This window comes from Stenotrophomonas cyclobalanopsidis, from assembly GCF_008710035.1.
Taxonomy (GTDB): Bacteria; Pseudomonadota; Gammaproteobacteria; order Xanthomonadales; family Xanthomonadaceae; genus Stenotrophomonas; species Stenotrophomonas cyclobalanopsidis.
The window spans coordinates 156,626-212,231 of sequence record NZ_VYKI01000002.1; the positions used below are offsets into that span (position 1 = coordinate 156,626).

Annotated in this window: 55 protein-coding genes and 1 pseudogene (1 of these 56 only partly in view); 30 read left to right on the forward strand and 26 right to left on the reverse strand. The window is 67.9% G+C overall.

Annotated elements, in window-relative coordinates:
- Positions 1-327 precede the first annotated feature (327 nt).
- The 5 genes from ahpC to FJU31_RS02630 all read left to right on the forward strand — a co-directional run bounded on the left by ahpC (position 328) and on the right by FJU31_RS02630 (position 5,274).
- A complete protein-coding gene (gene ahpC / locus FJU31_RS02610; protein ID WP_079220707.1) occupies positions 328-891 on the forward strand; it encodes an alkyl hydroperoxide reductase subunit C in 564 nt (187 codons plus the stop codon).
- A gap of 216 nt (positions 892-1,107) precedes the next feature.
- The gene (gene ahpF, locus FJU31_RS02615) at positions 1,108-2,700 is read left to right on the forward strand and encodes an alkyl hydroperoxide reductase subunit F (RefSeq protein WP_150453351.1); all 1,593 of its coding nucleotides are present in this window, start codon (positions 1,108-1,110) and stop codon (positions 2,698-2,700) included.
- 73 nt (positions 2,701-2,773) lie between these two features.
- On the forward strand, positions 2,774-3,739 hold the full coding sequence (locus tag FJU31_RS02620; RefSeq protein ID WP_150453352.1) for a LysR substrate-binding domain-containing protein: 966 nt from the start codon (positions 2,774-2,776) through the stop codon (positions 3,737-3,739).
- Positions 3,740-3,862: 123 nt separating this feature from the next.
- Complete coding sequence (rnk, locus tag FJU31_RS02625; RefSeq protein WP_150453353.1) at positions 3,863-4,267, forward strand: nucleoside diphosphate kinase regulator; 405 nt, start codon at positions 3,863-3,865, stop codon at positions 4,265-4,267.
- Positions 4,268-4,317: 50 nt separating this feature from the next.
- Positions 4,318-5,274 (forward strand): transaldolase, encoded by a 957-nt coding sequence (locus tag FJU31_RS02630; protein WP_150453354.1) that lies wholly within the window; start codon positions 4,318-4,320, stop codon positions 5,272-5,274.
- A 608-nt stretch (positions 5,275-5,882) separates the two neighbouring features.
- Here FJU31_RS02630 and msrA read toward each other — a convergent pair.
- Positions 5,883-6,548, reverse strand: coding sequence for a peptide-methionine (S)-S-oxide reductase MsrA (msrA, locus tag FJU31_RS02635; protein ID WP_188115438.1), 666 nt, complete (start codon positions 6,546-6,548; stop codon positions 5,883-5,885).
- 30 nt (positions 6,549-6,578) lie between these two features.
- A complete protein-coding gene (locus FJU31_RS02640) occupies positions 6,579-6,842 on the reverse strand; it encodes a putative signal transducing protein (RefSeq protein ID WP_150453356.1) in 264 nt (87 codons plus the stop codon).
- Positions 6,843-7,044: 202 nt separating this feature from the next.
- On the opposite strand from FJU31_RS02640, the gene FJU31_RS02645 reads away from it, so the two are divergent.
- From FJU31_RS02645 to FJU31_RS02670, 6 genes are all read left to right on the forward strand, one after another.
- Entirely contained in the window at positions 7,045-8,793 is a 1,749-nt protein-coding gene (locus tag FJU31_RS02645) for a glutamine--tRNA ligase/YqeY domain fusion protein (RefSeq protein WP_150453357.1), read from the forward strand.
- A 43-nt stretch (positions 8,794-8,836) separates the two neighbouring features.
- On the forward strand, positions 8,837-9,487 hold the full coding sequence (locus tag FJU31_RS02650) for a hypothetical protein (protein WP_150453358.1): 651 nt from the start codon (positions 8,837-8,839) through the stop codon (positions 9,485-9,487).
- A gap of 51 nt (positions 9,488-9,538) precedes the next feature.
- Positions 9,539-10,264 carry a DUF6348 family protein gene (locus tag FJU31_RS02655; RefSeq protein WP_150453359.1) on the forward strand — a complete coding sequence of 242 codons (726 nt, stop codon included), beginning with the start codon at positions 9,539-9,541 and terminating at the stop codon, positions 10,262-10,264.
- 96 nt (positions 10,265-10,360) lie between these two features.
- Complete coding sequence (locus tag FJU31_RS02660; protein WP_150453360.1) at positions 10,361-10,921, forward strand: nucleoside deaminase; 561 nt, start codon at positions 10,361-10,363, stop codon at positions 10,919-10,921.
- Positions 10,905-11,972 (forward strand): 23S rRNA (cytidine(2498)-2'-O)-methyltransferase RlmM, encoded by a 1,068-nt coding sequence (gene rlmM, locus FJU31_RS02665; protein WP_150453361.1) that lies wholly within the window; start codon positions 10,905-10,907, stop codon positions 11,970-11,972. Before FJU31_RS02660 ends, rlmM begins: the two co-directional genes overlap by 17 nt.
- A gap of 49 nt (positions 11,973-12,021) precedes the next feature.
- Positions 12,022-12,414, forward strand: a complete 393-nt coding sequence (locus tag FJU31_RS02670; protein WP_150453362.1) for an EF-hand domain-containing protein — start codon at positions 12,022-12,024, stop codon at positions 12,412-12,414.
- Positions 12,415-12,614: 200 nt separating this feature from the next.
- Here the strand turns inward: FJU31_RS02670 and FJU31_RS02675 are convergent, their stop codons facing one another.
- Entirely contained in the window at positions 12,615-13,796 is a 1,182-nt protein-coding gene (locus FJU31_RS02675; protein WP_150453363.1) for a UbiH/UbiF family hydroxylase, read from the reverse strand.
- Positions 13,793-15,001 carry a 2-octaprenyl-6-methoxyphenyl hydroxylase gene (gene ubiH, locus FJU31_RS02680; protein ID WP_150453364.1) on the reverse strand — a complete coding sequence of 403 codons (1,209 nt, stop codon included), beginning with the start codon at positions 14,999-15,001 and terminating at the stop codon, positions 13,793-13,795. The genes FJU31_RS02675 and ubiH overlap by 4 nt, the downstream gene beginning before the upstream one ends.
- A gap of 89 nt (positions 15,002-15,090) precedes the next feature.
- Here ubiH and FJU31_RS02685 point away from each other — a divergent pair, with 89 nt between their 5' ends.
- From FJU31_RS02685 to FJU31_RS02725, 9 genes are all read left to right on the forward strand, one after another.
- Positions 15,091-15,675 (forward strand): hypothetical protein, encoded by a 585-nt coding sequence (locus FJU31_RS02685; protein WP_150453365.1) that lies wholly within the window; start codon positions 15,091-15,093, stop codon positions 15,673-15,675.
- Positions 15,676-15,683: 8 nt separating this feature from the next.
- Positions 15,684-16,238 (forward strand): cob(I)yrinic acid a,c-diamide adenosyltransferase, encoded by a 555-nt coding sequence (locus tag FJU31_RS02690; RefSeq protein WP_150453366.1) that lies wholly within the window; start codon positions 15,684-15,686, stop codon positions 16,236-16,238.
- 6 nt (positions 16,239-16,244) lie between these two features.
- Complete coding sequence (locus FJU31_RS02695; RefSeq protein WP_150453367.1) at positions 16,245-17,183, forward strand: histone deacetylase family protein; 939 nt, start codon at positions 16,245-16,247, stop codon at positions 17,181-17,183.
- Positions 17,184-17,272: 89 nt separating this feature from the next.
- Positions 17,273-19,774: an LPS-assembly protein LptD gene (lptD, locus tag FJU31_RS02700; RefSeq protein ID WP_188115435.1), complete on the forward strand. Its 2,502-nt coding sequence runs from the start codon at positions 17,273-17,275 to the stop codon at positions 19,772-19,774.
- Positions 19,771-21,114, forward strand: coding sequence for a peptidylprolyl isomerase (locus tag FJU31_RS02705; RefSeq protein WP_150453369.1), 1,344 nt, complete (start codon positions 19,771-19,773; stop codon positions 21,112-21,114). The genes lptD and FJU31_RS02705 overlap by 4 nt, the downstream gene beginning before the upstream one ends.
- Positions 21,115-21,117: 3 nt before the next feature.
- On the forward strand, positions 21,118-22,098 hold the full coding sequence (gene pdxA, locus FJU31_RS02710; protein ID WP_150453370.1) for a 4-hydroxythreonine-4-phosphate dehydrogenase PdxA: 981 nt from the start codon (positions 21,118-21,120) through the stop codon (positions 22,096-22,098).
- Positions 22,095-22,898: a 16S rRNA (adenine(1518)-N(6)/adenine(1519)-N(6))-dimethyltransferase RsmA gene (gene rsmA, locus FJU31_RS02715; RefSeq protein ID WP_108767798.1), complete on the forward strand. Its 804-nt coding sequence runs from the start codon at positions 22,095-22,097 to the stop codon at positions 22,896-22,898. Before pdxA ends, rsmA begins: the two co-directional genes overlap by 4 nt.
- A gap of 13 nt (positions 22,899-22,911) precedes the next feature.
- A complete protein-coding gene (apaG, locus tag FJU31_RS02720) occupies positions 22,912-23,295 on the forward strand; it encodes a Co2+/Mg2+ efflux protein ApaG (protein WP_150453371.1) in 384 nt (127 codons plus the stop codon).
- Positions 23,296-23,310: 15 nt separating this feature from the next.
- Complete coding sequence (locus FJU31_RS02725) at positions 23,311-24,309, forward strand: symmetrical bis(5'-nucleosyl)-tetraphosphatase (RefSeq protein ID WP_150453372.1); 999 nt, start codon at positions 23,311-23,313, stop codon at positions 24,307-24,309.
- Between the two features lie 104 nt (positions 24,310-24,413).
- Here FJU31_RS02725 and FJU31_RS02730 read toward each other — a convergent pair whose 3' ends face one another.
- From FJU31_RS02730 to FJU31_RS02775, 10 genes are all read right to left on the reverse strand, one after another.
- Entirely contained in the window at positions 24,414-24,905 is a 492-nt protein-coding gene (locus FJU31_RS02730; protein WP_150453373.1) for a dihydrofolate reductase, read from the reverse strand.
- Between the two features lie 12 nt (positions 24,906-24,917).
- On the reverse strand, positions 24,918-25,478 hold the full coding sequence (locus FJU31_RS02735) for a hypothetical protein (RefSeq protein ID WP_150453374.1): 561 nt from the start codon (positions 25,476-25,478) through the stop codon (positions 24,918-24,920).
- Between the two features lie 8 nt (positions 25,479-25,486).
- A complete protein-coding gene (locus tag FJU31_RS02740) occupies positions 25,487-26,281 on the reverse strand; it encodes a thymidylate synthase (RefSeq protein ID WP_150453375.1) in 795 nt (264 codons plus the stop codon).
- Entirely contained in the window at positions 26,278-27,165 is an 888-nt protein-coding gene (gene lgt / locus FJU31_RS02745; protein WP_150453376.1) for a prolipoprotein diacylglyceryl transferase, read from the reverse strand. Before lgt ends, FJU31_RS02740 begins: the two co-directional genes overlap by 4 nt.
- Before the next feature lie 36 nt (positions 27,166-27,201).
- The gene (locus FJU31_RS02750; RefSeq protein WP_150453377.1) at positions 27,202-27,696 is read right to left on the reverse strand and encodes a TPM domain-containing protein; all 495 of its coding nucleotides are present in this window, start codon (positions 27,694-27,696) and stop codon (positions 27,202-27,204) included.
- Complete coding sequence (locus FJU31_RS02755) at positions 27,696-28,589, reverse strand: TPM domain-containing protein (protein WP_150453378.1); 894 nt, start codon at positions 28,587-28,589, stop codon at positions 27,696-27,698. The genes FJU31_RS02750 and FJU31_RS02755 overlap by 1 nt, the downstream gene beginning before the upstream one ends.
- 3 nt (positions 28,590-28,592) lie before the next feature.
- Positions 28,593-29,213 (reverse strand): LemA family protein, encoded by a 621-nt coding sequence (locus tag FJU31_RS02760; protein WP_150453379.1) that lies wholly within the window; start codon positions 29,211-29,213, stop codon positions 28,593-28,595.
- A gap of 520 nt (positions 29,214-29,733) precedes the next feature.
- The gene (locus FJU31_RS02765) at positions 29,734-30,894 is read right to left on the reverse strand and encodes an MFS transporter (RefSeq protein WP_150453380.1); all 1,161 of its coding nucleotides are present in this window, start codon (positions 30,892-30,894) and stop codon (positions 29,734-29,736) included.
- A 243-nt stretch (positions 30,895-31,137) separates the two neighbouring features.
- Positions 31,138-31,887: a TerC family protein gene (locus tag FJU31_RS02770; RefSeq protein ID WP_108767789.1), complete on the reverse strand. Its 750-nt coding sequence runs from the start codon at positions 31,885-31,887 to the stop codon at positions 31,138-31,140.
- Positions 31,888-31,920: 33 nt separating this feature from the next.
- Positions 31,921-32,316, reverse strand: coding sequence for a diacylglycerol kinase (locus FJU31_RS02775; RefSeq protein WP_150453381.1), 396 nt, complete (start codon positions 32,314-32,316; stop codon positions 31,921-31,923).
- A 213-nt stretch (positions 32,317-32,529) separates the two neighbouring features.
- Here FJU31_RS02775 and FJU31_RS02780 point away from each other — a divergent pair, with 213 nt between their 5' ends.
- A complete protein-coding gene (locus FJU31_RS02780) occupies positions 32,530-33,231 on the forward strand; it encodes an SGNH/GDSL hydrolase family protein (protein WP_150453382.1) in 702 nt (233 codons plus the stop codon).
- A 147-nt stretch (positions 33,232-33,378) separates the two neighbouring features.
- Here FJU31_RS02780 and FJU31_RS02785 read toward each other — a convergent pair whose 3' ends face one another.
- The 3 genes from FJU31_RS02785 to FJU31_RS02795 all read right to left on the reverse strand — a co-directional run bounded on the left by FJU31_RS02785 (position 33,379) and on the right by FJU31_RS02795 (position 36,246).
- Positions 33,379-34,650 (reverse strand): sensor histidine kinase, encoded by a 1,272-nt coding sequence (locus FJU31_RS02785; protein ID WP_150453383.1) that lies wholly within the window; start codon positions 34,648-34,650, stop codon positions 33,379-33,381.
- Positions 34,651-34,800: 150 nt separating this feature from the next.
- A complete protein-coding gene (locus tag FJU31_RS02790; protein ID WP_002811889.1) occupies positions 34,801-35,514 on the reverse strand; it encodes a response regulator transcription factor in 714 nt (237 codons plus the stop codon).
- An 87-nt stretch (positions 35,515-35,601) separates the two neighbouring features.
- Positions 35,602-36,246 (reverse strand): arylesterase, encoded by a 645-nt coding sequence (locus tag FJU31_RS02795; protein WP_150453384.1) that lies wholly within the window; start codon positions 36,244-36,246, stop codon positions 35,602-35,604.
- 75 nt (positions 36,247-36,321) lie between these two features.
- On the opposite strand from FJU31_RS02795, the gene FJU31_RS02800 reads away from it, so the two are divergent.
- From FJU31_RS02800 to FJU31_RS02810, 3 genes and pseudogenes are all read left to right on the forward strand, one after another.
- A complete protein-coding gene (locus FJU31_RS02800; RefSeq protein ID WP_079220668.1) occupies positions 36,322-36,969 on the forward strand; it encodes an ABC transporter ATP-binding protein in 648 nt (215 codons plus the stop codon).
- A complete protein-coding gene (locus FJU31_RS02805; protein ID WP_150453385.1) occupies positions 36,966-39,482 on the forward strand; it encodes an ABC transporter permease in 2,517 nt (838 codons plus the stop codon). Before FJU31_RS02800 ends, FJU31_RS02805 begins: the two co-directional genes overlap by 4 nt.
- A gap of 68 nt (positions 39,483-39,550) precedes the next feature.
- A pseudogene (locus FJU31_RS02810) lies at positions 39,551-39,903 on the forward strand (DMT family protein).
- Between the two features lie 23 nt (positions 39,904-39,926).
- Here FJU31_RS02810 and FJU31_RS02815 read toward each other — a convergent pair.
- From FJU31_RS02815 to FJU31_RS02845, 7 genes are all read right to left on the reverse strand, one after another.
- On the reverse strand, positions 39,927-40,343 hold the full coding sequence (locus FJU31_RS02815) for a hypothetical protein (protein ID WP_150453386.1): 417 nt from the start codon (positions 40,341-40,343) through the stop codon (positions 39,927-39,929).
- Positions 40,337-40,867: a hypothetical protein gene (locus FJU31_RS02820; protein WP_150453387.1), complete on the reverse strand. Its 531-nt coding sequence runs from the start codon at positions 40,865-40,867 to the stop codon at positions 40,337-40,339. The genes FJU31_RS02815 and FJU31_RS02820 overlap by 7 nt, the downstream gene beginning before the upstream one ends.
- Before the next feature lie 267 nt (positions 40,868-41,134).
- Entirely contained in the window at positions 41,135-42,061 is a 927-nt protein-coding gene (locus FJU31_RS02825; protein WP_150453388.1) for a DUF6607 family protein, read from the reverse strand.
- 72 nt (positions 42,062-42,133) lie between these two features.
- Positions 42,134-42,736, reverse strand: a complete 603-nt coding sequence (locus tag FJU31_RS02830) for a ChuX/HutX family heme-like substrate-binding protein (RefSeq protein ID WP_150453389.1) — start codon at positions 42,734-42,736, stop codon at positions 42,134-42,136.
- Positions 42,737-42,740: 4 nt separating this feature from the next.
- Positions 42,741-44,927 carry a TonB-dependent hemoglobin/transferrin/lactoferrin family receptor gene (locus FJU31_RS02835; protein ID WP_281290801.1) on the reverse strand — a complete coding sequence of 729 codons (2,187 nt, stop codon included), beginning with the start codon at positions 44,925-44,927 and terminating at the stop codon, positions 42,741-42,743.
- Positions 44,928-45,076: 149 nt separating this feature from the next.
- Complete coding sequence (gene hemP, locus FJU31_RS02840; RefSeq protein ID WP_005412278.1) at positions 45,077-45,271, reverse strand: hemin uptake protein HemP; 195 nt, start codon at positions 45,269-45,271, stop codon at positions 45,077-45,079.
- Positions 45,272-45,441: 170 nt separating this feature from the next.
- On the reverse strand, positions 45,442-46,413 hold the full coding sequence (locus FJU31_RS02845) for an aldo/keto reductase (protein ID WP_150453390.1): 972 nt from the start codon (positions 46,411-46,413) through the stop codon (positions 45,442-45,444).
- Between the two features lie 190 nt (positions 46,414-46,603).
- Between FJU31_RS02845 and FJU31_RS02850 the strand changes: the two genes are divergently transcribed.
- Positions 46,604-47,902 carry a NupC/NupG family nucleoside CNT transporter gene (locus FJU31_RS02850; RefSeq protein WP_150453391.1) on the forward strand — a complete coding sequence of 433 codons (1,299 nt, stop codon included), beginning with the start codon at positions 46,604-46,606 and terminating at the stop codon, positions 47,900-47,902.
- 25 nt (positions 47,903-47,927) lie between these two features.
- On the forward strand, positions 47,928-48,884 hold the full coding sequence (locus FJU31_RS02855) for a ribokinase (RefSeq protein ID WP_150453392.1): 957 nt from the start codon (positions 47,928-47,930) through the stop codon (positions 48,882-48,884).
- A 106-nt stretch (positions 48,885-48,990) separates the two neighbouring features.
- On the opposite strand, the gene FJU31_RS02860 is transcribed toward FJU31_RS02855, so the two are convergent.
- Positions 48,991-50,211 carry an MFS transporter gene (locus FJU31_RS02860; protein ID WP_150453393.1) on the reverse strand — a complete coding sequence of 407 codons (1,221 nt, stop codon included), beginning with the start codon at positions 50,209-50,211 and terminating at the stop codon, positions 48,991-48,993.
- 93 nt (positions 50,212-50,304) lie between these two features.
- Here FJU31_RS02860 and FJU31_RS02865 point away from each other — a divergent pair, with 93 nt between their 5' ends.
- The 3 genes from FJU31_RS02865 (at position 50,305) to FJU31_RS02875 (ending at position 53,314) form a co-directional block, all read left to right on the forward strand.
- Positions 50,305-51,222 (forward strand): LysR family transcriptional regulator, encoded by a 918-nt coding sequence (locus tag FJU31_RS02865; protein ID WP_150453394.1) that lies wholly within the window; start codon positions 50,305-50,307, stop codon positions 51,220-51,222.
- Between the two features lie 159 nt (positions 51,223-51,381).
- Positions 51,382-52,377 (forward strand): tRNA dihydrouridine synthase DusB, encoded by a 996-nt coding sequence (dusB, locus tag FJU31_RS02870; protein ID WP_150453467.1) that lies wholly within the window; start codon positions 51,382-51,384, stop codon positions 52,375-52,377.
- A 109-nt stretch (positions 52,378-52,486) separates the two neighbouring features.
- Entirely contained in the window at positions 52,487-53,314 is an 828-nt protein-coding gene (locus FJU31_RS02875) for a methyltransferase domain-containing protein (protein WP_150453395.1), read from the forward strand.
- Between the two features lie 25 nt (positions 53,315-53,339).
- On the opposite strand, the gene FJU31_RS02880 is transcribed toward FJU31_RS02875, so the two are convergent.
- Positions 53,340-54,395, reverse strand: coding sequence for a metal-dependent hydrolase (locus FJU31_RS02880; RefSeq protein WP_150453396.1), 1,056 nt, complete (start codon positions 54,393-54,395; stop codon positions 53,340-53,342).
- A 403-nt stretch (positions 54,396-54,798) separates the two neighbouring features.
- Here FJU31_RS02880 and metK point away from each other — a divergent pair, with 403 nt between their 5' ends.
- Positions 54,799-55,606, forward strand: the 5' portion of a protein-coding gene (gene metK, locus FJU31_RS02885; RefSeq protein WP_079220656.1) for a methionine adenosyltransferase. The gene runs 404 nt beyond the window's last position; only the first 808 of its 1,212 coding nucleotides appear in the window; the start codon lies at positions 54,799-54,801; its stop codon lies beyond the right edge, outside the window.

The following is a 55,606-nucleotide window of genomic DNA, read 5'->3' on the forward strand; positions in this document are numbered from 1 at the left end:
TTTCTGTGGTGTGGTTCCCCCCCGGGGCCCCCCCCCCCCCCCCCACCCCCCCCCCCCCCCCCTCGACTCTACGGATACGCGGTTCATTCAGCTTCGACGGGACGGGATAAGGAGGGGCTATCGGCCCATCTTCACGGCCCACCACGATTTTCCCTTGACATACAACTACTTGCAGGATTGAGACGACCGGATTCATGGCAAGCTCATCGCACTTTAATAGACTTCATCTATCAAATAGATGAAATCAATGCATTGTTCTTATCGCTAATGAATCGGTAACCTAGCTCCTGTCGATTCACCCACTCCCCTTCACCCAGAGGAAAAACGATGTCCCTCATCAACACTCAGATCCAGCCGTTTGAAGCCAACGCCTACCACAACGGCGAGTTCATCAAGGTTTCCGATGCCAGCCTGAAGGGCCAGTGGTCCGTCCTGATCTTCATGCCGGCCGCTTTCACCTTCAACTGCCCGACCGAGATCGAAGACGCCGCCGAGCATTACGCCGAGTTCAAGAAGGCCGGTGCCGAGGTCTACATCGTCACCACCGACACCCACTTCTCGCACAAGGTGTGGCACGAAACCTCGCCGGCCGTCGGCAAGGCCCAGTTCCCGCTGGTCGGCGACCCGACCCACAAGCTGACCCGCGCCTTCGGCGTGCACATTGAAGAGGAAGGCCTGGCCCTGCGCGGCACCTTCATCATCAACCCGGAAGGCGTGATCAAGACCCTGGAGATCCACTCCAACGAGATCGCACGTGACGTCTCCGAGACCCTTCGCAAGCTGAAGGCTGCCCAGTTCACCGCCGCCAACCCGAACCAGGTCTGCCCGGCCAAGTGGAAGGAAGGTGAGAAGACCCTGACCCCGTCGCTGGACCTGGTCGGCAAGATCTAATGCATCACCGGCCTGCCGTGGCCCCACGCCACGGTGCGCCCCTCATCCCCGTGCCGGCCCCACGCCGGCGTGGGGGTGAACCCAAGACGGCCGCGCACGCCACGCCCCTTCCACAGGTCCGCGTTGCCCTCTTGGGTTCACCCCTACCCCCTCGCTGGTCCGCTACCTTTCACAGCGGTGCCACGCCCCCTGTTTGCCTGAAGCCAGGAGAAGACCATGTTGGACGCCAACCTGCAGTCGCAGCTGAAGACCTATCTGGAGCGCGTGACCCGCCCGATTCAGATCACCGCGCACGCCGATGACGGTGCCAGGTCGCAGGAAATGCTGGAACTGCTGCACACCCTGGAAAGCCTGTCGGACAAGATCTCGCTGCAGATCCTGCGCGACGGCCAGGGCCGCGTGCCGTCCTTCGACCTGGGCACCCCGGGCCAGGACATTCACCTGACCTTCGCCGGCCTGCCGATGGGCCACGAGTTCACCTCGCTGGTGCTGGCCCTGCTGCAGGTCGGCGGCCACCCGTCCAAGGCCACCGCCGAGCTGATCGAGCAGGTGCAGAACCTGGAAGGCGACTACCGCTTCGAAACCTATTTCTCGCTTTCCTGCCAGAACTGCCCGGATGTGGTGCAGGCGCTGAACCTGGCCGCCGTGCTCAACCCGCGCATCCAGCACGTGGCCATCGACGGCGCGCTGTTCCAGGACGAAGTGGAGAAGCGCGAGATCATGTCCGTGCCCACCGTGTACCTCAACGGCGAAGTGTTCGACCAGGGCCGCATGACCCTGGAACAGATCGTGGCCAAGCTGGACACCAACGCCGGCAAGCGCGACGCAGAGAAGATCGCCGCCAAGGACGCCTTCGACGTGCTGGTGGTCGGCGGTGGCCCGGCCGGTGCCGCAGCGGCCATCTACGCCGCGCGCAAGGGCATCCGCACCGGCATCGCTGCCGAGCGTTTCGGTGGCCAGGTGCTGGACACCATGGCGATCGAGAACTTCATTTCGGTGAAGGAGACCGAGGGCCCGAAGCTGGCCACCGCGCTGGAACAGCACGTGCGCGAGTACGAGGTGGACATCATGGACCTGCAGCGCGCCACCGCGCTGGTGCCGGCCGGCGACGACGGCCTGGTGCAGGTACAGCTGGAAAACGGCGCGGTGCTGAAGTCGCGCTCGGTCATCCTGTCCACCGGCGCACGCTGGCGGCAGATGAACGTGCCGGGCGAAGACCAGTACCGCAACAAGGGCGTGGCCTACTGCCCGCACTGCGACGGCCCGCTGTTCAAGGGCAAGCGCGTGGCGGTGATCGGTGGCGGCAACTCCGGCGTGGAAGCGGCCATCGATCTGGCCGGCATCGTGTCGCATGTGACCCTGCTGGAGTTCGATTCCAGCCTGCGCGCCGATGAAGTGCTGCAGAAGAAGCTGCGCAGCCTGGGCAACGTGACCGTGCTGACCAGCGCGCAGACCACCGAAGTGCTCGGCGATGGCAGCCGCGTCACCGGCCTGGTCTACAAGGATCGCGTCGGCGGCGATGCCCACCGGGTCGAACTGGAAGGCATCTTCGTGCAGATCGGCCTGCTGCCCAACACCGAGTGGCTGAAGGACAGCGTGGCGCTCTCTCCGCGTGGCGAGATCGTCATCGATGACCGCGGGCAGACCAACCTGCCGGGCGTGTTCGCTGCAGGCGATTGCACCACGGTACCCTACAAGCAGATCATCATCGCCATGGGCGCCGGTTCCACCGCGGCACTGAGCGCCTTCGACCACCTGATCCGTTCGTCCGTGAGCAAGGGCAGCGGCGCGGTGGCCGAGGCGGCCTGATCATTCGTTCCCAGGGTATCGGGGGCACCATTGCCTGCTGGGTAAGCCGGTCCGTTACCCCTGGGGTCTTACGATGAATCTTCGCGATCTGAAATACCTGGTGGCCCTGGCCGATCACAAGCACTTCGGCCGGGCGGCCGCCTCTTGTTTCGTCAGCCAGCCCACGCTGTCCACCCAGATCCGCAAGCTGGAAGAGGAGCTGGGTGTACCGCTGGTGGAACGCGCACCGCGCAAGGTGATGCTGACCCCGGCCGGCCAGGAAGCAGCGATGCGGGCACGGGTGATCGTGTCCGAAGTGGAACAGCTGAAAGAAGCGGCGCGACGCAGCCGCGACCCGGAAGCCGGTACGGTGCGCCTGGGGATCTTCCCGACCCTGGGCCCGTACCTGCTGCCGCATGTGATTCCGCGCATCCGCGATCGCTTCCCCGAACTGGAACTGCTGCTGGTCGAGGAAAAGAGCGACGTGCTGCTGGAGCGCCTGCGCGAAGGCAAGCTGGACGCCGCGCTGCTGGCGCTGCCGGTCATCGACGACCAGCTGCATGCCGAGTTCCTGTTCGAGGAACCCTTCCTGCTGGCCGTCTCCGGCCGCCACCCGCTGGCCCGCCGCGACCACCTGGACGTGCAGGAACTGGCCACGCAGAAGCTGCTGCTGCTGGAAGACGGCCACTGCCTGCGTGACCAGGCGCTGGAAGTGTGCCGCCTGTTTGGTGCCAACGAGAAATCCGAATTCCGCGCCACCAGCCTGGAAACGCTGCGACAGATGGTCGCCGCCGACGTCGGCATCACCCTGCTGCCAAGCCTGTCGGTGCAGCCGCCGGTGCCGCGTTCGAACAACATCCGTCTGCTCGACTTCACCGGCGAAGGCCGCCCCAGCCGGCGCATCGCCATGGTCTGGCGGCGCAGCTCGGCCATGCATGGCTTCCTGCTGGAGCTGGCCGACCAGTTCAAGCGCCTGCCGCAGGCACTGTTCACCCTCGATGCCGAAGGCGTGCCGGCCGGCGAAGCGCTGGACGTGTCCAGCCCGCTGCTGAACGGCTGATCCGGCAGCGCCGGCGCACTGTTGCGGCGGGAGTCGATTCCGGCCGCATTTGTCCCCACAATACAGCCAGGCGGCGCCAGGTGGTGCCGCCTTTTGCATGGCTTTCAATCAAGGAGCACCACCATGAACACCGCCAGCGGCCTGCCGCCGTCCATCACTGTGTCGACCTTCGACATGGACCGCCTCGAGGCCATGCTTGATTCGCCTGCGCTGAGCCAGACGCCTGCCGCGCTCGCGCTTGCCGCAGAACTCAACCGGGCCACCGTGCTGGCGCCGGACCAGATTCCCGAAGGCATCGTCATGATGCATTCGCGCGTGGAGTGCGAAGATGAAGTGTCGGGCGAGACGCACGTCCTGACCCTGGTCTTCCCCCGCGAAGCCAATGTCGATGAAGGCAAGGTTTCCGTGCTGGCCCCGGTCGGCAGTGCCCTGCTCGGCCTGGCCATCGGCCAGAGCATCGACTGGAACGCGCCCGGCGGCCGCAAGCTGCGCCTGCGCGTGACTGCGGTCCACAACGACCGTCCCTGATTACCGCTGCGCACCGCGCGCGATTCGATTTCCCTGCACCAGGAGCCGTAATGAGTACCCCGTCCAAATTGTCCCAGCTGCGCGAACTGTCGGTGGTAGTCGCCGATACCGGTGACTACGACGCGATCAAGCGCCTGCAGCCGGTGGACTGCACCACCAACCCGACCCTGGTGAAAAAGGCGCTGGACCTGCCGGTCTATGCCGAGCTGATCGAACGCGAACTGGCCTGGGGCCGCCAGCAGGGCGGCGAGCGCGACAGCGTGGTCAATGCGATCGCCGATCGTTTGACCATCGGCGTCGGCGCGCTGCTGAGCACGCTGGTACCCGGTCGCGTGTCCACCGAAGTGGATGCAGATCTGGCCCACAACACCGAGGCCACCGTGGCCAAGGCCCGCCAGTTCATCCAGATGTACGCCGATGCCGGCGTGCCGCGCGAGAAGATCCTGATCAAGATCGCCGCGACCTGGGAAGGCGTGGAAGCCGCGCGCATCCTGCAGGCCGAGGGTATCGACTGCAATCTGACCCTGATCTTCAACCCGACCCAGGCTCTGGCCTGCAGCGAAGCCGGCGCGTTCCTGATCTCGCCGTTCGTCGGCCGCATCCTGGACTGGTACGTGGCCAATGGCCAAGCCCCGGCCAACATCGATGAAGATCCGGGCGTAAAGTTCGTGCGCGGCGTTTATGCCGAATTCAAGCGCCGCGGTTCGCCGACGGTGGTGATGGGCGCCTCGTTCCGTTCGACCGCGCAGATCGAAGCGCTGGCCGGTTGCGACCGCCTGACGATTTCGCCGGACCTGCTGGAGAAACTGGACGCCGACCACGGCGAGCTGCCGCGCAAGCTGGTGGCCGGTGCGGCCGACGGCGTGGCGGTCACTCCGATCGACGCGGCGAAGTTCGCGGCGGATCTGGCGGCGGACCCGATGGCGACCGAGAAGCTGGCGACGGGTATCGATGCATTCGCCAAGGATCTGCAGGCGCTGCGCGAGCGGATCCGCTCGGAACTGTGATTGCGGCCAGCGGCTGAGCCCCTCGTGGCGGGGGGCTTGTAGAGTCGAGCTTGCTCGACTGACTGCAAGAGCAACAGCCGCAGTGGGTCGGGCGGGTTGGGTTCGCGGGAGACGCCGTGAATCCATCCCTGGAGGCTTGGCCGCCGCATCCATGCGGCGGACACTCCCGCGAACCCAACCCGGCCGCCCTCTGACAGTTTCCGGTGGCCGCCCGCCACGGAAGAATGAAGGAAGAGCAGAAGCGGGTCGCGCGCTGCGCTTGCTCGGAGCGGAGCATGGCTCCGCTCTACAAAGGGCACTGCAGGACCAAAGAAAAAGGACGCGGCGAAAGCCGCGTCCTTTTTCTTTTCCATCAGTTCGTCACCAACCCAATGCTCCTGCCCACCGTCACTGGGAAACTGTCGGGGGTGGGGCGGGTTGGGTTGGCGGGGGTGCGAGCGCCATGGATGGCGCTCACAAGCCTCCCAGGATGGATTCACGGCGTCCCCCGACAACCCGACCCGTCCCGCCAGACTCACAGCAACCCAGAGCCGCGTTGTAGTTCAGCCGACTAACAGTCGGCTCTACCAGGCTGTGGCTTCCGCCCGCCGCAGGCGGACCTCCGCGCGTCAGCGCGGCGCCTCCACATCCAGCCCGATCGGGCAGCTCACGCCGGTGCCACCCATCCCGCAATACCCGTTCGGGTTCTTCGCCAGGTACTGCTGGTGGTAATCCTCGGCGTAGTAGTACTCCGGTGCCGGGTACACGATCTCGGTGGTGATCGGCCCGTAGCCGGACGCATCCAGCTGCGCCTGGTAGGCCTCGCGGCTGGCCAGCGCCGCCGCGTACTGCGCCTCGTCGGTGGCGTGGATCGCCGAGCGGTACTGGGTGCCCGTGTCGTTGCCCTGGCGCATGCCCTGGGTCGGATCGTGGCTCTCCCAGAACAGCTGCAGCAGCCGCTCCAGGCTCACCACCGCCGGGTCGAACACCACCTGCACCACCTCGGTGTGGCCGGTCAGGCCCGAGCAGACCTCTTCATAGGTCGGGTTCGGGGTGACGCCGCCGGCATAGCCAACCGAGGTGCTGTACACGCCCGGCTCTGTCCAGAACTTGCGCTCGGCGCCCCAGAAGCAGCCCAGCGCGAAGCGGATCTGCTGCAGGCCGGCGAAACGGTCCTTCAGCGGATGGCTGTTCACGAAGTGCTGGTTGCTGTGCAGCGGCAGCGGCTGGTCGCGGCCGGGCAGCGCCTCTTCCGGGCGCGGCAGGCGCTGCTTGAAGGCCCCGATGCCGAGGATGCCCTGGCTGATTCCCAACATGATGCGCTCCTACGCCGGCAGTCCGGCCCAATCGTCTGCCTCTGAAATGGGGTCGGACGGGCCCTGGCCCAAGTCCAGCGCGGCGATGATCTCCTCGGCCTGCGGCCGTGCCACGCCGGGGATGCCGACCCGCAGCACGCCGAACAGCGGCAGCTCGCCCATGCCGCCCAGCAGCTGCTCGCCGAACACGAACGCGGGGATGCCGGCATCCTCCAGCGCGTGCTTGACCAGGTGTGCGTCGAACAGATTGTCGGCCTTGTACACGATGTGCATGGGCGGCTCCTCGGGACAGGGGTCCAGCATACGCCCGGGGCCTGAATCGCGCCGCCGCGCTCGCCGGGCCTGGCCCGGCGCTACCGGGTGCGGGGATGAGGTAGCGCCGGGCCAGGCCCGGCGAGCGTAGCGGCAAACCCCGGCAGCCCCGTCCCTGACGCGCTAAACTGTTGGTCTTTCTGCCTTTCTCTTTCGCCGACTCATGTCCGAGCACACCCCCGCCAGCCCCGAGACCCCCGCCGACAGCCACGAGAAGCGCGATTTCATCCGCCAGATCGTGCGCGAGGACCTGGCCAGCGGTAAGCACCAGGCGATCAAGACCCGCTTCCCGCCCGAGCCGAACGGCTATCTGCACATCGGCCACGCCAAGTCGATCTGCCTGAACTTCGGCCTGGCCGGTGAGTTCAGCGGCGTCTGCAACCTGCGCTTCGATGACACCAACCCGGCCAAGGAAGACCCCGAGTACGTGGCCGCCATCCAGGACGACGTGCGCTGGCTGGGCTTCACCTGGAACGAACTGCGCCACGCCTCGGATTACTTCCAGACCTATTACCTGGCCGCCGAGAAGCTGATCGAGCAGGGCAAGGCCTACGTCTGCGACCTGTCGGCCGAGGAAGTGCGCGCCTACCGCGGCACCCTCACCGAGCCGGGCCGTCCGTCGCCGTGGCGCGACCGCAGCGTCGAGGAAAACCTGGACCTGTTCCGCCGCATGCGCGCCGGTGAGTTCCCCGATGGCGCGCGCACCGTACGCGCCAAGATCGACATGGCCAGCGGCAACATCAACCTGCGCGATCCGGCCCTGTACCGCATCAAGCACGTCGAGCACCAGAACACCGGCAACGCGTGGCCGATCTACCCGATGTACGACTTCGCGCATGCACTGGGCGATTCCATCGAGGGCATCACCCACTCGCTGTGCACGCTGGAATTCGAAGACCACCGCCCGCTGTACGACTGGTGCGTGGACAACGTCGATTTCGCCCACGACGACGCGCTGACCCAGCCGCTGGTCGACGCCGGCCTGCCGCGCGAAGCGGCCAAGCCGCGCCAGATCGAGTTCTCGCGCCTGAACATCAACTACACGGTGATGAGCAAGCGCAAGCTGATGGCGCTGGTCACCGAACAGCTGGTGGACGGCTGGGAAGACCCGCGCATGCCGACCCTGCAGGGCCTGCGTCGCCGCGGCTACACCCCGGCGGCGATGCGCCTGTTCGCCGAGCGCGTGGGCATCAGCAAGCAGAATTCGCTGATCGACTTCAGCGTGCTCGAAGGCGCGCTGCGCGAGGACCTGGACAGTGCCGCCGCGCGCCGCATGGCCGTCATCGATCCGGTGAAGCTGGTGCTGACCAACCTCGACGAAGGCCACGAAGAGCAGCTGACCTTCAGCAACCACCCCAAGGACGAAAGCTTCGGCAGCCGCCAGGTGCCGTTCGCCCGCGAGCTGTGGATCGATCGCGAGGACTTCGCCGAAGTGCCGCCCAAGGGCTGGAAGCGCCTGGTGCCGGGTGGCGAAGTGCGCCTGCGTGGTGCCGGCATCATCCGCTGCGATGAAGTGATCAAGGATGCGGACGGCATCATCACCGAGCTGCGTGGCTGGCTGGATCCGGAATCGCGCCCGGGCATGGAAGGCGCCAACCGCAAGGTCAAGGGCACCATCCATTGGGTCAGCGCCGTGCACGCCGTGCCGGCCGAGATCCGTCTGTACGACCGCCTGTTCTCGGTACCGAACCCGGACGACGAGTCGGAAGGCAAGACCTACCGCGACTACCTCAACCCGGAATCGCGCCGCACCGTCACCGGTTATGTAGAGCCGGCCGCGGCCAGCGCCACCCCGGAGCAGTCGTTCCAGTTCGAGCGCACCGGCTACTTCGTCGCCGACCGCCGCGACCACACCGAAGCCAAGCCGGTGTTCAACCGCAGCGTGACCCTGCGCGACACCTGGTCGGCCTGATCTGATAGGCGGGCGCCTCCGCGGCGCCCGCTCTCGAGCCGCCATGCTGACCGCCCTGTCTTTCCTGTTCTGGCTGCTGACCGGGCACGCAGTGCTGGTCTTCTTCGCCGCGCTGCTGCTGATCGGCCTGGTGTCGTGGCGCCGCCGCCGCCCGGGCTTCGCCGTGGTCGTGTTCCCTCTGGCCCTGCTGAACATGATCGTCGGGCAGTTTGCCAACGCGGCCTTCCTCAACCTGGCCGGCGAACCGGGCGAGGCGATCATCGTGCGGGCTGAACAGACCAGCTCGCAGTTGAACGAACAGTACATCTGGCGTTACGAGGTCGTGCTGCATACGGCCGACGGCCGCGATGTCGAAACGGTCATGCATACCGATACGGCAGCCCTGTGGCCGCTGAGCAATGCGATCCGCATCCCGGGCGCCAACCAGCCGTTTGCAGTCAAGTATGTCAGCGGTTTTGCCCGCAACTTCGTCATCCTCACCGAGCAGTCGCCCTACGGCATCGCCCAGGCCCGAGCACGTGCGCGCGAACGGGTGGAGGTGGCCGCGCGCAAGCTGCATTTCAGCCCGGACAACGCCGGGTTCCGCGCCGACTATCGACGCGAGCTGGAAACCTGGCTGCGCGACCACGGCAACGATCCTCAGCAGCAGTCCGACGCACAGCGCTATCGCGCCGAACTCGACGCCCTTCGCTGATGCCAGGCACCGCCTGGCTGTCCACCCACCGCTCAAGGCAGGCCCTTCGACATGACCGCTTCCGCCAATGCGCTTCTTCCGCTGCTGCAGCAGGTGCTGCTGGGCCGTGACATCGCCTGCACCCTCGACGGTGACGAACTGGTGCTGGACAGCGGCCTGCGCCTGAGCCCGCACCCGGTGGGCGCTGAGCCGCGCGACAACGGCGGCTGGCAGACGTCCACGGTGATCGAGGCGCGCCATCCGCAGCTGTTCGCCGATGGCCTGTTCGAGTACCAGCACGCCGCCGGCGACAGCCAGCAGGAGGCCGCGCTGTCCGGCTTCGAGAACTGGGTGCGGGTGGACCTGGCCACCCTGCAGGCCGCCATCGGCGCCGACGAGGCGCCGGAACTGCAGATGCTGACCCTGCGCTACGGCGCCGAGGAAACCGGAACGCCGCTGGCGCGCGCGGTGGTGCTGGGCCCGCTGGCGCACTACCGCAGCGAACCGGCCAACGACGCCGCTGCCTGCGGCGAGGACGACCACGGCTCGTGCCCCTGCTGCCTGTTCACCCAGAGCCTGGACGCCTTCAACGACCTGCTGAAGACCCGCCAGTTCCTCGGCATCCGCCTGTTCGCTTCGCGCGATGCGGACGGCCAGTGCGAGGCTGACTGCCGGGTCAACGGCCACGACTTCCCCGCCGCCCTGCCCCTGCTGCGCGCCTACGCCGCACGCTGGCCGCAGGCCGGGCTGGAGTTCCGCAAGCAGTACGTGGTGGTCCGCACCGAGCTGGACGACTGAGCAGCAGACACCCCCGGTGCACCCGGCTGCCGCTACACTGCGCGCCGGTTTCCGAACCCGCCACACCCCTTCATCTTCCACACGAGGCACCCCGCGATGCTGTACGCGCAAGTCCACCTGACCCTGCCTGCCTGGATCCACGACCAGATCGACCTGGATCGTCGCTATCCCGGCGATGAGGCCAAGGTCGCGCTGGCCATCGCGCTGTCGCGGCTGAACATCGAGCACGCCAGCGGCGGCCCGTTCGGCGCGGTGGTGTTCGGGCCGGAAGACAAGGTGATCGCCGCCGGCGTGAACCGGGTGATGCCGCATGCGACCTCGCTGGCGCATGCCGAGAACATGGCCTACATGCTGGCCCAGCAGCGCCTGCAGACCCCGCGCCTGAATGCCGTGCTGTCGCCGATCACCCTGGCCACCAGCTCGCAGCCGTGCTGCCAATGCTACGGCGCAACCGTGTGGGCCGGCATCGACCGCCTGCTGATCGGCGCCAGCGCGGCCGATGTGGAAGAACTGACCCCGTTCGATGAAGGCCCGCTGCCCGCCGACTGGGTCGGTGAGCTCAACAAGCGCGGCATCCAGGTCGTGCAGGGTCTGAACCGTGATGATGCGCGCAGCGTGCTGCGTGCCTATGGAGAGAGTGATGGCGCCCGTTACTGAGGCAGGCATCGGCCTGCTGTGCCTGTGCCGCCAGGGCTTCGAGCCCGAGCTGGCCGGCGAACTGCAGTTCCGCGCCGGCGAAGCCGGTTTTGCCGGCTATGCGCGCACCCAGCGCAATGATGGCTACGTGCTGTTCATGTGCGACGAAGCCCCTGCGCTGGCCCCGCGCCTGCGCTGGCGCGAGCTGATCTTCGCCCGGCAGAAGCTGGTGGTCCTGGCCGAACTGCCGCAGCTGGACCCGGCCGACCGCATCACCCCGATGCTGGAAGTGCTGGCCGACGCGCCGCGCTTCGGCGACCTGTGGGTGGAGCACCCCGATTCGGACGCCGGCAAGCCGCTGTCCGGGCTGGCCCGCGCCTTCGGCAATGCGCTGCGCCCGGCACTGCGCAAGGCCGGCAAGCTGACCGACAAGCCCAATGCGCGCCTGCCGCGCCTGCACGTGGTGTTCGTCGACGGCACCCATGCCTTCGTCTGCGTGGCCGACCCGGCCGACAGCGCACCGTGGGCGCTGGGCATCCCGCGCCTGAAGTTGCTGCCCGAAGCGCCCTCGCGCTCGGCGCTGAAGCTGGACGAAGCACTGCTGACCCTGCTGACCCCGGAAGAACGCGAACTGCTGGCCAAGCCTGGCATGCGCGCGGCCGACCTCGGCGCCGCACCGGGCGGCTGGACCTGGGTGCTGACCCGCCAGCACATGCAGGTGCTGAGCATCGACAACGGTCCGCTGCGCCAGCATGTGCTGGACACCGGTCTGGTCGAGCACCTGCGCGCCGATGGTTTCCACTGGCACCCGGACCAGCCGCTGGACTGGATGGTCTGCGACATGGTCGAGCAGCCGCGCCGCGTGGCCGAGCGCATGGCCACCTGGTTCCGCGAAGGCTGGTGCAGGCATGCGATCTTCAACCTGAAGCTGCCGATGAAGAAGCGCTGGGACGAAACCCGGCTGTGCCTGGACCTGTTCCAGGAGCAGGCCGGCAAGCCGCTGGTGGTGCGTGGCAAGCAGCTCTACCACGACCGCGAAGAGATCACGGTGCTGGCCTCGCCGCTGCGCTGATGCGCGATGTCCGCCGGGCATGGCCCGGCGCTACCGGGAACACGACTGCATGAACCCTCGACTGATTTCACTCCTGATGGCCCTGCTGCCGGCGGCTGCGTCGGCGCAGGTGGCCCTGCCGCAACCGGCACAGAGCGCGCCGCTGCGCGATGACAGCGGCGTGGTCCGCCAGCAGTCACTGGCCAGTGGCCGGGTGACCGGCAGCGTCGACATCGCCGTGCCGCTGGGCGAAACGCCGGTGACGGTGCGCTCGGTCAGCCCGGCCAGCGTGGTCGGGCAGTACCGCATCCACTTCGCTGCGCTGGACGTGGACGGCGATGGTTTCATCAGCCGCGACGAGGCACAGGCCAACCCGGCGCTGGCCGATGAGTTCACCTCGCTGGACGTGAAGCATCGCGGCAAGCTGGACCGCACCGACCTGGCCGGCTGGCTGATCGACTGATCCGCCTTCACGCGCGCCAACCAAGGTGGGCGACTACCGCGCTACGCGCTCGCCAGGCAGGGCCCGGCGCAATCGGGGCGTCCCACGGCACGACCTGCTGTTTGGTAGCGGCCAACCTTGGTTGGCATAAGGCCGAAGGGCTTCCTTCCGCCGCGCTGCGCGCTCGCCGGGCATGGCCCGGCGCTACCGGGGCATTCCGCTTAGACGCCGGCAGCGCGCTTCCAGAATGCCTGCACCAGCGGCGGCCACTTGCCGACGCAGCCCAGCGCGCGGCCGCGGGCCAAGGTCAGATGCATTTCGTCGTTGGAGAACAGCCGGTTGATCGCATCGAAGCTGTAGGCGGCAATCTGGTTGTCGCTGCGCCGTTCGCGGGCCCAGCGCTGCAGGCGCTGCGGCGACAGGCGCGGCTGTCCACGGCGTTCGGCCGACGGTGCCAGCCTCTGCTGCAGGGCGGCGACATCGCGCAGCCCCAGGTTCACACCCTGCCCGGCCAGCGGGTGCACTACATGTGCGGCATCACCCAGCGCCAACACGCGACCGGCCACGTAATGGCGGGCCAGCTGCCGGCGCAGCGGGAACGCCGCGCGCGGCGAGGCCAGGCGCAGTTCGCCCAGGCGCGCGGCGAAGGCACGGGTCAGTTCCCGGTTGAAGGCGGCTTCGTCCAGCGCCAGCACGCGTGCGGCCTCGTGCTCCGGCAGCGTCCAGACAATCGAGCTGCGGCGCTCGGCCACCGGCAGCAGGGCCAGCGGCCCGGTGGGCAGGAAGCGCTGCCAGGCCGTGGCCTGATTCGGCAGTTCGCTGTCCACATAGGCCACCACGCCCCGCTGGTGGTAATCGTGGCGCTCGACCTCGATCCCGGCCAGTTGGCGAAGGGTCGATTCGGCACCATCGGCGGCCACGGCCAGCGCGGCATCCAGGCGGTGGCCATCGCCCAGGCGCAGGCGCACGCCGTCTTCGTCCTGCTCCAGCGCTTCTACCCGCGCCGGGCAGTGCAGCTGCACGCCAGCGGCCGGCAGCGCCGCCCACAGGCGGTCCTGCAGCAGGCCGTTCTCGACGATGTAGCCCAGCTCGCGACGACCGAAGCGGTCGGCGTCGAACAACAGATCCTCGCCACCGGCCGCATCCCATACCTGCATGCGCCGGTACGGCCAGGCACGGGCCTGGGCGATCGCCGGCCACACGCCGAGGCGCTGCAGCAGCTGCACGTTGTCGGCGGCGAACGCGAACACCCGCAGGTCCGGCTGCGCGGCCTGCCACGGCGAGGGCTCGCGGCCTTCGACCAGGGCGACCGACAGCCCGGCATCGGCAAGCGCCAGCGCACAGGCGGCACCGACCACGCCACCGCCGACGATGGCCACGTCCAGGCGCATGCGGCGGCTCATGCGGCCTCCCCACGGCACAGGCGCGGCACGTCACCGCGGAAACCCATTGCCCCGCCCACCAGCATCGACTGCACCGACGCGCGTTGCGCGGCGACCAGGCCCAGGCTGCGCAGCGGCCGCAGCAGCGGCGCCGGGTTGCTGGTCAGCCGGGCCAGGCCACCGGAGAACGCCACCGTCTGCCGGCGGTCCTCTTCGCGGCGGGCCACGTAGGCCTGCAGCAGGCCATCGCTGCCGGCATCACCGCCCGCGTCTTCCAGCAGCTCGGCCAGGGTCAGCGCATCGCGCAGGCCCAGGTTGAAACCCTGCGCACCCAACGGGTGGATGGTCTGCGCCGCATTGCCCAGCAGCACCGTGCGCTGCCCGGCCAGCGCGCGCGCCAGCACCTGGATGAGCGGATAGGCACTGCGCGGACCGGATTCGAGCAGGCGCCCGGCGCGCCAGCCCAGCACGTTCTGCAGGCGCTGCAGCCAGGCGGCATCGTCCAGCGCCATCACCGCCTCGGCCTGCTCACGGGCCACCCCGTGCACGCAGCCGAAGTGGCGGTCACCGCGCGGCAGCAGTGCCGTCGGGCCGGTGTCGGTGAAACGCTCCCAGGCACTGCCATCGGGCGCGCGCTGGCTGCGCACGCGGGCGACGAACAGGGTCTGCAGGAAATCATGGCGGTCGACCTCGATGCCCAGCGCCTCGCGCACGCCGCTGGCGGTACCGTCGGCACCGACCACCAGGCGTGCCTGCAGCACGCGCTCGCCGCTCTCGTCGGCCACGCGCACCTGGCGATGGCCGTCGACCACATCGCCCAGGCCGAGGAAACGCATCGGCCGGTAACGGTGCAGGCGCGGCAGTTCCTGCAGGCGCGCTTCCAGCGCCTGGCCGAAATCGCGCGCCACCACCACCTGGCCGAACCACGGCCGGTCGTAATCGGCCGCGTCGAGCTGGACCCGGCCGAAATCCCCGGCGCGGCTGACATGGATGCGGCGGATCGGGCCGGGCGCCATCGCCAGCTTCTGCATCACCCCCAGCGCGGTCAGCGCGTTGACGGTGGCGGCGGCGAAGCTGAGGTTGCGCTGGTCGAACACCGCCGGCAGTTCGCCGGCCGGGCTGGCCTCGAGCAGGCCCACGTCCAGGCCCAGCCGGTCCAGGGCGATGGCCAGGCTGGCTCCCACCAGACCGCCACCGACGATCAGCACGTCATGTCGTTCACTCATGAGCCAATGATACGCGCTCGCCGCCGGGCCCTGCGCCAACCCGCGCGGCGGGCTAGAATGAAAGCTGAATCCGCTCCGGGCCCGCTGCCATGTCCGACACCGCCAACCGCGCCTTTATCCTCTCCGTACTTGTGCTGTTGCTGGCGGCGACCCGGGTCAACCACTTCGCGGCCATCCCCGATGCGTCCTGGGCCGTGTTCTTCATCGGTGGCTTCTACCTGGCGCGCTGGACGCGCTGGGCGTTCCCGCTGCTGATGGTCTTCGCCGTACTGGTGGACTGGATCGTGATCCGCAGCAGCGGCCTGGATTTCTGGCAGCACTACTGCGTCTCGCCGGGCTATTGGCTGCTGCTGCCAGCGTACTTCTCGCTGTGGGCCGGTGGCCTGCTGCTGGGCCGCAACTACCACGGCGCGCACTGGTCGACCCTGGGCAAGGGCGCGCTGCTGCTGGTGGCCTCGGTGGCCCTGTGCCATCTGCTCGCCCAGGGGGGCTTCTACTGGACCACCCGCAACGTGGCCGAGCCGACCGTGGCCGGCTGGGCGCAGAACTACGCGCAGTGGTTCGGCCCCTATCTGCGCACCACGGCCATCTACGTGGCGCTGGCCGCGGCCCTGCAGCTGGCGGTCGAGCAGGTGCTGAAGCTGCAGCAGGCCCGCCGCGACATCCAGCACTGAGCCATCGCATGGGCCATCGTCTTTCGCGCATCTACACCCGTACCGGCGATGACGGCAGCACCGGCCTCGGCGATGGCAGCCGGGTCGGCAAGGACGACCTGCGCGTGGCCTCGTACGGCACGGTGGATGAAGCCAATGCCGCCCTTGGCCTGCTGCTGGCCACGGCGCTGCCCGACGACGTGCGCGCGCTGGTGGTCCACCTGCAGCACCAGTTGTTCGACCTCGGCGCCGAGCTGTGCGTGCCGGGCCATGCCGCCATCCACGCCGCCGACATCTCGGCGCTGGAGCAGCAGCTGGATCATTACAACGCCGACCTGCCGATGCTGAAGGAATTCGTCCTGCCGGCCGGCGGCGAAGCGGCCGCGCGCTGCCACCTGGCACGCACCATCGTGCGCCGGGCCGAGCGCGAGACGGTCGCCCTGGCGCGGATGGAAAGCGTGCGCAGCGAAGCCCTGCAGTACCTCAACCGGCTGTCGGACCTGCTGTTCGTGCTGTCGCGGGTGCTGGCCCGTGCCGATGGCCACGGCGAGGCGCTGTGGCAGCCGCAGCACCGGCAGCGCTGACCGCCGATGCTGGTCTATACCCACCCCGCCTGCCTGCAGCACGACCCCGGCCCCGGCCATCCCGAGTGCCCGCAGCGGCTGCAGGTGGTGCTCGATGCCCTGCACCAGGCCTTCCCCGGCCAGCTGGACTGGCGCCAGGCACCGCCGGCCAAGTTCGGTGAACTGAGCCGGGTGCACGACAGCGCATTGCTCGACTTCGTCCTGCAGCCGCAGACCCTGCCGCTGCGCCAGCTCGACATGGACACCTGGACCTCGCCCGGTTCGGCCAGCGCCGCCGTGCACGCGGCCGGCGCCGGCGTGGCCGCGGTCGATGCGGTGATGCTCGGCGATGACCCGCTGGCGTTCTGCGCGGTGCGCCCGCCCGGCCACCACGCCACCAGCAGCACGGCGATGGGCTTCTGCCTGCTCAACAACATCGCCGTGGCCGCCGCGTACGCGCGTGACCGGCACGGGCTGGAGCGCATCGCGGTGGTGGACTTCGATGTCCACCACGGCAACGGCACCCAGGACATCTTCCAGCACGATGCCCGGGTGTCGTACTACAGCACCCACCAGGCCGGGCTGTTCCCCAATTCGGGCCTGCGCCGCGACCGTGGCGCCGGCAACCTGATGAACATCCTGCTGCCCCCGGGCAGTGGCGGGTTCCGCTTCCGCAATGTCTGGGCCGACGAGATGCTGCCGGCCATCGACGACTTCCGCCCGCAGCTGCTGCTGGTCTCGGCCGGCTTCGACGCCCACCTGCGCGACCCGCAGGCCGACCTGATGCTGGAAACAGACGATTTCGCCTGGATCACCGCCGAACTGCATGCGCTGGCCCGCCGCCACGCGGCCGGCCGGGTGGTGTCGATGCTGGAGGGCGGCTATGACCTGCAGGCCCTGTCCGAGTGCACCGTGGCCCATGTCCGGGCCCTGCTGGAAGGGGCAACCGGGCCACGGGCTGGATGAACCCGAACCGGCAGCGGGCGACAACCTTCATTGCCCCTATGCAGCGGATGGGGCAATCTACCGTCCGTTTTCGCCCGAATCCGAACCGCGTGCGCCGAGCCCTCCGCCTGCTTCCCCTGCCCCTGAGCATCGCCGTCTGCCTTCCGGCGATGGCCGATGACAAGCCGCTCAACTGGGGCCTGTGCCCGGCAACCGAGGTCATTCCTGCCTTCACCGATGCCCCAACCCCGGTGCCCGGGCAGGACAAGGCCGCCGCCAGCGCCGAGCGCGAGCAGCAGCCCACCGACATCGAGGGTGACCAGCTGCTGGGCACCACCACGGTGCCGCAGTACCAGGGCAACGTGGCGCTGCGCCGTGGCGACCAGTTCGTCGGTACCGACAAGCTCAGCTTCGACACCGAAAGTGGCAACTACATCGCCGACGGCAATGTGCGCTACCAGGACGGGTCGATCCGCATGGTCGCCAAGCGTGCCGAGGGCAATCAGGAAAGCGACACCCACAAGATCACCGACATCCAGTACCAGCTGGTGTCGCGCCGTGGCAACGGCGATGCCGAATCGGTCGACCTGCAGGGCGCCGTCGGCCAGATGCACCGCTCGACCTACACCACCTGCGATCCCTCGCAGCCGGTGTGGAAGCTGTCGGCGCCGGAAATCGAAGTGGACAACGACGAGGGCTTCGGCACCGCCCGGAATGCCGTGCTGCGCATCGGCAAGGTCCCCGTGCTGTGGGCGCCTTACTTCAAGTTCCCGATCGACGACCGGCGCAAGACCGGCCTGCTGTTCCCGCAGCTGGGCATGTCCGGCCGCAACGGCTTCGACTACGCCCAGCCGATCTACCTGAACCTGGCGCCGAACTACGACGACACGCTGACGCCGCGCTACATGAGCAGCCGTGGCCTGATGCTCGACAACGAGTTCCGCTACCTCTACAACGGCGGCCGCGGCGAGCTGCTGACCGCCTACATGCCCAGCGACGAGCTGCGCGATCGCGACCGCAGCCGGGTGATGTTCAACGGTTACCACAACGTGGACAGCCACTGGCAGGCCCGCGCCAACCTGGCCTGGGTCAGTGACGAGCGCTACATCGAGGATTTCGCCAACCGCTTGGTCGGCGTTACCGCGTCCAACCTGCAGAGCACCATCGGCCTGTACGGCACCGGCCAGAACTGGACGGCCGGCATCATGGCCGACCGCTGGCAGCTGACCGATTACACGTTGAACGAGAGCGCCCTGGCCTACAACCGCCAGCCGCGGCTGTACTTCAACTGGGACAAGTCGCTGCTGCCATGGCTGGAGACCGGCGTCTACGCCGAAGCCGTGCGCTTCACCCACGATGACATCAACTTCAAGTACGACGCCAGCGCCGGCGAAGACCTGCAGTACACCCGCAACGGCCTGCGCCAGACCGACGGCATCGGTGTCAGCGGTGGCTCGCGCCTGGACCTGAAGCCGTACGTTTCGTTCCCGATCAGCGGCGCCGCCTGGTATGTCACCCCGACCCTGGCCTACCGCTACACCGCCTATCAGCTGGACCGCGGCCTGGTGGACGGCGTCAACGGCATCCGTGGCCAGATCCTGCGCTCGCAGGGCATCGACCCGACCACTGCAACACCCGAGCAACTGCGCGGCAACACCTCGCCCAGCCGCAGCATGCCGATCGCCAGCCTCGATGCCGGCCTGTTCTTCGACCGCGACACAAAGATCGGCGGCAAGTCCTTCCTGCAGACCCTGGAGCCGCGCCTGTTCTACCTGCGCACGCCCTACCGCAACCAGGACGAACTGCCCGTATTCGATACGCGTGACTTCACCTTCAGCTGGGGCCAGCTGTTCCGCGATTCGCGCTATACCGGCGCCGACCGCCAGAACGATGCCAACCAGCTGACCTTGGCACTGAGCACCCGCTTCATCGACCAGACCACGGGCAAGGAACGCTTCTCGGCCTCGATCGGCCAGATCCAGTACTTCGACGAATCGCGGGTGACCGTGACCCCGGGCGGCGCCCCGGTGGAGAAGGGCAAGTCGGCCTGGATCGCCGATTCGAACTACATGATCAACGACCGCTGGACCCTCGGCGCCACCTACCAGTGGGACCCGAAGTACAAGCGTGAGGATCTGGCCAGCGTCCGCGCCCGCTACCTGATGTCCAACGACGGCGTGGTCAACCTGAGCTACCGCTACCGCATCAACGCCGGTGCAGCGGCCAATGCCACCAAGGAAGAGCGCACCCTGCTTGAACAGGCCGACCTGTCGTTCCTGTACCCGCTGAACGAGCGCTGGAGCCTGGTGGGCCGCTATTACTACTCCATCCAGGACAGCAAGCCGCTGGAAATCATCGGTGGCGTGCAGTGGGACAGCTGCTGCCTGGCCGTGCGCGCCGTCGCCCGCCGCTACGTGCGCAACCGCGAGGGTGATCTGAACAACTCCATCCAGCTCGAGTTCGTGCTCAAGGGCCTGAGCTCGCTGGGCCAGGACACGGACCGCACCTTGCGCCGTGCTATCCTCGGGTACAACCGCGACGACCTCTATCTCGTGCCCCCCAGCAACACCGGGGCGACCCGGGACGACTACGATCCAAACCAGATCCCATGACCAAGAGCTTCCCCGTCCTACTCGCTTCGCTGCTGGCCGTGTCCAGCGTGTCCGCCCCCTTCCAGGTCATCGCCCAGGAGGCCCAGCCGCTGGACCGCATTGCAGCCATCGTCGATGAGGACGTGGTGCTGCAGAGCGAACTGCAGCGCGCGATCGTCAACATCAAGGCCCAGTACGCCGGTCGTGAGAACCAGCTGCCGCCCGATGACGTGCTCAGCCGCCAAGTGCTCGAGCGCCTGGTGCTGGTCAAGCTGCAGGTCGCCCGCGCCCAGAGCAGCGGCATCCGCATCAGCGACCAGGAACTGAATCAGGCGATGAACTCGATCGCCCAGCAGAACGGTTCCAACCTGGACGCCCTGCGCCAGCGCCTGGCCAGCGACGGCATCGATTTCGCCGATTTCCGCGCCTCGGTGCGTGACGAGATCACCGTGCAGCGCCTGCGCCAGAGCTTCGCCCAGAGCCGCATCAGCGTCAGCGAAGGCGAGGTCGATGCTGCCCTGAAGCAGCAGGCCACCGTCGGCAACCAGTACCACCTGGCGCACATCCTGGTGGCCCTGCCCGACGGCGCCACTGCCGAACAGATCTCCACCGGCCAGAAGAAGGCCGATGGGGTGAAGGCACTGCTGGACAAGGGCGAGCTGGACTTCAACGCCGCCGCCGTCCGCTATTCCGACAGCCCCAACGCGCTGGAAGGCGGCGATCTGGGCTGGCGCAGCCTGGATGAGATCCCGGCCGCCTTCGCGCAGATGATGCAGCAGATGAAGGCCGGCGACGTGGTCGGCCCGATCCGTGGCCCGAGCGGCTTCCAGCTGCTGAAGCTGGTCGAAGTGCGTGATGCCAACGCCGCCACCGGCGACCACACCGTCACCGAGTACCACGGTCGCCACATCCTGGTGCGCGTGGACGACAACCAGACCGACGCGGCCGCCAAGGCCAAGATCGACACCCTGCGTGCCCGCATTGCCGGTGGTGCCGACTTCCAGGCCGTGGCCAAGGAATCGTCGGAAGACAACAACAGCAAGGGCCAGGGCGGCGATCTGGGCTGGTTCCCGGCCGATGCCTTCGGTCCGGCGTTCGGCCAGCAGATCGAAGGCATCCAGGACGGAGGCGTCAGCCAGCCGTTCCGTACCGATGCCGGCTGGCACATCGTGCAGCGCGTTGCCACGCGCCAGACCGACGTGACCAGCGACAACCAGCGTGCACAGGTCCGCGAGACGATCGGCCGCCGCAAGCTGGAAGACGAATACAACCGCTTCCTGCAGGAACTGCGCGGCGAAGCCTACGTCAGCTTCCGCAGTGGCGACCGCGCAGAAAACACCGCGACGCCGCAGCAGCCCTGACCGATGCGCCCCGAGCTCGCTCTGGTACCGGGCGAGCCGGCGGGGATCGGCCCGGAGCTGTGCGTCCGCCTTGTCCAGCAGTCGCGCGATGATTGCCGGCTGCTGGCCTTCGCCGACCCGGATACCCTGCGCGCGGCTGCGGCCGCGCTGAAGCTGCCCCTGCAGCTGCTGCCCGAGGATGCCGAGGCCCGCCTGCCCGGCGACCTGCGCCTGCGCCCCCTCGGCAACTCCACCCCCAGCCACTTCGGCCAGACCGATCCCGCCAATGCGGGCGCGGTGATTGGTGCGTTGCTGGCGGCCGGCCAGGCCTGCCTGTCCGGCGAACTGCAGGGCGTGATAACCGGCCCGGTGCACAAGGCGGTGATCAACCAGGGCGGCATCGCCTACAGCGGCACCACCGAACTGCTGGCCGACCAGGCCGGGGTGAAGGTAGTGATGATGCTGGCCAACGACATCGTGCGCGTGGCCCTGGCCACCACCCACCTGCCGCTGCGCGAGGTGGCCGATGCGATCACCGCGCCCAGCCTGGAACACACCCTGCGCACCGTGCATGCCGCGCTGCGCCGCGAGTTCGGCCTGCCTGCGCCGCGCATCGCCGTGCTCGGGCTGAACCCGCATGCCGGCGAAGACGGCCACCTCGGCCGTGAGGAGCTGGACCTGGTCATCCCCCTGCTGCAGCGCCTGCGCGCGGAGGGCATGGACCTGGTCGGGCCGCTGCCGGCCGATACCGCCTTCCTGCCGGCCAAGCTGGCCGGCTTCGACACCGTGCTGGCCATGTACCACGACCAGGGCCTGCCGGTGCTGAAGTATTCCGGCTTCGAACAGGCCGTGAACCTGACCTTGGGCCTGCCCTACCCGCGCGTGGCCGTCGACCACGGCACCGCTTTGGAGCTGGCCGGAAGTGGCATCGCTGATCCTTCCAGCCTGCAGGCCGCAACGGCGCTGTGTGCGCGGCTGGCCCGGCAACGTACACTGAGCGCATGAATTCCCCGCATTCCCCCTCCGGCCCGGTGTTCACCGCCCCGGCCAAGAAGCAGCTTGGCCAGCATTTCCTGGCCGACCGCCACTACATCGACAAGATCGTGATGGCGGTCAATCCCAAGGACGGTGACCGTCTGGTCGAGATCGGCCCCGGCCAGGGCGCGATCACCCTGCCCCTGCTGCGCGTGCACCCGACGCTGACGGTGATCGAGTTCGACCGCGACCTGATCGCGCCGCTCACCGCCGCCGCCGAACCGCTGGGCGATCTGACCATCGTCCAGGGCGACGTGCTGCGCGTGGATTTCACCGCGCTGGCCGCCGGCGAGCCGATCCGCCTGGTCGGCAACCTGCCCTACAACATCTCCTCGCCCATCCTGTTCCACGCGCTGGAGCACGCCGCGGTCGTCCGCGACATGCACTTCATGCTGCAGAAGGAAGTGGTGGACCGCATGGCTGCCGGCCCGGGCAGCAAGGTCTATGGCCGCCTCAGCGTGATGCTGCAGGCCTACTGCCAGGTGACCTCGCTGTTCGTGGTGCCGCCGGGCGCGTTCCGGCCGCCGCCGAAGGTCGATTCGGCCGTGGTGCGGCTGGTGCCGCGTGACCCGGCCAGCGTCAACATCAACGACCACAAGCGCTTTGCCGACGTGGTCAAGGCCGCCTTCGGGCAGCGCCGCAAGACCCTGCGCAATGCGCTCAACAACGTCGTCACGGCCGAGCAGTTCGCGGCCGCCGGCGTGCGCCCCGATGCCCGTGCAGAACAGCTGGATGTGGCTGAATTCATCGCTTTGGCCAATGCCACCTGATTACACTGCCGGTATGGAAGACGCTGACGTTTACGCCATTACTGTCGAGGTTGCTCCGCGCTTCCTCGACGACCAATCCGCGCCGGAAGACGGCCGCTATGCGTTCGCCTACACGATCCGCATCCACAACCAGGGGCGCGTTGCCGCGCGCCTGGTCGCCCGCCACTGGCGCATCACCGATGCCAACGGCCGCGTCGAGCATGTCGATGGCGACGGGGTGATCGGCGAGCAGCCGCGCCTGCGCCCGGGTGAAGACTTCCGTTACACCTCGGGTGTCATGCTCGGGACCGAACACGGGACCATGCAGGGCCACTACGACATGGTTGCCGATGACGGCACCGAATTCGCCGCGCCGGTCGCACCTTTCGTGCTGGCCGTGCCGCGTACCCTGCACTGACACGGAGGCCGGACGATGAGTGTATGGGCGATCGGCGACCTGCAGGGCTGCTACGACGTTACCCAGCGACTGCTGGAGAAGATCCGCTTCGACCCGGCGCAGGACACCCTATGGTTCTGCGGCGACCTGGTGAACCGCGGCGGACAGTCGCTGGAAACCCTGCGCCTGGTGTATTCGCTGCGCGAGCACAGCGTGGTGGTGCTGGGCAACCATGACCTCTCGCTGCTGGCCGTCGGTGCGCGCACCGAAGAGGAACAGCGCAAGGTCAACCCGGACCTGCTGCGCATCGTGCAGGCCGAGGACCGCGACGAGCTGCTGGACTGGCTGCGCCTGCAGAAGCTGGTGCACGTGGACCGCGAGCTGGGCTGGATGATGGTGCATGCCGGTCTGGCGCCGAAGTGGACCACGCAGATGGCCGAGAAGCACGCTGCCGAGGTGGAAGTGCAGCTGCATGGCGCCGGCTACCGCAAGCTGTTCCGCAACATGTACGGCGACAAGCCGAGCTGGGCACCGAACCTGTCCGGCTACGACCGTTCGCGCGCGATCATCAATGTGCTCACCCGCATGCGCTACTGCACCCCGCGTGGGCGCATCGGCATCGAAGACAAGGGCACGCCGGGCACCCAGGAACAGGGGCTGTATCCCTGGTTCGAAGTACCGGGCCGGGTCGAGCGCGACCTGAAGGTGGTCTGTGGCCACTGGTCGGCGCTGGGCCTGACCATCACCCAGGGCGTGCATGCCATCGACACCGGTGCGGTGTGGGGCGGCAAGCTCACCGCCATCCAGCTCGACACCGACGAACTGCGCGTGGTGCAGGTACCCGGCCGGGATGTGCCGGCACCGGTGGCCAATGCCCGTCCGCCGGCACGACCGGCACGTGAGCGGCCGGCCGCTGCGGCGCAGGACAAGGAAGCGGCCGCAGCACCCGCCGCCAGCCGTGGCCCGCGTCGTCGCCGCCGTCGTGGTGGCGGTGGTGGTGGCGGTAACGGCAACAGCGCACCGCCGCAGGGCTGAGGCCTGTACGGGTAGAGTCGACTGTCAGTCGACTCGCGCGCGCCACGCGCGGTTTTCCGGGAATTGATGGGGAGCAGTCGACCAACGGTCGACTCTACCCAGGGTCAGCGGCGCATGTAGTGCACGAACCGGAACGCGTACGCATGGCGCGCGTCAGCCGGGTGCGGTTCGCTGCTGGTTTCCTGCCAGACGCCCGGGTCGACCTCGGGGAAATGGGTGTCGGCCGGTACTTCGGCATCCACCCAGGTCAGGTACAGGTCGCTGGCCTGGTCGAGCAGCTGGCGGAAGATCTCGCCGCCGCCGATGATGCACAGCTCAGCAGCGCCCTCGCCTTCGGCAATGGCCTTCGCTTCATCCAGCGACGCCACCGCACGCATACCCTCGAACGGCACCTGGCCGCTGCGGGTCAGCACCAGGTTGGTCCGCCCCGGCAGCACGCGGCCGATCGATTCGGCGGTCTTGCGCCCCATCAGGATCGGCTTGCCCAGAGTGAGCGCCTTGAAGTGCTTGAAGTCGTCCGGCAGGTGCCAGGGCATCGCGTTGCCCTGGCCGATGCCACGGTTGCGCTCCAGCGCCACGATCATCGAGAGTTTCATCAAAGCACCCGGTCAGCTGGCATCGATCTGCAGCCGCTGGCAGGCATCCTTCGCCGCCTGCGCGGCCTGGAATGCAGCGGCCAGTGCCGGTGTGGAGGGAGCGCTCTCATCCATCGCAGCAAACACCTTCTGCTTCTGCGCGTCGTCGATCTCCTGCAGGCCCGGCCCGGACATCACCTCCCGATACAGCCCGAAGGCGTCGGTGTCCGCGTCGGCACTCTGCGCAAGGAAAGCCTTCAATTCCTCGGCGGAATAGACCGCCGCGAGCTGCTTGTCCATGGTCGCCAGGTACGCCGGCTCTTCGATGCCCGATCTCACCTGTTCGGCCATTGCCGCGTACAGGGTCGTCACGGCCTCGCCCATCTGCGCCTGGCAACCGGCCGGCGAATCCTTGACCAGGCTCTGCCCGGTGCCGCCGTTCATCGCCTCGGAGATGGCCTGGATCTCTTCCTGCACATGCCGGTGCACGATCTGCGCGTTGACCTGCCGGGCCAGCGCCAGCGCGTCCGCCGGGGCTGCCTGCGCCATGGCCGGCAGCAGGCCCGCCAGCACCAGCAGCGCCGGGGCGGACATACGCCGCCTCATACCGCCACCGGCGCCTTGATCGCCGGGTGCGGGTCGTAGCCATCGATGCGGATGTCGTCGAACTGGAAGCCGAACAGGTCGGTCACCTCCGGGTTCAACCACAGCTTGGGCAGCGCGCGCGGTTCACGCGACAGCTGCTCGCGGGCCTGCTCGTAGTGGTTCGAATACAGGTGCGCATCGCCCAGGGTGTGCACGAAATCGCCCACGCCCAGGCCGGTGGCCTGCGCCACCATGTGGGTCAGCAGGGCGTAGCTGGCGATGTTGAACGGCACGCCGAGGAAAATGTCGCCGCTGCGCTGGTACAGCTGGCAGCTGAGCTTGCCGTCGACCACGTAGAACTGGAACAGGTTGTGGCACGGCATCAGCGCCATCTGCGATAGCTCGCCCACGTTCCAGGCGCTGACCACCAGCCGGCGCGAATCGGGGTTGCGCTTGATCTCGTCCACCAGCCACTGCATCTGGTCGATCTCGCGGCCATCGGCGGTGGCCCAGCTGCGCCACTGCTTGCCGTAGACCGGGCCGAGGTCGCCGTTCTCGTCGGCCCACTCGTCCCAGATGCGCACCTGGTTGTCCTTCAGGTAGCCGATGTTGGTATCGCCCTTCAGGAACCACAGCAGCTCGTGGATGATCGAGCGCAGGTGCAGTTTTTTGGTGGTGACCAGCGGGAAGCCTTCGCTGAGGTCGAAGCGCATCTGCCAGCCGAACACGCTGCGGGTGCCGGTGCCGGTGCGGTCACTCTTCTCGGTGCCGTGCTCGAGCACATGCGACAGCAGGTCGAGGTAGGCCTTCATGCCTTGCCCTCTGCGGCCACCATCGGCTGCGGCTGCAGCACCGGTGCGCGGCGCGACAGGGCCAGCAGCACCAGACCGAAGACGATGAGCGGCACGCACAGGATCTGGCCTTTGGTCAGCCAGCCGAAGGCCATGTAGATGCCGTTGTCGGGCATGCGCACGAACTCGACCGCGAAGCGGAAGATGCCGTACAGCAGCGCGAACAGGCCACCGATCAGGTAGCGGTGGCGCGGCTTTGCCGACACCGCCCACAGCACCACGAACATCACCAGGCCTTCCAGCGCCGCTTCATACAGCTGCGAGGGATGACGGGCGTACTGGTTCAGCGCGCCGGTGGCGAACTGCGCCTGCAGGGTCGCGGTGTCGAGCTGGTTCAGCGGAGCCGGCAGGCCGGACGGAAACACCACGCCCCAGCTGCCATCGGTGTACTTGCCCCACAGCTCGGCGCCGATGAAGTTGCCGATGCGGCCGAAGCCCAGGCCCAGCGGCACCAGCGGCGCCATGAAGTCCATGGTGTCGAAGAAGTGCAGCGCGTGCTTGCGCGACCACCACCAGCAGGCGGCGATGACGCCCAGCAGGCCGCCGTGGAAGCTCATGCCGCCATCCCATACCTTGAACAACAGCAGCGGGTTGTGCAGGAAATCGCCCAGCGCATAGAAAAGCATGTAGCCGATGCGCCCGCCCAGCACCACGCCGAGCATGGCGTAGAACAGCAGGTCGGAGAAACCGTTGGCATCGACGCCCGGCAGGCGGCCCTCGGCGATGCGCTTGCGGCCCAGCAGCCAGGCCGCGGTGAAGCCGAGCAGGTACATGATGCCGTACCAGTGCACCTTGATCGGCCCCAGCGAAAGGGCGATGGGGTCGATGTCGTGGAAATAGATCATGGAAGCTGCCTTGCGGGAGTACGGGTATTTTACGGCTCAACCCAGGATCTGCGGGGTGTCGGGCAGGCCGTCATCATCGGACCGCGTGGCGGCCGGGAAGTGCCCCTCCACCAGCGCGGAGACTTCATCGATGGCGCTGCGCAGCGCCTCGACCGGGTTGGCCCCCCGCAGGCCCTCGCGCAGGTGGGTGCAGACCCGCTGCCACTGCGCCGCGCTGACCCGGCCGTGCAGGCCGCGGTCGGCCACGATCTCGATGGCGTGGTCGGCCAGCAGCAGGTAGATCAGTACGCCATTGTTGCGGTGGGTATCCCAGGTGCGCAGCTGGGCGAAGGCCTGCTCGGCCGCCTGCCGCGGGGTCATGCCCCGCCACAGCGCGTGCAGCGGCAGGTCCGCCTCCACCGCGAACATCACCTGGCCGCCATGGCGTGCCTCGCCGGCGGCAATGGCGTCGGTGATGGCCTGCAGGGTGTCCGGCGGGAAGGCCCGCCGCACCGAGGGCGCGACCACATGACGGAGCAGGCGCCGGATCATCACCAGCCTCCCGAGGCGCCGCCGCCACCGGAGCGGCCACCACCACCGCCCCAGCCACCGCCGCCGCCGCCAAAACCGCCACCACCGCCGAAGCCTCCGCCCCCACCCCAGCTGCCGCCGCCCCAGCCGCCACCACCGGCAAATCGCCCGGGGTGGCCGGACAGCATCGCCACGACCAGGCCGACGATGCCCGCCAAGCCGCTGGCCAGCAGGGTGGAGGTGAACAGGAAGGCGGCCAGCGCCGCGCCGCCGCCGCCAAGCAGGCCACGCAGCGGGCGTGGCACCCGCGAGAACACCCCGCGCAGGATGCTGCCGGCAAACACGCCGATGAACAGCGCCAGGATCCAGGTATCGCCACCACCGTCCGGTTCGTGGCCGCGCTGGCCGCTGACCGGCGCCGGCAGCGGCTCGCCATCGACCAGCTTCACCAGCACGGCGGTGGCGTCGGTGATGCCACCGGCGTAATCGCCGCTGCGGAAGCGCGGCACCAGGTATTCCTGGATGACCCGGTTGGCGATGGCATCGGGAATCGCACCTTCCAGGCCGTAGCCCGGCTCGATGCGCACGCGCCGGTCATCCTTGGCCACCACCAGCAGCACGCCGTCATCCACGCCCTTGCGGCCGATCTGCCACTGGTCGAAGACGCGGGTGGTGTACTGGGCGATGTCCTCGGGCTGGGTGCTGGGCACCACCAGCACCTGCAGCTGGCTGCCCTTGCGCTGCTGCAGGTCCAGTGCCTGCTGCACCAGCGCCTGCTTCTGCGCGGCATCGAGGGTGCCGGTGGTATCGACCACCGGCGAATCCAGCGCGGGAATCGGCGCCAGCGACTGCGCCTGCGACGCCAGCGGCAGCCACAGCAGGAACGCCAGCAGCAGCGCGGTGGCCAGGCGCATGGCTCAGTGCGCCGGCTGCGGTGCCGGCTGCTGCTGCGGCGTGGTGCCGAAGTCGACCACCGGCGCGTTGGAGATCTGCGCTTCGTTCTCCACGCTGAAGTTGGGCTTGGGCTGGTAGCCGAAGATCTTCGCGGTGACCAGCTGCGGGAACGAGCGGATGTAGGTGTTGTAGTCCTGCACCTGCTGGATGTAGCGGCCGCGGGCGACGGTGATGCGGTTCTCGGTGCCTTCCAGCTGCGCCTGCAGGTCGCGGAAATTGGCGTCGGACTTCAGCGTGGGGTAGTTCTCGGTGACCACCAGCAGGCGCGACAGCGCGCTGCCCAGTTCGCCCTGCGCCTGCTGGAACTGCTTGAGCGAGTCCGGGTCATCGGCGTTGACATTGATCTGGCCGACGCGCGAGCGGGCGTTGGTGACTTCGGTCAGTACGCGCTCTTCCTGGCTGGCGAAACCTTTGACGGTCTGCACCAGGTTGGGCACCAGGTCGGCGCGGCGCTTGTACTGGTTGAGCACTTCGGACCAGCTGGCCTTGACCGCCTCATCCTTCTGCTGGATGGCGTTGTAGCCGCAGCCGGAGAGCAGGGAGGCCATCAGCAGCAAGGGCAGGACGCGGGAGAGCAGGCGCATGGCGGGAGTTCCGGGTGGACTGAGCGCCGAGCATGCCATGGTTGGAGTGAAAGATCGGCCATCGGGCGCCGCCCCCTCCGCGGTGGTTCAGTGCGGGATCTCGTGATTGGCCGGAAGGGTGGGTTGGCTGGGGGACGCCGTGAATCCGTCCATGGAGGCTCGGTCGCCGCATCCATGCGGCTCACGCCCCCAGCCAACCCACCCTCCCGACCATGGACGGTTCCCTGGCACCGCGGGAAAGATCAAAAAGAGCAAGAGCAAGAGCAAAAGCAAAAGCCCATGCTCCAGGCATTCGTGCCGACCAATGGTCGGCACCCACCAAAGCAGAACGCCGTTCTGACAGATCGCGGAGGTCTGTCGAAGGCGGGGTGGGTCCGGTTGAGGGGGTCACTTCATGGACGGGTTTACGGCGTCCCCCTCAACCGGACCCACCCCGCCAACCCACGGAAAGCCAGCCTTTGACGTTGACGTGGCTTGCAGCGGGTGCAGGGCTGCAAGCCCTGCCGGAACCCCACCCCCCTCAACAGGCCTCAGCCACCGGCGCGCGCGTCCGCCCCAGCCACGCCAGCAACAACCCCGACACCGCGAGCAACCCACCGGCCACTGGAATCGCCGCATACCCCAGCCCCGCACTGATCACCGCGCCACCCAGCGCCGCACCCACGGCGTTGCCCAGATTGAACGCACCGACATTGATCGACGACGCCAGGCCCGGCGCCTCGCTGGCCACCTGCATCACCCGGATCTGCAGCGGCGGCACCAGGGCAAAGGTCGCCGCACCGAACAGCAGGACACCGAGCGCCGCCGTAGCGTGGCTCATGAAGGCCAGCGGCAGCACGAACATCAGCACCGCCAGCACGGCCAACAGGATGCGCGTGGCGCCATCCAGCGACCAGTCAGCCATGCGCCCGCCGATGCCATTGCCGACGGTGAAGCCGATGCCGATCAGCGCCAGCGACATCGCAATGAATGCATTCGACGCGCCCGTCAGTTCGTTCAGCACCGGCGCCACGTAGGTGTAGAGGGTGAACATCGCACCGGCACCCAGCACCGTGGTGGCCATCGCCAGCAGCACCTGCGGCTGCAGGATCGCGCGAATCTCGCGACGCACGTCCGGGCGCGCATCCTGCGCCGACGCCGGCAGCGCCAGGCCCAATGCGGTGATCGCAACCAGGCCCAGTACCGCCGTGCCGGCGAAGGACAGGCGCCAGCCCAGCTGCTGGCCGACCCAGGTGGCCAGCGGCACGCCACCGATGTTGGCGATGGTCAGGCCCATGAACATGGTGGCCACGGCGGCGGCCTGCTTCTCCTTCGCTACCAGGCTGGCGGCGACCACGGCACCGATGCCGAAGAACGCACCGTGGTTGAGGCTGGTGACCAGGCGTGACAGCAGCAGCAGGCCATAGTTCGGCGCCAGCGCCGACAGCAGGTTGCCGACCACGAAGATCGACATCAGCAGCATCAGCGCGGTGCGCTTGCCGAACCGCCCCATCAACAGGGTCATCGCCGGTGCACCCAGCATCACGCCCACGGCATAGGCGGTAATCAGCATGCCGGCGGAAGGAATGCTCACGCCCACGCCATCGGCGATGACCGGCAACAGGCCCATCGGGGCGAACTCGGTGGTGCCGATGGCGAAGGCGCCGACGGCGAGGGCCAGCAGTGCAGCTCTGGAATTCATGCGGGGTTCCTGTGGGGAGGAAACGGGAAGCTGCGTAGCCTGCGCGCATTGCCGCCGCCGATTAAGCCTTGCCGCGGGAAAACAGTGTTGACCCCGGTTCACAGGTGGGACGGGATTCCGCCGGGCATGGCCCGGCGCTACCGGTGCTGCACGGCCCTTGGTAGCGCCGGGCCATGCCCGGCGAGCGCAGCGGCCCCCATAACGCAGAACCCCCGGCAGTGCCGGGGGTCCTGGGTGGATTTTTTACCAGTTACCGGCGCCCGGCACGTGGTGGTCGCGCGCGCGGCGGCGCATCAGCAGGTTCAGCCATTCCACCAGCACCGAGAAGCCCATCGCGGCGTAGATGTAGGGCTTCGGCACGTGCACGTCCAGGCCGTCCAGGATCAGCACCGCACCGATCAGCAGGATGAAGGCCAGGGCCAGCATCTTCACCGTCGGGTTGGCATCGATGAAGCGGCCCAGCGGGTTGGCGGCCAGCAGCATCACCAGCACCGACAGCAGGATGGCGGCGACCATCACCGGGATGTGGTCGGCGATGCCGACGGCGGTGATCACCGAGTCCAGCGAGAACACGATGTCGATGACCGCGATCTGCGCGATGACGTAGCCGAACACGGCCGAGGCCTTGGTGGTGCTGGGGTCTTCATCTTCGCCACCGGTGATCAGTTCCTTGATCTCCATGAAGCCCTTGATGATCAGGAACAGGCCACCGACGATCAGCACCAGATCGCGGATGGAGATGCCCATGCCGGCCACGGTGAACAGGTTCGCCGCCATGTGCGCCAGATAGGCCAGCGATACCAGCAGGCCGATGCGGGTGATGCAGGCCACGGCGATGCCGAGCTTGCGCGCGAACGGGCGGCGCTCTTCCGGCAGCTTGCTGACGGCGATGGAGATGAACACCAGGTTGTCGATGCCGAGCACGATTTCCAGGGCGCTGAGGGTAAACAGGGTTACCCACGCGTTGGGGTCGGCGAGAAACTCAAAGGACATGGCGACTCTTCAGGACAGTGGGGGAATGGAGGTTCAGGCGTACGTGCCGGCCAGCAGGTGGGGCACCACGACCAGTGCCCAGCACAGCAGCACGTTCATCATCAGCACGAACACCGCTGCCGAGCCCATGTCCTTGGCGCGGCCAGCCAGCTCGTGGATCTCGGCGCCGTAGCGCTCGATCACCGCTTCGATGGCCGAGTTGGCCAGTTCCATCGCCAGCACCAGCAGCATCGAGCCGATCATCAGCGCGCGCTCGACAGGCGTCTGGCCCAGCCACAGCGCCAGCGGGGCCAGCACGACCAGCAGGTAGGCCTCCAGCCGGAACGAGGACTCGTGCAGCCAGGCGGCGCGCAGGCCCTGCCAGGACCAGCGGGCGGCCTGGAAGATGCGGCGCGGGCCGCGGGGCATGTGGCCGAACTGATCAGCCACGAGGGGAACAACCAGCAACAGGGGCGCGGCGCAGCGACCGCTCAGACGCACGGCAGGCAATCATGGGTGCACAGGAATGGGCAGACAGCCCCCATTTTGCCACAAGGGCGGCAGCGGCACCCCGCGGCGGCCTGCCAACGACCCGCCATGGGCAAGCGCAGCACGGCGGCGAACTCCTATGATGGGTGCCCCCTGCCCTTGCTGGAGCCGCTGATGACACTCGCCCGTACCTGTCTGCTGTCGCTCGGATTGCTGACCCTGGCCCCGCTGGCCCAGGCGTTGAGCCCACCGGCCGCGCCGCGCGTGCCCGACCAGGTATCCAACGTGGCCTGGGAAGGCGACATGGCCAGCTTCCTCAAGTCCGACCAGGGCAACCCGCCGCCGCGCGGGGGCATCGAGTTCATCGGCAGTTCCTCGATCCGCTTCTGGGAGAGCCTGGCCCAGGACTTCCCCGGCCAGCCCGTATTCAACCGCGGCTTTGGTGGCTCGGAAGTGCGCGACAGCACCTGGTATGCCGACAAGATCGTGGTGCCCTATGCGCCGTGCAAGGTGTTCTTCTACGCCGGCGACAACGATCTCAACAGCGGCCGCAGCGCCACCCAGGTGCGCGATGACGTGGTGGCCTTCGTGCAGCGCGTGCACCGCGACCTGCCGAAGACCAAGGTGGAATACCTGTCGATCAAGCCCAGCCCGTCGCGCGCGCACCTGCTGCCGGCGATCAACCAGGCCAACGCGATGATCAAGGCCGCCCTGGCCAAGCTGCCCAACGCCGGCTACACCGACATCTACACCCCGATGCTGGGCGCCGATGGCCAGCCGGACGCGAGGCTGTTCCGCGAGGACATGCTGCACATGACCCCGGCCGGCTATGCGATCTGGACCAAGGCCGTGGCACCGAAGGTCAACTGCAACTGAGGTATTGCGGACGCCGGGCATGGCCCGGCGCTTCCGCCCCGCATCCACGCATGGCGTGGATCTACCGGGATGGGGCATGGGGTCAGAGCCCGTTGCGTTGCAACGGGATCCGACCCCGGTAGCGCCGGGCCATGCCCGGCGTCGGGGTCAGCGGAAAACGACCGTCGCTTCGGTGCCCCTGCCGGGCTCGCTGGCGAGGCTGACCTTCCAGCCGAAGCGGTCGCACAGCCGGCGTACGATCGACAGGCCCAGGCCGGTGCCCTGCGGGCGATCCGGCTCGGCGCGGTAGAACGGCTCGAACGCGCGGGCCAGCGCCTCGGCCGACATGCCGATGCCGGTATCGCGCACCACCACCCGGTCAGATTCAACCTGCACATCGATGCGGCCTTCGTCGGTGTAGTTGCAGGCGTTGCGCACCAGGTTGCTGACCACCACCTGCAGCACCCGCGGCGGCGCGTGCAGCTGCACCGGGCCGGCGCTGTGCAGGTGCACCGCCACCGGACGGCTGCCCAGCAGTTCGTTGGCGTTGTCCACTTCGTAGCGGACGATGTCGCTGACATCGAACAGCTCGATCTGCGGCTCGATGTCGGCCTCGCGGGCCAGGATCAGGAACGCATCGATCACCGCCTCCATGTCCCGCCCGGCGCGCTGGATGCGCTGCAGGCTGCGGCGCAGGCGCGGTTCCAGGGTCTCATCGCCCAGCGCCATGTCGCTGGCCACGCGGATCACGGTCAGCGGCGTGCGCAGTTCGTGGCTGGCATCGCGGGTGAAGTTGCGCTCGCGGGCCACATGGTCGGTGACCCGGTTGGCCAGTGAGTGCAGCGCCGCCGCCAGCTGGCGGGTCTCGCCCTGCATGTCGGCCGGCAGCTTGTCCGGCTCCAGGTCAGCCGCCTCGGGATGGCCCGGGTCCCAGCGCGACACGCGCCGCGCCAGCCAGTTCACCGGCGACACCAGGCGCTTGGACGCACGGTAGGTCACCCAGCTGGCGCCGTAGACGGCCAGCAGGGTCAGCAGCACCGGCACGATGCCGAACCAGAACGCCAGCATTTCCGCGCGCGAGCGCAGGAACACCAGGTACAGGCGGCCCTGCGGCCGGGCATCGACCAGCACCAGCTGGTCATCGCCGGGCAGTTCGTGAAAACCGGGTTCCAGCGTGCGCAGGTTGGCCGGCAGCGACAGGCTGGAGCGCCCGCGCTCGAGCAGGTACCCGCGGATGTTCTGGGTATTGGGCGGCGGCTGTGCGGGCGAGGCCTCGTGCAGCGTCCAGTAGTAGGCGGCCTCTTCGCGCAGGGCGGCGCCCACCAGGCTGTGCTTGATCACCAGTGAGACCAGCCATGCGCCCAGCAGGATGCCTACGCTGGCCAGCACTGCCTGCAGGATGAAAGCGATACGGATCTTGCGCGGCAGGCCGTGCGGCATTGCGGGGTCCCGGTTGAAGCGCTGCGATTATAGGCAGCGCGCCGTGCCCTTATCGTGCACGGACGGTGACCGTCGGCACGACAAATGGCCCGTTCCCTGCCCCGCGACCCGGCCGAAACCGGGGCGGGCCTGTTCCTGCGCAGGCACCACTCAGGCCATGGGCTGGGCGATGTCGGCGATGCGGTAACCGGCGCTCTGCACGGTGTGCAGCAGCGGACGGTCGAACGGCTTGTCGATGATCTTGCGCAGGTTGTACAGATGGCTGCGCAGGGTGTCCGAATCCGGCAGCCCGTTGCCCCAGATCTCGCGTTCGATTTCCTGGCGGGTGACCACGCGGGGCGATTCCCGCATCAGGATGGTCAGCAGGCGCAGGCCGATCGGCGAAAGCTGCAGTTCGGTACCGGCGCGGGTGGCCCGCATGCTGACCGGATCGAGCACGAGGTCGGCGACCTTGAGCACTTCCGAACCGACCTGGCGACGTTCGCGGCGGATCAGCGCGCGCAGGCGGGCTTCCAGTTCCTGGATGGCGAACGGCTTGGTCAGGTAGTCATCGGCACCAAACCCCAGGCCGGTGAGCTTGTCGTCCAGCGTGTCGCGCGCGGTGAGCATCAGCACCGGCGTTGACTTGCGGGCATCGTTGCGCAGGCGGCGGCACACTTCGATGCCATCCAGGCGCGGCAGCATCAGGTCCAGCACGACGACGTCGTAGCTGTTTTCAGCGGCCAGACGGTAGCCGTCCAGGCCATCCTGCGCATAGTCCACCTCGAAGCCACGGCCTTCCAGGTATTCGCCGATCATCTCGGAGATGTTGCGGTTGTCCTCGACCACCAGCACCAAGCCGGAAGTCTCCTTCGTCTGACGCATGTGAGTACCTCTGTCTTCAGCTTTGTGAAACATGCCCGATCGACGGTGGACGCGATGTGAAGTTCCGTCAAGACGCCGAAAAAAGTTTTACAGCAGCGGTTTGAGCAGCGGCCAGACGTTGTCCATCACCTTCGGCTGGGCCTGCGCGGTGGGGTGCAGGCCGTCGGCCTGCATCAACCCCGGCTGCAGGGCCACGCCCTCCAGCAGGAACGGCAGCAGCGGCACCTGGTATTTGTCGGCCAGCGCGCGGTAAGCGGCGGCCAGGCGCTGGCGGTAGGCCGGGCCGTAGTTGGGCGGCACGTCGATGCCCAGCAGCAGCACCTTGGCGCCGGCGGCGCGGCTGGCCAGCAGCATCTTCTCCAGGTTGCCCTGCACCTGCGCCGGTGTCAGCCCGCGCAGGGCATCGTTGCCGCCCAGCGCGATGACCACCACCGTGGGTTTCTCCTTGGCCAGCAGGCCCGGCAGGCGGGTCATCGCGCCGGCGGTGGTTTCCCCGCTCATGCTGGCGTTAACGATGCGAGGCGGGTTTTTCGACTGCTGCCTGACCCGCTTGTCCAGCAGGCTGACCCAGCCTGCGTCGGCCGGGATATTGTGGGCAGCACTGAGGCTGTCACCGAGCACCAGCACCGTGCCGGCCGGACCTTTGGCACACGCCAGCCCGGACCACAGCAGCAACCCTAGCAGCAGCACCATCATCGTGCCGGCTTGCCGGCTCCACCCTGTAATGCGCATTGGAGTTTCCTCATCGACAGCCTGTCCCCCCGCAGCGCGCCCGTCGCCATCGCCGTCGACCAGGTCGGCAAATCCGTGCATGGCCCGGAGGGTGAAGTCCACATACTGGACAACATCACCCTCACGGTACATGAAGGCACCAGCGTGGCGATTGTCGGGGCCTCCGGTTCGGGCAAGACCACCCTGCTCGGCCTGCTGGCCGGGCTGGATCTGCCCAGCCGCGGCGGCATCACCCTGGCCGGGCAATCGCTGGGCGCGCTGGACGAGGAAGCCCGGGCGCAGCTGCGTGCGCGCGAAGTGGGCTTCGTGTTCCAGAGCTTCCACCTGCTGCCGGCGCTGACGGCGGCCGAAAACGTCGCACTGCCGCTGGAACTGGCCGGCCGCGAGGACCGCGCGCGGGTCGATGAGGTACTGGCCCAGGTCGGCCTCTCGCACCGCGCCCGCCACTACCCGCGGCAGCTGTCCGGCGGCGAGCAGCAGCGCGTCGCCCTGGCCCGCGCCTTCGTCACCCGCCCGCGCATCCTGTTCGCCGATGAACCCACCGGTTCGCTGGACCAGGCCACCGGCCAGCACATCAGCGACCTGCTGTTCGAGCTCAACGCTGGCAGCGGCACCACCCTGGTGCTGGTCACCCACGACCTGCGCCTGGCCCAGCGCTGCCAGTACATCCACCGCATCGACAACGGTCGCCTGCAGGCGGTCGAATACGGGGCGCAGGCATGAACCTGCTGCGGCACGCTTGGCGCGCGCTGCGCCGCGAAGCCCTGGCCGGTGACCTGCTGACCGTGTTCGCCGCGCTGGTACTTGGCGTGGCGGTGATGACCGCCGTCGGCACGCTGGTGAACCGGGTCAACCTGGCCCTGACCGGCAGCGCGGCCGAGATGCTGGGCGGCGACCTCGGCGTGGCCGGGCGCAGCGATCCGCCTGCGGCCTTCGCCGAAGAGGCGCAGCGGCGCGGGTTGGCCTACACCCGCATCGCCGGCTTCGGCAGCGTGCTGTTCAACGGTGATGCCAGCCAGATGGCCAGCATCAAGGCGGTGCAGGCCGGCTACCCGCTGCGCGGCACGCTGCGGGTGCGGGCCACGCCGGGCGGCGCGTTGATCGCCGATGCCGGCATGCCGCCGCAGGGCCAGACCTATGCCGACCCGCGCCTGCTGCAGGCGCTGGGCCTGAAGGTCGGTGATGCGCTCGAGTTCGGTGCCGGCACGCTGCGCGTGGCCGGCATCATCGAGGCCGAGCCGGACAGCGGTGGCGACCTGTTGACGCTCTCCCCCACCCTGCTGGTCAACCGCGCCGACGTCGATGGCACCGGCCTGCTCGGGCCGGGCAGCCGCATCAACTACCGGCTGATGGTGGCCGGTGCGCCGGACCAGGTGGCCGCGTACCGGCAATGGCTGCTGCCGCAGGTGAAGGGCATGCGCCTGCTGAGCGTGGACGACACGCAGCGCGGCGTGCGCCAGGCGTTTGATCTGGCCGGCCGCTTCCTCGGCCTGAGCGCGCTGCTGGCGGTGCTGCTGGCCGGCGTAGCCACCGCGCTGGCGGCCAACCGCTTCGCGTTGCGCCGCATTGACCAGGTGGCGATCCTGCGCTGCATCGGCGCACGCCAGCGCGACATCCTCACTGGCCTGGCGCTGCAGCTGCTGATGCTGGCGGCGCCGGCCTGCGTGCTGGGTATCGGCCTGGGCATGGCCGCGCAGGAAGGCCTGGTGCAGGTGCTGGGCAGCCTGGTGCCGCAGCGCCTGCCGCTGCCCGAGGCCACCCCGGCACTGACCGGTGCGGGCATCGGCCTGCTGCTGTTGTTCGGCTTCGGCCTGCCGCCGCTGCTGCGCCTGCGCGGGGTGCCGCCGATGCGCGTGCTCAACCGTTCCTTCGCCGCCCTGCCGCCGGCCTCGCTGCTGGCCTACGTGGCGGCGCTGGCGGCCAGCCTGGTGCTGGCGGTGCAGGTCACCGGTGACCTGAAGCTGGCGCTGTGGGTGCTGGGCGGCCTGGCTGCGCTGGCGCTGGCCGCTGGCGTGGTCGGCTTCGGCCTGCTGCAGCTGCTGCGCGGCCTGCAGCACCGCCTGCATGGCAACTGGCGGCTGGGCCTGGCCGCGCTGACCCGGCGGCGGATGCTGGCGGTGATGCAGTTGGTGGGCCTGTCGCTGTCGCTGTGCGCGCTGCTGCTGCTGGCGGTGACCGGCCCCGGCCTGCTGCAGCAGTGGCGCGAGCGCCTGCCGGAGAACACGCCCAACTACTTCCTGATCAACATCCAGCCCGAGCAGCGCGACAGCGTACTGGCGGCGTTGCAGGGGCTGGGGGCGGCCGACGCCAGCGTCGAACCGATGGCCACCGGCCGCCTGATCGCGATCAACGGCAAGCCGCCGCTACGCGTGGACCGCACGCCGGAGCAGAACGGCCAGCCGCCGCAGGGCGAAGGCCAGCGCGACGACGATGACGAAAACCGGCCGTTGAACTTCAGCTGGCGCAGCACCTTCCCGCCGGCCAACACGCTGCTTGAAGGCACGTTCTGGAAGGCCGACAGCACCGCGCCGGAGGCCTCGGTGGAAACCGCCTGGGCCAAGCGCTACGGTGCGCACCTGGGCGACCGCATCACCATTGCCGTGGGCGAGCAGGAACGCGAGTTCACCGTCACCAGCGTGCGCAAGGCAGACTGGAACACCTTCCGCCCGAACTTCTTCGTGCTGCTCAACCCCAACGCGGTGGGCGATACGCCGCACAACCTGCTGTCGGCTTTCCATCTGCCGGCCGGGAAGGCCGCGGGTCTGGGTGCGCTGGTGCGCGAACAGCCGAACCTGTCGCTGCTGGATGTCGATGCGGTGATCTCGCAGGTGCGCGAGGTGATGAACCGCGTCGCGCAGGCGGTGCAGCTGGTGATGGTGTTCAGCCTGCTGGCCGGCGTGCTGGTGCTGCTGGCCGCACTGCAGGCCACCGCCGGCGAGCGCCGCTACGACAGCGCGGTGCTGCGCACGCTGGGGGCCACCCGGCGCCAGCTGCGCGGTGCGGTGCTGGTGGAGTTCGGTGCACTGGGGGCGCTGGCCGCGCTGCTGGCCGTGGGTGCGGCGGCCGGCATCGGCGTGGCGGTATCGCAGAAGGTGTTCGAGCTGCCGCTGCTGCCGCCGTGGCCGGGCCTGCTGCTGGGCGGGCTGGTGGGCATCGGCCTGAGCCTGCTGGCCGGCTGGTGGGGCACGCGTGCGATCCTGCACACGCCGCCGGCGCTGGCCCTGCGCGAGGCCTGAGGCGGCCGTTACACGTGACGGGTGGGGCCGGCCGTGTGCTGCGCGCCCCACCCCATGAGATCGCCCGGATGCCCGGCACGTCGTTCGCTGCTTACCTGTACCCGGTGTTGCTGCTGCTTGGCAGCAACATCTTCATGACCTTCGCCTGGTACGGCCACCTGAAGTACAAGAGTGCGCCGCTGATGATGGTCATCATGGTCAGCGGGGCATCGCCTTCTTCGAGTACTGCCTGCAGGTGCCGGGCAACCGGCTGGGCAGCGCGGTGTATTCGGCGCCGCAGCTGAAAGGCATGCAGGAAGTGATCACGCTGCTGGTGTTCGCGGTGTTTTCCGCGTTCTACCTGGGTCAACCGCTGAAGTGGAACCACTACGCCGCGTTCGGGTTGATCGTAGTGGCGGCGTTTTTGATGTTCAAGGAATAACGGCATCCACGCACGGCGTGGATCTACTGACGACTGGCCGGGGTGATGGACGCCTGTTGCTGCGCCCAGGCCACGGTCGTGCACATCGCGCGTTGCATGCCCAGAAGCGTTATGAACACGCAGAGCTCGTCCTTTTCGTCGTTGTCCCCCACCCGCTTATGGACTTCGCTGTATTCAGGCGAGCTATCGAAAATGACGATACGGACGATGTTGCCGCTGGGCAGGTACTTGGCGGAGAAGATCGGGTTGGCATCGCGATCCTTGGTGCCATCGACGAAGAAGGTGTTGTAGTGCGGGCTGCGAAAGTCTCCAGCATGCAGGCCGGCCGCTCGGATTCCGCTCGCGAAGGTGTCGCGGAAATGCTGTTCGAGACGATCATAGATCTGCGGATCTGACAGATAGGTTTCGAACATCAGGCGTTCTGGCACGACCATCAGCACGCCTCATTTGCATGCGTTGGAATCGCATAGACACGAATCACTTCGTAACCCGGAGGGCCATCGGTGCGGCTTTCGCAGAAGCGGAAGCCTGCGAGCAGACCAGCATCTTCGAACAAGGAGCGCACTGCGTCGATTTCCGTTGAGGTATTCCTGCCGCATTTTTCCCGGCACCTGTTTCCAAACGCGATCCCCTCCGAACCCGGATAGTAGAGAACGTTGGGGAGCAGAACGCCCTCTTCCGCCTGCAGCTCGAAATCGGTAAAGCTCAATGCCAGAAACATCTTCGTGCCAGCGGGGTCGCGAGCGCTTCCGGCGATACGAACGGTCGCCAGCACATGCATACAGAGGCTGAGCAGATACGCAGATGTCCATCGAGGCCCGAGACGCTTGAGCAGCCCGTTGATCCTCTGCGTGCGCGAAACAATGGGTACTTCCTCGAAGTCGTCGATGTCGAGAAAGAAGCTGTCGATGTCGTCACAGGCTTCGCCGGACAACATCTGGCTGCATAAGGCGGAAAGCTTCATCGACGGCGGTGTTCAATGGCGACGTTGGCGGCCACCCTAGCGCATGCGCGGCTCTGGGAAGTGGCCTCAGACAAAATGACGCTAAATGCGTCATATTTTTGCGTGCACAACCCCAATCCACCCTGCGGCATACACGGACGCCGCATCCGGTCACCGCGGAAAGCGTGCCGAGCAAGCTCGGCACCTACCAAGAGCAGACGACGGCGTTTCCAATGTTCAAGGAACAAGCGCATCCACGCCATGCGTGGATTCGGTCGCGGCCCGGCGTTACCGGGCCTTTTCCACGTACTTGGCGAACACTTCGTCGATCTGCGTGTCCTTCACCTTCTTGCCGGCCTGGATCTCTTCGGCCTGGGTGAACAGCGGAATGATCATCGCCATGCCGTCCAGCTTGGTCTTCAGGTGCACGCCCGGGGCCTGGGTCAGGAAGCCGTCCCAGCGCTGGCGCACCTTGGCCCAGTAGCCGGCCGTGGCCTTCCAGTAATCGCGGGCCGGGGTGAAGTCGACCTCGGTGGTCTTGATGTAGTCGTTGAAACCGAACTCGCGGGCGATCTCCACCTGGCTGCCGTCGGCGTTGCGCTGCACCTTGGTGTTGAACTGCTCGTGGGTCCAGCCGTTCGGGGTGAGCGTGTGGCGGTTGATCACGGCCAGCGCGTTGTAGTCGCTGCGCTTGGTGTACTCACGGCGCGGTAGCGGGCGCCAGCTCAGGTCGCTGGTCCAGGTCGGCACGTTGTTGGCGTAGCTCCAGGTACCGGTGCCGCAGTAGCGCGGTGCGTCGCTCACTTCGTAGACGCACTGGGTCCAGGCGCCCTTGTTGGTGGCCGCGTCGATCGTGCGTACCTGCCAGGTCTGGTCGGCGCTGAACTCGAAGCGGTTGGGCGCTTCATACACCCAGTCCTGGCGCCAGTGCTTGGTCACATGGCCGCTCTTGCCGTCCACCAGCAGGTGCTGCAGGACGATGCGCTTCGGGCTGTCCTCCACCACGATCACCACTTCGTTGCCGCCGCTGCGCATGGCCGGCGCGCGCTCGTAACCCGGCTTCAGCAGCACAGTCTCGTCAAAGGCGAAATCCACGGTGTACTCACCCTGCATGGCAAGGATGCTGTCGTGGTCACGGGCGATATCGGAGGGCTGCGCGCTGGCTGCACCGCTTGCGGCGAGCAGCAGCATCACGCTGGCTGTCTGCAACTTCATCTGGGGTTCCTTCGCGGGTTTCAGGGTCGGTGGAAGGCCGTCCGTGGCCGGGGTCGCTCCATGAGGATCAGGTCAGAGCCGGACCAGGGGCAGTTCGCCCGGCGCCCGCGGTGCCGGCCGGCGGGCGGCATCGGCACAGCAGCAGTCATCGATGGACAGTTCGCCTTCGGCGCCTTCCAGGCGGGCGATGCGGCGCGCGGTGGCCGCCCCCAGCGACGACAACGTGGACAGGCTGGCGGCCAGGGTGCGGCCTTCGTCGGCGGCATGCAGGCGCAGCGCGCACAGGCGCCAACGCTGCCCGCCCAGGTGGCCGGCCAGGCGCCGCCACAGACGTTCGCCCACGCTGCCATCGGCATCGTGTTCGGGGCCGGGCGGCAGTGCGGCCACCAACCGGTCCCAGGCCAGGAAATCGCTGTCCGGCAGCAGGTACAGGCGCCACACGCAGCGGCCGCGGGCGTCGACGAAGCATAGGCTTTCGCGCAGCCCTTCGCTGTCAACGCCCTGGCACGCGTGCACCGAGACCGCCTGGCGCCAGCCGCCCAGCTCGCTGCTGTCGGCGTGGTACAGGCAGAGCACGGTGCCCAGCCCTGCCAGCTGCGCCGGCGTGGGCCAGGCCTGCAGCGCGGGGTGCGGCAGGAAGGACGACAGACGACGGGCGGACAGGGCTCGGCTCATGGGATCACCAGGACACGGCAAGGCTGGCCGACAGGGCGCGGCCGGGGCTGGTATAGCGGTCCAGCACGGTACTGGTGGCCGACAGGGTCGCGCCCACGTTGGACCAGTCGATGTAACGCTTGTCGGCAAGGTTGAACACGCCGACGTTGAAGGTGGCGCCCGGCGCGAAGTTCCAGTGCGCCATCAGGTCGGCCACGCCGTAGCCGGCGGGGCGGTAGACGGTGGCCGAGGCGAGGCGGTCCTTGCGCTTGACGAAGGTGCCGGCCAGCTCTACACCCCAGGTATCGGTGTCGTACATCAGGCCGACGGTGCCGCGCAGCGGGTCGACCGAAGCCAGCGGGGTGTCTTCGGTCTTGTTGTCACCGCGCGACCAGGCCACCGCACTGCGCAGGGCCCAGCCCTGCAGCGCCGGGCTGATCTGGCCGAAGTCGACGCCAGCCTTCAGTTCGGCACCATAGATGCGCGCATCGGCGATGTTGCGCGACTGGAACACCATCAGGCCTTGGGCGTTGGTGCCGACCAGCGACTGCGATTCGATGAAGTCCTTGTAGTCGTTGGAGTAGCCGCTGATGCTGACGTAGGCCGCCGGCGACAGGAAGCGCAGGCCCAGCTCGGCGCCATCGCTGGTTTCCGGCTTCAGGTCCGGATTGGGAATGGCGGTGTAACCAAAGGCGAAGTTGGTGAAGCCCAGGTTGACGTCGTTGTACGGCGGCGAGCGGAAGCCGCGCGAGTAGCCTGCAAACAGCGACCACGCATCGGTGAAGCGGTACACCAGGCCGAACTTGGGCGACACGCTGGTCTTGCTCAGCTTGGACACTGCCACGCCGGGGTTGTCCTCGGCAAAGATGCTGTCTACTTCCGGCTTCAGTTCGTAGCGGTCCACGCGCACGCCCGGCACCAGCGACAGCTTACCGTCAGCCAGGCGCATTTCGTCCTGCGCATACAGGCCCAGCTCGGTGGTCTTGCTGATCGGGAAGTCACGCACCGGGAAGGCGTCGGGCAGAATGGTGGTGCTGGTCTGGCCATTGGCCAGCACCTGGTAGCCGTCGCGCTTCTGGCGGATCTCGGTGCGCGCGCCATCGAAGCCGTAGGTCAGCGCGTGTTCGACGCTGCCGGTGCTGAAGGCCTTGTTGAACTGCGCCTGCAGGCCCCACACGCGCTGTTCGAAGTTGAATTCGCGGTGGCGACGGCTGCGGTTGGCGCGGTCTTCGTCGGTGATCTGGGTGGTTTCGCTGTGCTGGGTGTACAGCTGCCAGTGCAGGCTGTCGGCGAAACCCATGTCCAGCGCATCCATTTCATGGGCGAAGGACACGCGGGTGCGGTTCTGCGTGTCGCGCGCCTTCATGCCGGTGGTGGTGGTGCGGTCCACCGACGAGAACACGTCGGTGTCGGTGTTGTCTTCGTTGCCTTCCACGGTCAGGCGGAAGCGCTGGTCTTCGCTGGGCGCGTACACCAGCTTGGCCAGGCCGCTGCGGCCGTCGCGGTCCTGCGGGTTGGCCGCGGTACGGGTGTTGTCGCGGCTGCGGATATCGCCCTGGTTGTCGGTTTCCTGGCCCTGGCGGTGGTTGATGTTGACCATGCCGCTCCAGTGCTCGCCACCAAAGGCGCTGGTGACGCCGCCCAGCAGGCCCTGCCACTCACCGTCGTAGCCGAACTTCAGGCCGACGTAGCTGTCCTTGCCGTCCTTGAGGTAGTCGGCCGGGTCCTTGGTGACGAAGGCGACCACGCCACCCAGGGCGTCCGAGCCGTACAGCGAACTGGCCGGACCGCGCACGATCTCCACGCGCTTGAGCGTGTCCAGATCGGTGAAGTTGCGGTTGGCGTTGGAGAACGAGCCGATGTTGAAGCTGGTCGGCATGGCGATGCCATCGGTCTGGATGCGCACGCGGTTGCCATCCAGGCCACGGATGCGGATGCTGCCCAGGCCGAAGCGGGCGGCACTGCGGCCTACCGACAGGCCCGGTTCGTAGCGGATCAGGTCCTTGATGTCCTGCACCAGCTGCCGGTCCATCTGCTCGCGGTCGATCACATCGACGGTGGCAGCCACATCGCTCACCGCGCGTTCGGTGCGGGTGGCGGTGACCTGCACGCGATCGAATTCGCGCGCATCGGGCGCGGCGTCGGCGGCAGCGTGGGCGGACAGCGGCAGGGCCATCCAGAGGGCAAGGGACAGCGTGGTCGGACGGGTCATCGGTGTCGGTCGGTCAGGCAGAGGGAGCCCCCGGCCACCGGCACGCCAGGCGTGCACGGACAGCCGAGGGGGAGAGAGCGGGAGCGGACGGGTCGCCCACCCTGCCAGCGCTGCCGGCAGGAGGGAGGGAGGCGGGCGACCAGACCGCGTTACTTGGTCAGGATCAGCTTGTCGTTGCTGGTGTGGCGCAGCCGGTAGAAGCGGTCGCCGTGCTGGATCAGAATTTCGCGGCGGCCCTTCAGCAGGGCTTCGCTGTCGATGACTTCTTCCGGCGGAACGACACGCACCGGGCGGTCGCGCAGGGTCAGCGTTTCGGGGCGCAGCAGTACAGGTTGAGCATTCATGAGCATCTGGACTCGTGCGAGGGACGGTTTAGATGATAATGATTCTCAGTTGACAATCAACAACCATTCTCAATTCCATTGATGGGATTTATGATCGAATTCGCAGATTCGATAGATTCCATCAATAGCGAGAGGCAGGATCGAGCTTGGCTCGACCCTGCAGAGCGCTGTCAGGCGAAGGCCGCTTCCACCTGCGCCCAGCCGGCATCGTCCACCTGCTGCAGCACGTCCAGCGCCTGCAGGTTCTGCAGCAGCTGGCTGACCCGGCTGGCGCCGAGGATCACGCTGGAGACATTCGGGTTGCGCAGGCACCAGGCGATGGCCAGGCTGGCCGGGGCATGGCCGAGCTCGGCGGCAACCTCGCTGAAGCGGCGTACCTGGGCCAGGCGCACGGCGGCGTTCTGGCCCAGCACCAGGTCCTGCAGCCAGCCCATGCCCTCGCGGCCCAGCCGGGCATCGGCCGGAATGCTTTGGTCGTACTTGCCGCTGAGCAGGCCCGAGGCCAGCGGTGAGAAGATGGTGGTGCCCAGCCCGGCGCTGGCGTACAGCGGGGCGTATTCCACTTCCACCCGCTCGCGGTGCAGCAGGTTGTACTGCGGCTGTTCCATCGACGGCGCCTGCCAGTTGTGGCGCGCGGCGATGTCCACCGCCTCCTCGATCTGCGTGGCCGACCATTCCGAGGTACCCCAGTACAGCACCTTGCCCTGCCGGACCAGGGTGTCCATGGCATGCACGGTCTCGGCGATCGGCGCGTCCGGATCCGGGCGATGGCAGTAATAAAGGTCGAGGTAGTCCACCCGCAGGCGCTTGAGCGCGGCATGGCAGGCGTCGGTCACATGCTTGCGCGACAGGCCACGCTGGGTCGGGCGCGGGTCCTTGGCGCTGCCGAAGAACACCTTGCTGGACACGCAGTAGCCGTCGCGCGGCAGGCGCAGGTCGGCGATCACATCGCCCATCACCTGCTCCGCGCGGCCGTTGGCATAGCCCTCGGCGTTGTCGAAGAAGTTGATGCCGTGATCCCAGGCGGCGGCCACCAGGTTGCGGGCCTCGTCACGCGGCACCTGGTCGCCAAAGGTCACCCAGGCGCCGAAGGACAGGGCGGACACCGGCAGGCCGGTGGACCCAAGGCGACGGTAGAGCATGCGATTCTCCTGTTGCAGGCCCGCATACGGGCCGGGATCGAGCCCCATTCTACCCGCCTCCGTTGGCGGCAAGCCCTTGCCGTTGCTGGCCTGATCGGTGCCGATGGGCCCGCGCACGCCGCTTTTCCTTGCCCCAGCCCCGGCCCTGCACTAGGCTTCCCGTTTTTCGCGCGCCCCCGGGGGAGCTCTCATGGTCGAAGGTTTGGGCAGGATCGGCTTCGGCCTTTTCGGGTTGGCGGTGCTGATCGGCATCACCTGGCTGTTTTCCAACAACAAGCGCGCGGTGGACTGGAAGCTGGTCATCACCGGCATCACCCTGCAGATCGCCTTCGCGGCGCTGGTGATCCTGGTACCGGGCGGGCGTGACGTGTTCGATGCCCTGGGCAAGGGCTTCGTCAAGATCCTCAGCTTCGTCAACGAGGGCTCGGGCTTCATCTTCGGCTCGTTGATGGATACCCAGAACTACGGCTTCATCTTCGCCTTCCAGGTGCTGCCGACCATCATCTTCTTCTCGGCGCTGATGGGCGTGATGTACCACCTGAACGTCATGCAGGCCATCGTCCGCGTGATGGCGTGGTCGATCACCAAGGTGATGCGCGTGTCCGGCGCGGAAACCACCAGCGTCTGCGCCAGCGTCTTCATCGGCCAGACCGAGGCGCCGCTGACCGTGCGCCCGTACATCGCCAAGATGACCCAGTCCGAGCTGCTGACCATGATGATCGGCGGCATGGCGCACATCGCCGGCGGCGTGCTGGCGGCCTACGTGGGCATGCTCGGCGGCGGTGACCCGGCGCAGCAGGCCTTCTACGCCAAGCATCTGCTGGCGGCCAGCATCATGGCGGCCCCGGCCACCCTGGTCGTGGCCAAGCTGCTGATCCCGGAAACCGGCACCCCGCTGACCCGCGGCACGGTGAAGATGGAAGTCGAGAAGACCTCCAGCAACATCATCGACGCGGCCGCGGCCGGCGCCGGCGACGGCCTGAAGCTGGCGCTGAACATCGGTGCGATGCTGCTGGCCTTCATCGCCCTGATCGCCCTGCTGAACGCCCCGCTGACCTGGATCGGTGATGTCACCGGCCTGGCTGCCGCGATCGGCAAGCCGACCAACCTGTCGACCATCTTCGGTTACGTGCTGGCCCCGATCGCCTGGGTCATCGGTACCCCGTGGGCCGATGCCACCACCGTCGGCTCGCTGATCGGCCAGAAGGTCGTCATCAACGAGTTCGTGGCCTATACCGAGCTGTCGCAGATCGTGAACGGCCAGATCGCCGGCGTGTCGCTGTCCGACGAAGGCCGCCTGATCGCGACCTACGCCCTGTGCGGCTTCGCCAACTTCAGCTCGATCGCCATCCAGATCGGCGGCATCGGCGGCCTGGCCCCGGAACGTCGCCACGACCTGGCCAAGTTCGGCCTGCGCGCGGTGCTGGGCGGTACCATCGCCACCTTCATGACGGCGACCATCGCCGGCGTGCTGACGCACTTCAGTTGAACCCTTGTTTGAGAAGAAATCCCCTATGAGCAGCAGTGTCGTTGTCGTCGGTTCCTTCAATGTCGATCACGTGTGGCGGTGCGAAGCGCTGCCGGCGCCGGGCGCGACCATTGCCGGCCGCTACAGCACCGGCCCGGGTGGCAAGGGCTTCAACCAGGCGGTGGCTGCCTGCCGGGCCGGCGCCGACACCACGTTCGTGTGCGCGCTCGGCGATGACGCCGGTGGCGCCACGGCGCGTGACCTGGCCGCGCAGGATGGCTTCGCGCTGATCGCCGAGGCCAGCAGCGAGCCGACCGGCACCGCCGGCATCTACGTCGATGCCCGTGGCCGCAACACCATCGTGATCGGCCCCGGCGCCAACGCCGCGCTGAGCACCACGTTCCTGGAACAGCAGCAGGCGCTGCTGGCCGGCGCCAGGGTGGTGCTGGTGCAGCTGGAATCGCCGGTGCAGACGATTGAAGCCGCGCTGGCTGCGGCGCGCGAAGCCGGTGTCACCACCGTGCTCAACGCCGCACCGGCCGACGCCCCGTCCAGCATCGGCCTGCTGAAGCTGGCCGATGTGCTGACCCCGAACGAGACCGAGTTTGCGTCGCTGCTCGGCCGCCATGTGGGTGAGCGCGTGGATGCCGACGACGTGGCCGCGCTGGATGGCGCCAGCCTGCACGCCCTGTGCCGCAAGCTGGTCGGCAACGGCACCGTGGTGGTGACCCTGGGTGCGGTGGGCGTGTTCGTTTCGCACGCCGACGAGAACCTGCGTGGCGACACCCAGCCGTACTACCGCGTGGGCGCCGAACAGGTGCAGGCCATCGACACCACCGGTGCCGGCGATGCCTTCAACGGTGCGCTGGCGGCCTCGATCGCCCAGGTGCCGGACGCGCCATTCGCCCGTCACGTGCGCTTCGCCAACCAGTTCGCCGGCCGTTCCACCGAGAAGGAAGGCGCCGCTGCGGCGATGCCGCGCTTCAGCCCGGCCGACGTGTAGATCCACGCCATGCGTGGATGAAAAGCCCGGGCATGCAGATGCCCGGGCTTTTTTTGCTTCGCTTTCACGCGTGGCCTGGGTCGACTGCAGGCACCACGGCAGCAGATTAGTCTGGCTGGACCACGCCAGCTGTGAGCGCACCAGAGCGGGCAAGCCGTCCCAGCAGCAGCCCCGCCGCGATCGCAAGCACCGCCACGCCCGCGGCGACCACGCCCAGCGAAGCCAGGCCGAAGCGTTCAATAGCACCGCCTCCCAGCAGCGCGCCCAGGCCGATACCAGCGTTGGCCGCCGAGACATTCAAGGTGCCTGCCAGCGCCTGCGCCTGGGGCGCCGCACGCATCACCCGCACCTGGCACAGCGGGAACAGCGCGGTATGCGCGACGCCCCACAAGGCAAGCGCGATGAACACTTCCCAGCCGTGGGCGGCCAGCCCGACACCCGCCAGCACGCCCAGTGCCAGCACCGCAGTGAATACCAGCGTTGCGCCCAGCGGCGCACGATCGACCCAGCGGCCGCCCAGCGCATTACCGAGCAGGCCGAGAGCGCCGAAACCCATCAGCCACCAGCCCACCTGTGCCGACGGCACCTGCATCAGCCGCTCGAGCACATCGGCCAGGTAGGTGTACCCGGTAAACATCGCGGTGAACACGAGCACCGACACCAGTACATGGCCCAGCAGCTGCGGTTGGCGTAGCACGCGTGCCTGTTCGCCCAGCGAACGTCGCGGCGCAGCCTCGGTGTCTGGCATCCACAGCGCCAGTGCGGCGGCCATCAGCATCGACAGCGCTGCCAGGACCCAGAAGCTGCCGCGCCAGCCCAGCGCATTGGCGGCCAACGTACCCAGAGGTACGCCGAACAGCATGGCGGCGGTGATACCCAGATAGACCCGAGCGACCGCCCGCCCCCCCTGCCCGGCAGGCGCCAGCTGCGCAGCGGTCTCGCTGGCCGTGCCCCAGAACACCGGCAGGGCCAGCGCCGGGAGCACCCGCGCCAGCGTGAGCAGCCACGACTGCGTGGCCAACGCAGCCAGCATGTTGGAGCCGGCAAACACCAGCAGAATCGCTACGAACAGGCGGCGGCGACCGATATGCGACAGCAGGGCGGTCAATGGGGGACCGGCCAGCATCACGGTAAACGCAAACAATGTGACCAGTTGCCCGGCTCGGGCAATGCTGATGCCAAGGTCACGCGCCAGTGCTGGCAACAGGCCGACGATCAGGAATTCGGTCGTGACGATCACGAAGGCGGACACCGCCAACAGCACAACTGGAAGGCGAACACGGGCGCCGTAGCGGGCCGCGGCCATCGCGGGATCGGGAGAAGACATGCGGGGACATCGGAACAGGGCCTGTCAGCCTATTGCTTCCGCAGGCTCCGATTACTGCTATGTTTTCCTCCCATTTCGGAATTTCCTTCGCCAATGCTTTCCACCGAGCGGCTACGAGGCATCGAGGCCTTCGTTGCCACCGCCGATGCGGGCAGCTTCACTGCGGCCGCCCACCACCTGCACCTGACCAGCTCGGCAGTGGGAAAAACCATTGCGCGGCTGGAAGCGCGGCTTGGTACGCGGCTGTTCGAACGCAGCACCCGCCGCCTGCGCCTCACGAACGCCGGCGAGGGGTTCTACCGCACCTGTGTGCGGGTGCTGGCCGAACTGGCCGACGCCGAGTCGGTGCTGGCGTCGCACAGCGATGCCCCCGTTGGCCGCCTGCGGGTGGATGCACCGGCCACCTTCGGTCGGCTCAAGGTCTGGCCGCTGCTGCTGCAACTGGCAGCCGAGTTTCCGCAACTGCATCCACAGGTGACGTTCAGTGACCGCTTCATCGACCTGGCCGAGGACGGGGTCGACCTCGCTGTGCGCATCGGGGGTGCCGAGCCTCTGCCCGCTACGCTGGGAAGCCGCCTGCTCGGTTACGAATGCCTGCGTTTCTGTGCTTCCCCGGAATACCTGGGTCAGCATGGTCAGCCCGCATCGGCTTCCGAGCTGGCCCGCCATGACGGGGTTCTGTTCGGCCGCGCTGATGGCAGCATCGGCCCGTGGCAGGTGGCCGATGGTGCGCAGCGCAGCGCCCCACTCCAGGCACGCGCGCGGCTGGTCGTTGGCAGCGCCGAAGCCCAGGTGGCTGCGGTCGAGGCCGGTTTCGGTATCGCACAGCTGGCTACCTGGCTGGTCGATGACGCATTGGCCCGCGGCAGTCTGGTGCCGATCCTGCCGGCACTCGACTGCCGCGGGCTGCCGCTGCGACTGCTGTGGCCGCAGGGCAGGCAGCGGCTGCCCCGCGTGGACGTAGCCCTGGACCGCCTTGGCATCGGCTTGGACATCAATCCGCCGCACTGATGCAAGGCCCAGCCACCCAGCTTCGCGCGCCACTTGGCAGGGGGGAAGCAACCGTCAAGCATCTGCTGATGCCGGTACGGCATGACGTCCATGCCGATCGGCCTTAATCCGGCTGCGCCTGAAACGGCCTCGCCGCCGCTGGCGCCCTACAATGGGCGCATGCAGATCGGCCCGTACACCATTGCCCCCAACGTCGTGCTGGCGCCCATGGCCGGCGTCACCGACAAGCCCTTCCGCCTGCTGTGCAAACGGCTGGGCGCGGGCCTGGCCGCCTCGGAAATGACCATCAGCGACCCGCGCTTCTGGAACACGCGCAAGTCGATTCACCGCATGGACCATGAGGGCGAACCGGCGCCGATCAGCGTGCAGATTGCCGGCACCGAGCCGCAGCAGCTGGCCGAGGCGGCGCGCTACAACGTCGACCACGGCGCGCAGATCATCGACATCAACATGGGCTGCCCGGCCAAGAAGGTGTGCAACGCCTGGGCCGGCTCGGCGCTGATGCGCGATGAACTGCTGGTGGCGCACATCCTGGAAGCCGTGGTCAACGCGGTGGACGTGCCGGTCACCCTGAAGATCCGCACCGGCTGGGACTGCGACCATCGCAACGGGCCGGTGATCGCGCGCATCGCCGAGGACAGCGGCATCGCCGCGCTGGCCGTGCACGGCCGCACCCGCGACCAGCATTACACCGGCCAGGCCGAGTACGGCACCATCGGCGAGATCAAGGCCGCGCTGCGCATCCCGGTCATCGCCAACGGCGATATCGATTCGCCGCAGAAGGCCGCTTATGTGCTGCAGCAGACCGGCGTGGACGCGGTGATGATCGGCCGTTCCGCACAGGGCCGGCCGTGGATCTTCCGCGAAGTGGCGCACTACCTGGCCACCGGCCAGGAACTGCCGCCGCCCTCGCTGCAGGAAGTTCGCGACATCCTGCTGGGCCACCTACATGCGCTGCACGCGTTCTACGGTGAGCCGCAGGGCGTGCGCATCGCCCGCAAGCACCTGGGCTGGTACGCCAAGGACCGGCCGGAGAACGCCGCCTTCCGCGCGGTGGTCAACCGCGCCGAGGACCCGGCCAGCCAGATCGCGCTGACCACCGAGTATTTTGACCGCCTGATTGCCGGGGAACCGGCGATGCCCTCCGCCGCCTGACTGCGCCAGCCGCCCCTAAACCGCCCCTACTTCTTGTACCGTTATTTGCGTGGTTGCTCGACTGGCCTTTCCGAACAGTCGAGCAAGCTCGACTCTACAAGAGCACACCATGACGCCGCCGATCTCTTCCCCGACCTACCTGCACGGTTTTTCCGGCACCGAACAGCAGCGCCTGATGACCCAGGCGCGCCTGCTGGAATCGAGCATTTTCAGCCAGATCGACTACACCGGTGCACGCCACCTGCTGGAAGTCGGCAGCGGCGTCGGTGCGCAGACTGAAATCCTGCTGCGCCGCTTCCCCGAGCTGCACGTCACCGGCGTGGACCTGAGCGAGGCGCAGCTGGCCACCGCGCGTGAGAACTTGGCGCGCACGCCGTGGTGCAGCGACCGCTACACCCTGCAGCAGGCCGATGCCGGCGAACTGCCGTTCGAGGCCCGCAGCTTCGATTCGGCCTTCCTGTGCTGGGTGCTGGAACACGTGCCCTCCCCTGCCCGCGTGCTGAGCGAAGTGCGCCGCGTGCTGGCCCCGGGCTCGCCGGTCTACATCACCGAAGTGATGAATGCCTCGTTCCTGCTGGATCCGTATTCGCCGCACATCTGGCGCTACTGGATGGCCTTCAACGATTTCCAGCATGACCACGGCGGCGACCCATTCGTCGGTGCCAAGCTCGGCAACCTGCTGCTGGCCGGTGGCTTCCGCGACGTGCACACCGAGATCAAGACCATCCACCTGGACAACCGCGAACCAGCACGCCGCAAGACGATGATCGCGTTCTGGGAGCAACTGCTGCTGTCGGCTGCCGACCAGCTGCTGCAGGCCGGCGCCGTGGACGAGGACACCGTGGAAGGCATGCGCCGCGAGTTCCGCCTGGTGCAGAACGACCCGAACGCGGTGTTCTTCTATTCGTTCGTGCAGGGCCGCGCGACGGTGTATTGAGGTGCCGCCCGCGCGGTGCGCGGGTTCACGGGTCGATGTGCAGGGTCGCCGCCGGCGGCACCTGCCAGATCCGCTGCCACATCGCCGCCAGCCGCTGCCCGGCATCGGCGCGTGCGGCCGGGCTGCTGTAATCCATGCGCTGCTGCTGCGGCACGATCGCCCGCCACTGCCCGTCCACCTGTTCGGCCACCGCGAAGTTGAAGGTGTAGTCCGGCTCCAGGCCCATGCGCAGGTCACTCAGCACCAGCTGGTTGTCCACCACCTGCGCGCGCATGAAGCCGCGGTTGAACCACTGCAGCCGCTGCACGGCAGGAATCGCAGACGCTTCGCGCAGCGCCTGTACGTTGGACGGGTAGCCTTCAAACCGCATCGGCCCGTGGTCGGCCACCAGCGAACGGTCGCCCACCACGTAGCCACTGGGCGTCATCGCCACCACCCGCCACAGCAGGGTGTTGAACGGCATCGGCACCGAGAACCGCGGCGCATCGCCCAGGCCCATGGCGGCCAGGCTCTGCTGTGCAACGCGGTCGACCTGCGCCTTGGCCACCAGGCCCCAGCCCAGGTAGGCCGTGCTGACCAGCAGCGAGACACCCAGCACCTTGCCCACCCACGGCCGTGCGCGCGCGAACCAGGCCACCACGCAGCCCAGCAGCAGCCACACGGTGTAGGCCGGGTCGATGATGAAGACGCTGGAGCCCATTGTCGGGTGCGGCCGCAGCGGCCACCACAGCTGTGTGCCGTAGACGGTGAACGCATCCAGCAGCGGATGGGTGACCAGGGCCAGCTGGATGGCCCAGAACCAGCGTAGCGGTGACTGCGCCACGCGGCCGTTGCCGAAGCGCTTGAACAGCCACCAGATCAGCGCGGCCACCCACGGCAGCACCAGCAGCGAATGGCTGAAGCTGCGGTGGTCGACCATGTTGGCCACCGGGTCGGCCGCGGCGAAGCCGAGCCACAGGGCATCGAGGTCGGGCAGCGTGCCGAGTGCGGCACCGGCCAGCAGGGCCGCACGGCGGTGGCCGGGCGGAGCGATGGCGGCAGCGACGGCGCCACCGAGAACGATCTGGGTCAACGAGTCCATGCGTTGATGCTAGCGCGACGGCTCGCGCAACGTCGACGTGCGGCGGAATGCTGGGATGTGGCGGGGTAGAGTCGACTGTCAGTCGACTGCTCTTCGGTCACACCGCGAAAATCCCGCGCGGCGCGCGGTAGTCGACTGACAGTCGACTCTACCTCGCCTCCATCACGCGGGCTGTCGGATCCGCGCGGTGGATGTGGCCGCAGATGTGAAGGCCGCCTGCCAATGGTCACGCCAGTGGAACACTGCCTGCGCACCATGGGCCCCGAGGCCTCGCCAGGCCTTGTCCCGGCCGGCACAACACCTTAACCACCGGCAACCCATACAGGTTCACAATGCACAGGCGGCGCACCCCGTGTATGATGCGCGCCCATCTTTCCATCCGAATCAAGGGATATACCGCCTGATGTCCAGCTATCTCTTCACCTCCGAGTCGGTCTCCGAAGGCCATCCGGACAAGGTTGCCGACCAGATCTCCGATGCGGTGCTGGACGCGATCCTGACCCAGGACCAGCGCGCCCGCGTGGCCTGCGAGACCATGGTCAAGACCGGTGTTGCCATCGTCGCCGGTGAAATCACCACCAGCGCCTGGATCGACCTGGAAGCCCTGACCCGCAAGGTCATCACGGACATCGGCTACGACAGCTCCGACGTCGGCTTCGACGGCGCCACCTGCGGCGTGCTGAACCTGATCGGCAAGCAGTCGCCGCACATCGCCCAGGGCGTGGACCGCAAGAAGCCGGAAGAAATGGGCGCTGGCGACCAGGGCCTGATGTTCGGCTACGCCACCAACGAGACCGACAGCTTCATGCCGGCCGCGATCCACCTGTCGCACCGCCTGGTCGAGCAGCAGGCCAAGATCCGCAAGAAGCGCAACTCGCCGCTGTCCTGGCTGCGCCCGGACGCCAAGAGCCAGGTCACGCTGCGCTATGAAAACGGCGTGGTCTCGGCCATTGACGCCGTCGTCCTGTCCACCCAGCACGCCCCGGGCATCAAGCAGAAGGACCTCATCGAGGCCGTCCGCGAAGAGATCATCAAGCCGGTGCTGCCGGCCAAGTGGCTGCACAAGGGCACCAAGTTCCACATCAATCCGACCGGCAAGTTCGAGATCGGCGGCCCGGTGGGCGACTGCGGCCTGACCGGCCGCAAGATCATCGTCGACACCTACGGCGGCTGGGCCCGTCACGGTGGTGGCGCCTTCTCCGGCAAGGACC

Excerpts from the sequence above, each read along its gene's own strand:
- FJU31_RS02850 (WP_150453391.1), top strand. The coding sequence starts at position 46,604 with ATGGTCGAAGGTTTGGGCAGGATCGGCTTCGGCCTTTTCGGGTTGGCG.
- ahpC (WP_079220707.1), top strand. The coding sequence starts at position 328 with ATGTCCCTCATCAACACTCAGATCCAGCCGTTTGAAGCCAACGCCTAC.
- dusB (WP_150453467.1), top strand. The coding sequence starts at position 51,382 with ATGCAGATCGGCCCGTACACCATTGCCCCCAACGTCGTGCTGGCGCCC.
- FJU31_RS02825 (WP_150453388.1), bottom strand. The coding sequence starts at position 42,061 with ATGAAGTTGCAGACAGCCAGCGTGATGCTGCTGCTCGCCGCAAGCGGT.
- FJU31_RS02785 (WP_150453383.1), bottom strand. The coding sequence starts at position 34,650 with ATGCCGCACGGCCTGCCGCGCAAGATCCGTATCGCTTTCATCCTGCAG.
- rlmM (WP_150453361.1), top strand. The coding sequence starts at position 10,905 with ATGGCGCCCGTTACTGAGGCAGGCATCGGCCTGCTGTGCCTGTGCCGC.
- FJU31_RS02740 (WP_150453375.1), bottom strand. The coding sequence starts at position 26,281 with ATGAAGGCCTACCTCGACCTGCTGTCGCATGTGCTCGAGCACGGCACC.
- FJU31_RS02690 (WP_150453366.1), top strand. The coding sequence starts at position 15,684 with ATGGGCCATCGTCTTTCGCGCATCTACACCCGTACCGGCGATGACGGC.
- FJU31_RS02750 (WP_150453377.1), bottom strand. The coding sequence starts at position 27,696 with ATGATCCGGCGCCTGCTCCGTCATGTGGTCGCGCCCTCGGTGCGGCGG.
- FJU31_RS02685 (WP_150453365.1), top strand. The coding sequence starts at position 15,091 with ATGTCCGACACCGCCAACCGCGCCTTTATCCTCTCCGTACTTGTGCTG.
- FJU31_RS02670 (WP_150453362.1), top strand. The coding sequence starts at position 12,022 with ATGAACCCTCGACTGATTTCACTCCTGATGGCCCTGCTGCCGGCGGCT.
- FJU31_RS02675 (WP_150453363.1), bottom strand. The coding sequence starts at position 13,796 with ATGAGCCGCCGCATGCGCCTGGACGTGGCCATCGTCGGCGGTGGCGTG.
- FJU31_RS02640 (WP_150453356.1), bottom strand. The coding sequence starts at position 6,842 with ATGCACATCGTGTACAAGGCCGACAATCTGTTCGACGCACACCTGGTC.
- FJU31_RS02835 (WP_281290801.1), bottom strand. The coding sequence starts at position 44,927 with ATGACCCGTCCGACCACGCTGTCCCTTGCCCTCTGGATGGCCCTGCCG.
- FJU31_RS02735 (WP_150453374.1), bottom strand. The coding sequence starts at position 25,478 with ATGTCCGCCCCGGCGCTGCTGGTGCTGGCGGGCCTGCTGCCGGCCATG.
- FJU31_RS02705 (WP_150453369.1), top strand. The coding sequence starts at position 19,771 with ATGACCAAGAGCTTCCCCGTCCTACTCGCTTCGCTGCTGGCCGTGTCC.
- FJU31_RS02795 (WP_150453384.1), bottom strand. The coding sequence starts at position 36,246 with ATGCGCATTACAGGGTGGAGCCGGCAAGCCGGCACGATGATGGTGCTG.
- FJU31_RS02650 (WP_150453358.1), top strand. The coding sequence starts at position 8,837 with ATGCTGACCGCCCTGTCTTTCCTGTTCTGGCTGCTGACCGGGCACGCA.
- FJU31_RS02760 (WP_150453379.1), bottom strand. The coding sequence starts at position 29,213 with ATGCGCCTGCTCTCCCGCGTCCTGCCCTTGCTGCTGATGGCCTCCCTG.
- FJU31_RS02725 (WP_150453372.1), top strand. The coding sequence starts at position 23,311 with ATGAGTGTATGGGCGATCGGCGACCTGCAGGGCTGCTACGACGTTACC.
- ahpF (WP_150453351.1), top strand. The coding sequence starts at position 1,108 with ATGTTGGACGCCAACCTGCAGTCGCAGCTGAAGACCTATCTGGAGCGC.
- FJU31_RS02880 (WP_150453396.1), bottom strand. The coding sequence starts at position 54,395 with ATGGACTCGTTGACCCAGATCGTTCTCGGTGGCGCCGTCGCTGCCGCC.
- FJU31_RS02695 (WP_150453367.1), top strand. The coding sequence starts at position 16,245 with ATGCTGGTCTATACCCACCCCGCCTGCCTGCAGCACGACCCCGGCCCC.
- FJU31_RS02630 (WP_150453354.1), top strand. The coding sequence starts at position 4,318 with ATGAGTACCCCGTCCAAATTGTCCCAGCTGCGCGAACTGTCGGTGGTA.
- FJU31_RS02855 (WP_150453392.1), top strand. The coding sequence starts at position 47,928 with ATGAGCAGCAGTGTCGTTGTCGTCGGTTCCTTCAATGTCGATCACGTG.
- ubiH (WP_150453364.1), bottom strand. The coding sequence starts at position 15,001 with ATGAGTGAACGACATGACGTGCTGATCGTCGGTGGCGGTCTGGTGGGA.
- FJU31_RS02865 (WP_150453394.1), top strand. The coding sequence starts at position 50,305 with ATGCTTTCCACCGAGCGGCTACGAGGCATCGAGGCCTTCGTTGCCACC.
- FJU31_RS02875 (WP_150453395.1), top strand. The coding sequence starts at position 52,487 with ATGACGCCGCCGATCTCTTCCCCGACCTACCTGCACGGTTTTTCCGGC.
- FJU31_RS02770 (WP_108767789.1), bottom strand. The coding sequence starts at position 31,887 with ATGTCCTTTGAGTTTCTCGCCGACCCCAACGCGTGGGTAACCCTGTTT.
- FJU31_RS02845 (WP_150453390.1), bottom strand. The coding sequence starts at position 46,413 with ATGCTCTACCGTCGCCTTGGGTCCACCGGCCTGCCGGTGTCCGCCCTG.
- FJU31_RS02620 (WP_150453352.1), top strand. The coding sequence starts at position 2,774 with ATGAATCTTCGCGATCTGAAATACCTGGTGGCCCTGGCCGATCACAAG.
- pdxA (WP_150453370.1), top strand. The coding sequence starts at position 21,118 with ATGCGCCCCGAGCTCGCTCTGGTACCGGGCGAGCCGGCGGGGATCGGC.
- FJU31_RS02780 (WP_150453382.1), top strand. The coding sequence starts at position 32,530 with ATGACACTCGCCCGTACCTGTCTGCTGTCGCTCGGATTGCTGACCCTG.
- FJU31_RS02655 (WP_150453359.1), top strand. The coding sequence starts at position 9,539 with ATGACCGCTTCCGCCAATGCGCTTCTTCCGCTGCTGCAGCAGGTGCTG.
- rnk (WP_150453353.1), top strand. The coding sequence starts at position 3,863 with ATGAACACCGCCAGCGGCCTGCCGCCGTCCATCACTGTGTCGACCTTC.
- FJU31_RS02645 (WP_150453357.1), top strand. The coding sequence starts at position 7,045 with ATGTCCGAGCACACCCCCGCCAGCCCCGAGACCCCCGCCGACAGCCAC.
- lgt (WP_150453376.1), bottom strand. The coding sequence starts at position 27,165 with ATGATCTATTTCCACGACATCGACCCCATCGCCCTTTCGCTGGGGCCG.
- FJU31_RS02730 (WP_150453373.1), bottom strand. The coding sequence starts at position 24,905 with ATGAAACTCTCGATGATCGTGGCGCTGGAGCGCAACCGTGGCATCGGC.
- FJU31_RS02660 (WP_150453360.1), top strand. The coding sequence starts at position 10,361 with ATGCTGTACGCGCAAGTCCACCTGACCCTGCCTGCCTGGATCCACGAC.
- FJU31_RS02755 (WP_150453378.1), bottom strand. The coding sequence starts at position 28,589 with ATGCGCCTGGCCACCGCGCTGCTGCTGGCGTTCCTGCTGTGGCTGCCG.
- FJU31_RS02820 (WP_150453387.1), bottom strand. The coding sequence starts at position 40,867 with ATGAAGCTTTCCGCCTTATGCAGCCAGATGTTGTCCGGCGAAGCCTGT.
- hemP (WP_005412278.1), bottom strand. The coding sequence starts at position 45,271 with ATGAATGCTCAACCTGTACTGCTGCGCCCCGAAACGCTGACCCTGCGC.
- FJU31_RS02830 (WP_150453389.1), bottom strand. The coding sequence starts at position 42,736 with ATGAGCCGAGCCCTGTCCGCCCGTCGTCTGTCGTCCTTCCTGCCGCAC.
- FJU31_RS02805 (WP_150453385.1), top strand. The coding sequence starts at position 36,966 with ATGAACCTGCTGCGGCACGCTTGGCGCGCGCTGCGCCGCGAAGCCCTG.
- rsmA (WP_108767798.1), top strand. The coding sequence starts at position 22,095 with ATGAATTCCCCGCATTCCCCCTCCGGCCCGGTGTTCACCGCCCCGGCC.
- FJU31_RS02860 (WP_150453393.1), bottom strand. The coding sequence starts at position 50,211 with ATGTCTTCTCCCGATCCCGCGATGGCCGCGGCCCGCTACGGCGCCCGT.
- apaG (WP_150453371.1), top strand. The coding sequence starts at position 22,912 with ATGGAAGACGCTGACGTTTACGCCATTACTGTCGAGGTTGCTCCGCGC.
- FJU31_RS02790 (WP_002811889.1), bottom strand. The coding sequence starts at position 35,514 with ATGCGTCAGACGAAGGAGACTTCCGGCTTGGTGCTGGTGGTCGAGGAC.
- FJU31_RS02765 (WP_150453380.1), bottom strand. The coding sequence starts at position 30,894 with ATGAATTCCAGAGCTGCACTGCTGGCCCTCGCCGTCGGCGCCTTCGCC.